We start from the raw sequence: 54,585 nt of genomic DNA, 5'->3' as shown, positions 1-54,585 counted from the left end.
CGCCGACAGCGCGGAATTCGATTTCCCGTTCGAAGGCGCCCGGTCGCGCGTACCCGACTGGCATTTCGAAAGCGATGGCGCGCGTGCGCATCTGCTGGCGCATTTCAAGACCGACACGCTGGCCGGCTTCGACATCGAAGACATGCCCGCGGGCATCTGCGCCGCGGGCGCGCTGCTGCGCTACGCGGCCCGCACGCAATCGCAGGCGCTGGCCCACGTGCAGAGCCTGTCGGCCGAACGGCCTGGCCAGTTCGTGCTGCTGGACCCGGTGACGCGCCGCAACCTGGAATTGACGCAGACCCTGTCCGGCGAAGACGCGCCCACGCTGTTCTCGCTGCTGGATGGCTGCCGCACGCCGATGGGCAGCCGGCTGCTGCGCCGCTGGCTGCACCATCCGCTGCGTGAAAACGAGCAAGCCCACGCCCGTCAGCAAGCCATCTCGGCCCTCTTGGCCGGCCGCATGGACGTCGAGCAGACCTTCGGCTCGGCCGGCCTGCTCGAAGGCCTGCGCAGTGCGCTGAACGCGTTTCCCGATATCGAGCGTATCGCCGCGCGACTGGCGCTGCGCTCGGTGCGTCCGCGCGAACTGGCGAGCCTGCGCGATGCCCTGCAGGCCCTGCCGGCGCTGCGCGACCTGGTCGAGCCCATGGCCGACTCGCCGCGCCTGGGCCAACTGATCTCGCACCTGTCGGTCGACCCGGCGCTGGCCGCCCTGCTGGTGCGCGCCATCGCCGCCGAACCCGCGGTTGCCATCCGCGATGGCGGCGTGCTGGCCGCGGGCTTCGATGCCGAGCTCGACGAACTGCGCGGCCTGGCCGCCGACGGTGGCGACTTCCTGGTGCAACTGGAAGCGCGCGAACGCGAACGCACCGGCATCAGCAACCTGCGCGTGGAGTTCAACCGCGTGCACGGCTTCTATATCGAAGTCACCAAGGGCCAGACGGCCAAGGTGCCCGAAGACTACCGCCGCCGCCAGACGCTCAAGAACGCCGAACGCTATATCACCCCGGAACTCAAGACCTGGGAAGACAAGGTGCTGTCGGCGCAAGACCGTTCGCTGGCGCGCGAAAAATGGCTGTTCGAGCAATTGCTCGACGTGCTGGCCGAACACGTGCGACCGCTGTCCGATTGCGCCGGCGCACTGGCCGAACTGGACACGCTGGCCGCCTTGGCCGAACACGCGCGTCGCCACGACTGGATCGCACCTGAATTGTCCGAGCAGGCCGACATCGACATCGACGCGGGCCGCCACCCGGTGGTGGAACACGCGATTGAACGCTTCACGCCCAACGGCTGCCGGCTGGATCCGGCGCGCCGCATGCTGCTGATCACCGGCCCGAACATGGGCGGTAAATCGACCTACATGCGGCAGGTGGCGCTGATCGTGCTGCTGGCGCGCATTGGCAGCTTCGTGCCCGCCGCGCGCGCCCGCATCGGCAAGATCGACCGCATCTTCACCCGCATCGGCGCCGCCGACGACCTGGCCGGCGGACGTTCGACCTTCATGATGGAAATGACCGAAGCGGCTGCCATCCTGTCGGCCAGCACGCCCAACAGCCTGGTGCTGATGGACGAGATCGGCCGCGGCACGTCCACCTACGACGGCCTGGCGCTGGCTTGGGCGATTGCCTGCCGCCTGCTGGCGCACAACCGCGCCCTGACGCTGTTTGCCACCCACTACTTCGAACTGACGCGCCTGCCGGCCGAACAGCCGGCCTCGGCCAATGTGCACCTGGCCGCCGCCGAATCCGCGGGCGGCATCGTGTTCCTGCACGAAGTGCGCGAAGGCCCCGCCAGCCGCAGCTACGGGATCCAGGTGGCGCAGCGCGCGGGCGTGCCCGCCGCCGTGATCCGCCAGGCCACCCGCGAACTTGAACGCCTGGAAGCGCAAGGCGCGCCCACGCCGCAGCTGGGCCTGTTCTCGGCAGCCGCCGACGCCGACGCGCAGGCCTATGCCGACGCCGACCGCGCCGACGCCATCGAGGCCCTGGACAGCCTGCGCGACGAACTCGCCGGCATCGACCCCGACAGCCTGACCCCGCGCGAAGCGCTGGACGCCCTCTACCGCCTGAAAAAGCACCTGCAATGAACCTCGATCATCCCCTGCCGCTACTGGGCAACCAGAGCCCCAACGACTTCATGCGCCGCTACTGGCAGAAGAAGCCGCTCTTGATCCGCCAGGCCATTCCGGGCTTCAAGCCGCCCGTCACCATCGCAGCCATCAAGAAGCTGGCCCGCCGCGACGACGTCGAGTCGCGTCTGATCTGGCGCGAGAACGGTGAATGGCAGATGGAAAGCGGCCCCTTCGCCCGCCTGCCGAAAGACAACGAAGGCGACTGGACCCTGCTGGTGCAAAGCGTGGACCTGCACAGCGATGCCGCGGCCGAATTGATGCAGCAGTTCCGCTTCATTCCCGACGCGCGCCTGGACGACGTGATGATCAGCATCGCCAGCCACGGCGGCGGCGTGGGCCCGCACTTCGACAGCTACGACGTGTTCCTGCTGCAGGCCGCCGGTGAACGCGAATGGCGCTACGGGCGCCAGAAAGACCTGTCGCTGGAACCCGGCCTGCCGCTCAAGATCCTGAGCCGTTTCGAACCCGAGGCACAGGCCGTGCTCGCCCCCGGCGACATGCTGTACCTGCCGCCCCAGGCCGCGCACGACGGCATCGCCGCGGGCGATGGCTGCATGACCATCTCCATCGGTTTCCGCGCCCCCACGCAGGCCACGCTGGCCCGCGGCCTGCTAGAAGCTGCGGCCGACCAGGTCATGGCGCGCGTCGGCCTGCTGGGCGGACCTTATGGTGAACCGGCACTGCCCGGCCCCAAGCTGTCGGCCGTGTACCGCGACCCCGCCCAGGCCGCCGTCACGACGCCCGCGCAGGTGCCCGACGCGCTGGTCGAAGCGACCTTGGAAACCGTGCAGAAGCTGCGCTTTGACGACGCGTTGGCCTCGCGCTTTCTGGGCTGCTGGCTGACCGAGCCCAGCAACCTCAGCGTTTTCGATGCCCCTGAAGACCTGGACGTGGACCTGGAAGCAGACTGGCCCACTGCCGGCAAGCTGGTGCTGGACCGCCGCAGCCGCATGCTCTATCGCGGCAAGCAATTGTTCATCAACGGCGAAACCGCCATGACGCCGGCCTCGGCCGCGCTGTGCAAGCTGGCCGATGCGCGCAGCCTGGACTGCGCCGACCCCGCCTGCGCACGCCTGTCTGATGAAGCCCGCTCGTGCCTGGCAGATTGGCTGGATTCAGGGTGGATTCATTACGCGGCCTCGTAGTATCCAGACACCTATGCGTATCTGTGTTGCACAGAACGCAATGAGGTCTGTGCGCCGGGTCACATAAGGAAAGACATCACACGTGGCGGAAAGGTTTGTTGCCGTTGGGATGCGACCTTTTTAATTTTCACACTCGCATGGCTTACGCCTTCCTGTAGCCTGGGTTCTGGTTTCCCCTGACGGGGTTTCAAGAGTCGTCATCTACAGGAGTCCAAAAATGATGAGCAAAACCTTGATTATTGCGTCGGTGCTGGCGGTGTCGCTCAGCGCCTGCAACAAGAAGGAAGATGCCCCGGCGCCCGCGAACAACCCCACTCCGGGCGCGAGCAGCCCCGCGCCTTCCACCACGCCGCCGGCCACCTCGCCGGCTCCGGCCCCCACGCCCGGCACCACGCCTGGCGGCGGCTCGAACACCCCGGGCGGCTCGACCACGCCCGCATCGTAATTAGAGAAGAACCCCCGCTCTAGGTACGACAAAGCCCCGCAGCGATGCCGGGGCTTTTGTTTGTCTGCCAGGAATGGAAGCGACCAAAAGAAAAGGCCCCCGCAGGGGCCTTTGAACCGCGCAGGCGCTGCATCAGCGCCCGCGGTCGGCATCACATCTTGTCTTTCAGCACGCTCAAGAGACGCTGCGCGGTAGCGCTGCTGTCGCGTTCGCCCTTGGCGTCGAGTACCGTCACGTTGGTCTGGTCGCCGCTGGCGGTCAGGTGGATGCGGTACTGCGGCGCTTCGGCCTTCTTGTCGCCCGAGAACATGCGGCTGAAGAAGCCCGGCTGGTCGATCTTCTCGCCCGTGTCGGTGTCGAAGTAGCGCACGAAGTAGTCGCCGGCCGAACGGTCGCGATCGTCCACGGCGAAGCCGCCGCCGTCCAGCGCCACGCCGACACGGCGCCAGGCGCGGTCGAACGATTCGTTGACGACCAGCAGCGCGCCCTGGGCGCGGACGTCTTGTTGCACCGCCGGCTTTTGCGGCGCGGCTTCGGCCTGCTGCACCAGCTTGCGGGCGTTGTCGACGTCAGAGCCCAGGTAGACCATCATGCGCGCCAGCATGGCGGCGTTCAGGCCCGGGTCTTCCTTGCCGTTCTGCCACTGCACTTGCGAGCCGTCGCCGCCGACGCGCTTTTCGAGCATCTGGCGGTGGCTGACGTAGATTTCGGTGTGGCCGTTGACGCGTTCGACGCGGGTGCGGAATTTCTCGCGCTCGCCGCTATCCCAGGCCGACTCCAGCACCGCGCCCAGGGCTTGGCGCAGCCAGCTTTCCGGGATCTTGGCGCGGTTTTCCGCCCAGTCGGTTTCGATCAGGCCGGCGGCCGGGTTGTTGCTGGCGACCGTGAAGCCGTTTTCGGTCCAGAAGTCGACCAGGCGCGGGAAGACGTCTTCGGGGGCACGGTCGACGACCAGCCAACGCAGATCGCCGTCGCGCTCGACGCGCATGTCCTGACGGCCGGGCAGCACGTTGCTGGCCTTGGGGCTGCTGGCTTGCGCCTGGCCCTGTTGCTGGAACTGCGAGTACGTCGTCGAGCCGGAAGCGGGCGCGCGGTAGCGCGGATCGCTGGCGGCCTGGGTCAGGTCAGGCGGAATGCTCAAAGGCTCTCCACGCTGAGTGACGGCGCTCTTGTAGTTGACGGATTCTTCATTGCCCAGGAATTGGTTGACCTCGCTGCAGCCGGCCAACAACACCAGAGACATCAATGCCGACAGACCGGCATGACGCTTGTTCATACGTATCCTCACGATATTTAGAGCAGACCCGTTTCCTGGAGCACACGACGCACCGGTTCATGGTGCTGCGCCCCCAGTTCAACCAGCGGAAGCCGGTAGCCCAGTGCGGTGCGGCCCATTTCGGCCAACGCCCACTTGACGGGGATAGGATTGGCTTCAACGAACAAAGCCTTGTTCAGACGAGCCAGGTGTGCATTTAGTTCACGCACCTTGGGAACATTGCCCGCGAGCGCGGCCGCGCACAGATCGCGCATGAGCTTGGGCGCGACGTTGGCGGTAACGGAGATATTGCCGCGAGCGCCCAGCAGGATCAGGGCGGCGGCGGTGGGGTCATCGCCGCTGAAGACCTGGAAGCTGGCAGGCGCTTCGCGCAGCAGCAGGCCGCCGCGGGCGATGTCCCCGGTGGCGTCCTTGATGCCGATGATGCCCGGCACCTGAGCCAGGCGCAGAACCGTTTCGTTGCTCATGTCGGCAACGGTGCGGCCCGGCACGTTGTACAGGATGGTGGGCAGGTCCACGCTTTCCGCGATGGTGCGGAAGTGGCGGTACAGGCCTTCTTGCGAGGGCTTGTTGTAGTACGGAACCACGGACAGGCCCGCCTGCGCGCCCACCGCCTTGGCGTGACGGGTCAGGTGGATGGCTTCGTCGGTGGAGTTGGCGCCCACGCCGGCAATGACCGGGATGCGGCCGGCGGCATGTTCAACCGCCACGCGGATGAGTTCCGCGTGTTCTTCCATGGAGACCGTCGGCGACTCCCCGGTGGTGCCCACCACCACGAGCGCGTCGGTGCCTTCCTGGATGTGCCAGTCGATCAACGACCGGTAGGCAGCGTAGTCAAGGCTGCCATCGGGCTGCATCGGGGTGACGAGGGCCACCATGCTGCCCTGGAAATTAACGCCTGCGGCGGTTGCAGGGGATGCCATAAATGAAGGGCTCCAACGCCCCATGGCGGGATGCCTCAGGGCCAGAATCAATGAAACCGCTGAGTTTAACGGATATTGGCCGAATTCCTACAGAAACCACTGAACGATTGTCGTTCCTAACGCCAGGATCGGACGCATCAATATCCAGAGCACATCGGTGACCAGCAGGATGATCACGATGACCAGGCCATACGGCTCGATTTTCGAATATTGCCAGGCCAGCCGGTTGGGCAGCAGGCTGAAAACGATGCGTCCCCCATCGAGCGGCGGGATGGGCAGCAGGTTCAGGGCCATCAGCACCAGGTTGACCTGGACGCCAGCCATGGCCATTTCGTACCAGAAGGTTTCCTGCATGCCCGATTCCAGGAACAGGCGCAGCGAAAACACCCACAGGATGGCCATGAGCAGGTTGGCGGCCGGGCCGGCGCAGGCGGCCGAAATCCACCGGCACGGGCCTGGCCCAGCCGAACAGCATGGCCGAGCCGCCCATGAGCTTGGACATCAGCAGGATCACGGCCGGGACCAGCAACGTGCCGATGGGATCGATGTGGCGCGCCGGGTTCAGGCTGACGCGGCCGGCCTGATAGGCGGTGGGGTCGCCCAGCATGCGCGCGACATAGCCGTGGGCGGCCTCGTGCAGCGTGATGGCAAAGATGACCGGTAGCGCGTAGACCGCGATGGTTTGGATGAAGTCGTTCATGGCGAACCGGATTGTAGAGGAGCCGCATGACGATATGCACCGCATGGGGCACATCGCCGCGTGCGCGCCGGACGCCTGTGCGCCCGGCGGTGGAGCATGACGGGCGGATTCAGGCCAGGCCCAGCGTGGCCGGATCGCCGCGGCCCACGCGCACCACGACCGGTTCTTCGCTGGTGAGGTCGATGACGGTGGTGGGCGAATGCGGGCAGGCGCCGGCATCGATGATGGCGGCCAGTTGGTGGTCGTAGCGTTCGCGGATGGCTTCGGCGTCGTTCAGCGCTTCGGTCTCGTCCTTGGGGATGAGCGTGGTGGACAAGAGCGGCGCCCCCACCTGTTCAAGCAGCCCCAGCATGACGGCGTGATCGGGCACGCGGATGCCGATGGTCTTGCGCGACGGATGCGACACGCGGCGCGGCACTTCCTTCGTGGCTTCAAGGATGAAGGTCCAGGGGCCGGGCGTGGCGACCTTGAGCAGGCGGTACTGGCGGTTGTCGACGCGGGCGAAATGGCCGATTTCAGCCAGGTCGCGGCACAGCAGCGTGAGGTGATGGCGTTCGTCCAGGCCACGCAGGCGGCGCAGGCCGTCGGCGGCGTTCTTGTCGTCCAGGCGCGCGACCACCGCGTAGCTGGAGTCGGTGGGCACCGCCACCAGGCCCCCGTCGTTCAGCCATTGGGCGGCCTGCTTGAGCAGGCGCGGTTGGGGATTCGCGGGGTGGATATCTAAATGAAGGGCCATGGGATTATCCTAACACTCTTGAAGGCCGCCCTGCCAACGGCGGCGAGCAACACATGGCGGCCCAGCCGGCCCGCCCGGAGACACAGTATGCGCCTTGATGATTCCCGCGAAAGCGACAATGTGGAAGACCGCCGCGCCAGCGGCCCGCGCATCGGCGGACGCGGCACCATCGGCATCGGCACCATCGTGCTGGCCCTGGTGGCCATGTATTTCGGCGTCGACCCCAACGTGGTGCTGCAGATGGCCGAAGGCCCGCCGACGCAGCAGCAGGCGCCCGCCACCAAGCCGCCCGCCAACGACCCGCAAGCCCGGTTCGTGTCCAAGGTGCTGGGCGAAACCGAAGACACCTGGAGCGCCATCTTTCAGAAAGATCTGAACCGCCAGTACGTGGCGCCCAAGCTGGTGCTGTTTCGCGGCGCCACGCCCACGGCCTGCGGCACGGGGCAGGCGGCGATGGGCCCGTTCTACTGCCCGGCCGACAGCAAGGTGTATATCGACCTGGCGTTCTTCGACGAATTGCAGAACCGCTTCAAGGCGCCCGGCGACTTCGCGCAGGCCTACGTGATTGCGCACGAGGTCGGCCATCACGTGCAGCATCTGCTGGGCATCTCGGACCAGGTCGACAACCTGCGCCGCCGCAATCCGTCGCAGGCCAACGCCCTGTCGGTCCGGCTGGAGCTGCAGGCCGATTGCTTTGCGGGGCTGTGGGCGCAGCGCGCCAATGCGGCGCGCAACATCCTGGAAGGCGGCGACCTCGAAGAAGCGCTGGCCGCGGCCACCGCCATCGGCGACGACCGGCTGCAAAAGCAGAGCCAGGGCTATGTGGTGCCGGACGCCTTCACGCACGGCTCGTCGGCCCAGCGGGTGCGTTGGTTCAAGCGCGGCCTGGATAGCGGCAGCCTGAAGCAATGCGATACCTTCGCCGCCAGTTCGCTGTAGCCGGACGCCGGGACGCCGATCCAGGCAGCCGGCGGCCGGACCGTGCCACGCCCGCCTCTGCGGGCTGACCTTGCCCTGCCGAGGCGCTGTTTTTTTCTGTATATCCATACAGCCGCAAGACCGGCACCGTCTTCATCTTGTAAGATTACGCCCCGCGCAGTTCCCGCTGCGCGGACCAGCTCCCGAAAGGGGGCTTTTCCCATTGGGCCGGACGCTTTATTGACCGCGGACGGCCTGATCGGGAAAAAAAAGCCCCCTCGCGCTGCCGCGCGCACGCCGGACCCACGCGGCGACGCGCACCGCGCGACGCATTTCCAGACACTAGATCCGTTTCCATGGCCAACAAGTTCGAACCGCTAATCACCGTTGATGAGGTGCAAGAGATCCTTGCCGAGCCCAAGGAAACCATCAAGCAGATCACCTGGATGCCCAAGCCGGGCGGCGCCAGCATCCAATGGATGGAATTTGCCAGCCCCTGCCGCATCAAGGGCGAAGTGCGCGACGACGTGATCTTTCGCGCCACCTACCGCGGCGCCCGCACCGTGGTGCACGGCCAGGCCACCATTTTCCTGACCGAAGCATTCTGTGCCAGCCTCTTCGTCGGTCCGCACCGCGTGTTCGGCGTGGACACGGACGACTCGTTCCACACCAGCCTGGTGGGCGAAGGCCGGCCGCACTACCGCAAGCCGCTGGCGGACCGCAGCCATGAACATATCTGGGTGAACGAAGGCGAAGGCTATGCCGAGCCCATCGTTCCGGCCCTGCACACGATCGGCGAGTTGATGCAGTATTTCCTGCCCCGGGCCAACCTGACCCTGGCCGGCGGATTCGCGCATCCCCTCAAAGGCCGACAAATCGAACTGATCCTATGAGCAATTTCCTGGAAGCCTCCGGCTGGACCGTCCTGCCGGCGGGCGAGCATGCCATCCGTGCCGTCTCGCCGATGACCCTCGGCCTGGACGGCCAGCACGCCGCGTTCTTCATCGCGCATCCGGACGACGCCACGTTCTATCTCACCGATGCCTGTGAAACCGCGATGCACGCATCCAGCTACGGCATCGAGCTGGCCGCCAAGCGCATCGACATCCTGAACGAAACGCCGGGCGTGAGCCTGGCGCACTTCGACAAGTCGGGCGCCATCGTGGCCTCGGGCCCCAACGAGCAGTTGCAGGAGGCGTTGTGGGATGCGGTGAAATTGGCCATGGCCCTGTCGTTCCAGTGCGCCAAGTGGATGCCCCGCTTCAGCCAGCTGCGTTTTCGCGCACAGGTCGGCCGCGCCTTGGCGGCGGGCGTGGGCGTGAATCGGATGGTCAAGGGCGCGCGCGCCAAGGGCAGCAGCGGCCACACCGCCGACTTCGCTTTCGCGGTGCGCGCTGCCGGCAGCACGGCGTTGACGTATATCGAACCGATCGCGCTCAAGGCCGGCAAGAAAATGGACTGGACCCAGGTCTACCAGACCCACGGCAAGATGTCGGACGTGAAAATGGCGGATGCGCGCAATTCGCGCATGGTGATTCTGGAAGACGGCGCGTCGACCGAGGAATTCAAGAAGGCCGTGACCATCCTGGAACAGTCGGCCATCGTGCAGACGCTGGCCAAGACACGCGACTGGCAGGCCGTATTCGCCGACTAGGCGAATGGCGCAAGACCGCCGCCGACGGCCGAACGGCCTGGCGACGAGGCAGGCCCGGATGTGCGGCCTGAAGCCTCAGGCTGGCATGTTGGTCAGGCCGTCGACGATCTCGCGGCCGTGCAGGATGGCGGCATGCACCGCTTCGCGCGGGCTGAAGACAAAACCGCCTTCGGCGAACCGTGGCACGGGGTATTCGTCGCCGCCTTCGCGGACTGCGCCCGCCTGGACCACCATGACCGATGCGATAAAGACAGGGCCGCTGGGCAACGCTTGAACCTCAGCGCCAGCGCCCCGGGACACTTTGGCCGTCAGCCGGTATCCCTTGTAGATCAAGTTGTTCTGATGCACTTCGGATGCCCTCTTTCTGCGAGCCAGCATACCCCGGCTGTTCATGACAGTTCAGATATGTTTTGTAACCCGGGCATCTACTGGAAACATTGTTGCATCGCACGACTTGCGTCCCCGTTTCTATCCCCCAAGCGCCGGAACTGCCCCGCCGCGTCGATCCGCAAGCAGGACGCGGCTGACAGCCAGATGAAGCCGGCGGCCACTGGCCGCCGGGCTGATCCGTCCCGGGGATTTCCCTAAAGCTGTTGCGAAAGCGCACTATTCACCGCGTTTCCGGGCGATTTCGGACCGATTTCGAGGACGCTTGCGAGGCAATCAAACGGCGTTCATGCCCGTCGCAGCCAGATAATCGGGCAACGTCCAGCCGCGCCCCAACAGGAACATGCGGGTGTGCAGATCGGCCAGCACCGTGGGCGCTACCGTTCGGCCCAGATAGCCCAGGCGCTTGCGCCGCAGGTCGGCATAGCCCAGCTCATAGTCTCGGGCCAGGCCCAGCCAGAGGCGGTGCGCGGCAGGCGACTGGCGCGCGCCGCTCATGATGCACAGGCCCGCATCCAGGCCCCAGCGATAGACGGCGGTGGCCAAGCCCATGCCCTGGTAGGGCGCGGCGTACTTCGAGTGCGGGGCGCGCACATAGGGATCGGCGCGCCGCCCTACTTCGATCAACCGATTGAACACCGTGTAGCCCGCCAGCCGGCCGCGCCGCACGTCCACCACATACACGTAGTACTCGCCATCGGCTTCGCGATGGCGAAGCACAAGGCCAGGGATGTCGGTACGGACCTCCTGCAATCCGTGCAAGCGATCCGAAGGACGATTCATACGGTCGTAGATGGCATCGAGTTCCTTGTCCACCTCTTGCGGGGCATGGTTGACATCGATGCGCAGTTCCGTCGCGACAGGCAAGGCGCGAGGAAATGCGTGCAGGGCCAGCGTAAGCAAGGCCACCTCCTGTACAGGGCAAATGCCCGATGAAAAAACCCGTGTTTGTGCCGCCCGCACGCGCGGGCAACAAGGTGTCGACGCGCCCTAGGCGGCCGCCGGATTGCCCGGGCGCGCCCAGTCGGCCATGTCGCCGGACGCAGGTTCCGGCATGCCGAAGAACGCGGGGAACTGGCGCGCGCCCTTGCGCGTGACCGACAGGGCGCGCGAGTCCAGGTCCTTGTCGACCCAGCCGCGTTGCAGCAGCGCGTCGAGCAGCGCCGCACCGAGCGCGCCGCCCAGGTGCGAGCGGCGCTCGCTCCAGTCCAGGCAGGCGCAGGCAAAGCGGCGGCGGCGCTGGCGCGCCTGGGCTACGTCGACACCGACCTGCGCCAGCGAGGCCTCGCCCAACGGCGTCAGCGCGTAGTCGCGGCCGTCGGCCGCGAGCCATTGGCGCGCCAGCATCGCATCGTGGATGCGCACGGCCAGCGTGCCGGCCATGTGGTCGTAGCAGGTGCGCGCATCGCGCAGCGCCGACGGCGTGTTGGGCTTGAAGGGCGTGCGCTCGGCACCCGCCACGACCAGCAACGCTTCAAGCGCCTGGGCCACTTCTGCATTGGCCAGGCGGTAATAGCGATGCTTGCCCTGCACCGCCAGGTCGACCAACCCCTGTTCGCGCAGCCGCTGGAAATGGCTGCTGGCGGTGGACGCGCCGATGTCGGCGGCCGCGGCCAGCTCGGTGGCGGTGCGCGCGCGGCCATCCAGCAGCACGCATAGCATGCGTGCGCGGGCGGGGTCGGCGATAGCGCCGGCAACCGCCGACAGATTGATGTCGGCAAACTTGGATTCCATGATTCGGCCTGGACCAAAGTGTTGTGTACAGAGACAAGCATACTGCGAGTCATCTCAACAAGACAGCCGGCGCCGCCGGCCCCCATCATGCGCAATGCCCCGCGTTTTTTCGGTTGGAACGTCCTGTATGCCACCTTCGCGCTGGCCATCTTCGGCTGGGGCGTGGGCTTTTACGGACCGCCTGTCTTCCTGCATGCCGTGGTGCAGCGCACCGGTTGGAGCGTGGCGCTGGTGTCGGCCGCCGTGACGCTGCATTTTCTGTGCGGCACCGTGGTGGTGGCCAACCTGCCGCGGCTGTACCGGCGCTGGGGCCTGCCGACGGTGACGCTGACGGGCGCCGTGTCGCTGGCGCTGGGCGTGTCCGGCTGGGCGCGGGCGGACGCGCCGTGGCTGCTGTACGCAGCCGCCCTGCTGTCGGGCATGGGCTGGGTGACCTTGGGCGCGGCGGCAGTCAATGCCCTCATCGCGCCCTGGTTCGTGCGGCGCCGCCCTGCCGCGCTGGGCATGGCCTACAACGGCGCCAGCGTGGGCGGCATTGTGTTTTCACCGCTGTGGGTATTCCTGATCGCGGGTTACGGCTTTGCGCAGGCGGCGCTATGGGTCGGCGTGGCGATGGTGCTGGTGATCGCAGTGCTGGCCCGCAAGGTGTTTGCCGTCACCCCGCAGCAGCTTGGACAGTTGCCTGACGGCGCCGCGGCGCAAGCACCCGCGCAAGCGGCGGTCAACCCGCTGGCCCGCGTGCCCCGGCTGTGGCGTGACCGCGCCTTCCTGACGCTGGGCGCCGGCATGGCGCTGGGGCTGTTCGCGCAGATCGGCCTGATCGCGCACCTGCTGTCGCTGTTGGCGCCGCTGCTGGGCGCGCAGACCGCAGGCATCGCGATGGGGCTGGCCACCGCCAGCGCCATCGCCGGGCGCAGCCTGGTCGGCTGGTTGATGCCGCCCACCGCAGATCGCCGCAAGGTGGCTTGCGTGTCGTTTGGCGTGCAGATTGCGGGATCGCTGGTGCTGATGCTGGCCGCCGACCATATGTGGGCGGTATGGGTGGGCGTGATGCTGTTCGGCGCGGGGATCGGCAACGCGACGTCGCTGCCGCCGCTGATCGCCCAGACGGAATTCGCGCGCGAAGATGCGTTGCGGGTGGTGCCGCTGATCGTGGCGTTGTCGCAAGGCGCCTATGCCTTCGCGCCGGCCGCGTTCGGTGTGCTGCGGTCGGTTTCGCAGGACGCAGGCACGTCGATGTTCTGGTTCCTGGCCTTGGCGGCCTGCGTGCAGGCCGCGGCGATCGCCTGCCTGGCGTGGGGCTGCGGGGCATCGGCGCGGCGGCCCGTGCCCGCCATGGCCTGACCGCCATGGCCTCACGTAGCCGGCGCGGGCGGAGCCCGATTCAGCGAGCCCCAGCCCGGCTGCGGGCGGTTCAGTCCAGGCCGCCGCGACGCGCTACCAGGCCCGCCATGACGGCATCGCCCTGCTCGTCGGCCAGGCCGGTGGCCACGCCCTGGCGGTCGGCCGGCGTGCGGTTCTGGCTGACTTTCCATTTGCCCTCGATGCGCGTGATGGCGATTTCGACGCCGACGATGGCGCGCATCTGTGCGGCGATGAAGTCTTCGGGTGCATCTTCGACCCGCCACGGCTGCACCCGCGCCTTTTCCTGGGCGTCGGTCAACGCGCCGATCTGCGCGCGTACCCAGGCGGGATCATCGTGTATCACCGGCGTGCCCCAGACGTGCACGGCGACGAAATTCCAGGTGGGCACGACCTTGCGCGTCTCGGCCTTGGTGGCGTACCAGGAGGGCGTGATGTAGGCCTGCGCGCCATGAAACACCACCAGGCATTGCGCTCCCGCGGCCAGTTCCTTCCATTGCGCGTTGGCCCGCGCCATGTGCAGGCGCAGCACGCCGTGCGGCCCTTCCGGATAGAGCAGACAGGGAATGTGGTTGGCCATCAGCCCGCCCTCCCCGCTGGTCATCATCACGCCCAGCGGATGGGTGCGGATGAAATCGTGCTGGACCTCAAGCGAATCTTCACGGAAAGCGGACGGCAGGTACATGGCGGCAATGGGCGTCGTGTCGGAGAAAAACACACGATAGCGCCAGCCTGGCCCCATAGCCAGAGCCATATAGACCCCGATTCATGGAGCCACAATAGCGCCCAATCGCTTCACCAGCAGCACCGTGGTGAAACCGCTGTCCCACTCCTCGTCAGGATAGGTGTCGATTTCGGCGTAGCCGTGCTTGGCGTAGAAGGCGCGGCTCTGGGTGTTGAACGTGTCGGTTTCCAGGCGGGCGTCGGCAAAGGCGGCCGCGCGCATGCCCTCTTCGGCCAGCGTCAGCAACGCCGCGCCCACGCCGCGCCGTTGCAGGTCCGGATGCACGTGCAGCGCCCAGATGAAGTTCTTTTCCCAGTCGACCATGCCCGCCACGCGGCCGTCGACCTCGCACACGTGGAACAGCGCGCCGCGCTCGGCGACGTATTGCGGGATCTTGCCCGAGTCCAGGAAGTGCCGGTATTTTTCCGGCGTCATCTGCGGCTGCCAGGTGCCTTCGTAGGTGCGCGTCAGCACGTCCTCGAGCGCGGCCGCGTCGGATGCGCGCGCCGGCCGGATCGTCAAGGGGAATGGGGGTTGCGTCATGCGCGGCAGTGTAGCAACTCCATACCGGGCCTATCGTCGGACGCGCTCGTAGGCCTGGTTCATGCGCTCGCGCGCAGACGTTTCCTGTTCATAGGCGCGGTCGTAGGTGTCCAGACATCCCGGTGTGGGATTGGGCCACTTGATCGCGGCGACGGCGGCGGTGAGCTCGTCCCGCGCGCGCTGCCATTCCTTGACGGCGGCGTACCACTCTTTGGTCGTGTCCATAGTTTCCTCCCTATGTGCACGACCCCATCGTAGTCCCGCCCAGGCAGGTGCGATTGCTGCAAGCGGCGACGCGGAAGGATGAGTTGCGCGGGTTTCTGGATGGCTACGTTTGGCTGGTGCGGGTTGCTCCCAAAGGGGTAAACCCGCAAGGGCTCAGATGCGTACCCGAAAACCCACTTTGCCTTGCAAAACAGGCCCATAATTACGAGTACTTCGATGCGTCACGGACACGCCTTTCCCAGGCGCGCTTCCTGTAAAGGAAAGCCCATGAATATCCGCCGCTCCCTCTTGTCCGCCAGTTGTGCCGTGTTGGCCCTGGCCGGCTGTTCGAATTTGCCCAAGGCAGAGAACTACTCCACCGCCCTGGGCGAAAGCCAAAACCAATTGACGCAAGACCCGCAATGGAGCGCGGGCCGCGTCTGGGTGCGTCCCGGCCCGCCCATCGGCAGCGAATACGGCAAGACGCTGATGCTGGACAAGGTCGACTACATCGCGGGCGACCGCCCCGACGACCTGGGCATGAAGGCCGATCCGGCGCTGCGCGAAAAAGCCCTGGCCTATCTGAACACCGCAGTGCGCCGCGAATTCGAGCAGGCCGGCTACACGCTGGTCGACAAGCCGCAGCCACGTGCGCTGCGTTTGCAGGTGGCCATTACCGGCACCTTCAAGAACGACCGCGATCCGCGCGCGATGGAATACATTCCGATCGGCTACGTGATCGGGCAGACCGCCCGCGCCGCGGGATATCGCGACCAATCGGCGCGGCTGCTGATCGAAGCCGCGGTGCGCGATGCCACCACCGGCCAACTGCTGATCGCGTCGCTGGGCACGGTCACGGGCAGCAATCTGCCGCCCGACCAGAAGCCCACGGCCGATGATGTACGCGCGGCCATCGACGACTGGGCGCGGCAGTTGCGCCAGCAATACGATCGCATCTGGACCACGCCGCACTGACGTGCCGCGGCGGGACATGACGTGTCATCGTCGATATCGGACGCATCGTCTTTCGCAGCCAAGGTAGAATTGCGCGCCGCGGCCTCGCGGCCTGCTGCGGTCTGGCGCAAGAAAACCCTGCGCGCCGCCGCCGATTGAACCCGCCGCCGCCGCCGCGGTCCATAGAAGGCCGGTCCGCATGCCGGCCTCGTGGCGGCTTGGCCGGTTTGCATTGCAGCCGGCGCCTGCGCCAACCTTGCTGCCGCCTTTCACGGCCAGCCGCAAGCCGCCGCGAATCCCCGTTTCCTCATATCACGATGTGATGAATATTGACGTCAACCCTCACTTACCCACGGCCGCGGCAAATGCTACTGTTCCGCCTGTGCAAGGAGTACTAGCAATGGATCAGAAGACCAAGCCCTGGGCCTTTCCCAAGCCCCATCCGGAAAACACCCCACGGGGCGAACGCAACAAACAGGAGTTCGACGCGCCCGTCGCTGAAAAAGCGCCTGCGGCCAAGACGCGCAGCAAGAAAGCCGCCGCCACCGCCGCGGCCAAGTCGTGATGCGCGGCTGAACGCCGCCCACGTGCCCATGCGCTCCTTCGCCATCACCTGGCTTGCCCGTACCGCCGCGGCCGCGCTTTGCGCCGCATCCCTGACTGCCGTTGCCGCCCCCGATGTCCAGACGGGCGACCTGGTGTTCCAGCAGTCTCGTTCCGCGCAAAGCCTGGCGGTGCAGCAGGCCACGCATTCGCCCTACAGCCACATGGGCATGATCGTGCTTCGGCAAGGCCGCCCTTATGTGCTGGAAGCCGCGGCCACGGTGCGCTACACGCCGCTGGCGGCCTGGGCCGCACAGGGCGAACGGGGCGCCTATGTGGTCAAACGCCTGCGCGATGACGCGCAACTGACGCCGCAACGGCGCGACCGCCTGGCCGCCATCGGCGCCACGTACACCGGCAAGCCTTATGACGCGGCGTTCGGTTGGTCGGACGACAAGATCTATTGCTCGGAACTGGTCTGGAAGATCTACCAGCGCGCGCTCGGCGTCGAAATCGGCAAGCTGCAGCCGCTCAAGACCTTCGACCTGAGCGCGCCCGCCGTGCGCGCCAAGATGCGGGAGCGCTACGGCGACGCCATCCCCTGGGAAGAACCGATCATCTCGCCCGCCGCGATGTTCGATTCGCCGCTGCTGCGCTCGCCCTGAACCCGGCCATGGACGCGACGCCGATCCCGTTCATGAACCCGGCCTTGCGCGGCGCAGGCAAGATCACCGGCGTCTTTTTCAACCCCGCCGGCGATATCGCCGCGGTGGCTTCGGTGTTTCCTTTGCTGGCCAATCCGCGCGCGCGGGCTGCCTATGGCGGCGCCGCGCTGCGCTATCGCGTCGGCCTGTACCGGCTTGGCGAGACGACGCCCTTCGCGGTGTACGACACGCTGCGCCTGCCGGTCAACGACGTGGCGTTTCACCCCACCGAGCCCGTCGTCGTGATCGGCGCGGGCAGCTACGACGGCGGCTATCTGTTCGAAGGCGACCTGGCCTTCTGGAACTGGCAAAGCGGCAAAAGCCGCCGTCCCTACGCGGCCGTGCCCGAAGTGGTGCGCTGCCGCTACAGCGATGATGGCAGCCATGTCGTGGCGTGGGTCCGGCCCTGGGACGAAGAATGGGGCGACCAGGAATACGACGCCGACGGCGACTGGAACCAGGTGCTGGACACGTTGTTCCCGATCCGCGTGGACGATGCCGAGGCCGCGTGGCACTTGCGGTCGCCCGCGACGCTGACGCTGGATCCTGCCACCGCCACGAGCGGCGGCGCCATCGCGCCCGACGTCGATGCCGCCCATCGCCTGGCGAATTGGCTGGCCGTGCCCGACCTGGGTCTGCGCGGTGCGATCTGGGACCTGGCGTGGCGGGATGCCGACACGCTGGTCGCCACGCACGACGGTTGCCTGCTGGATCTCTACGCCGCTGACGGCCGCCTCGTCGCCCGCCACGAAGGCGGCGGCCATGGCGCGGAAATCCTGCGCGCCGCCTCGGTCACCGTGCATGCCATCGCCCCGCCCGATCCCGGCGACCGGTTCCGCCGCGATTCCCGTCTGTATGCACTGCAGGGCGATGCCCTGGTCGCGGTGCGCGGCTACGCCGGCCAATACACCTTCTCGATCGCGAGCGACGGCCGCCTGCTCGGCCGCCAGGACCGCATGGGTCCGACGCGCCCGCACGCTCATGACGTGCAGCTCGATGCCACACTGGCGACGGAACAACGCCTGGACGTTGGCCATTACGACTGCTTCAACCACTACATCGGCATCAACGGCGCCCCCCACCTGTTCGCCGTGCAGGGCACGCCGCCCAGCTCGCATGAAGGCAAGCACCTGTGCATCGTCCACCCCGACGGCCGCATCGAACGCCTGTGGCCGCTGCTGCAACCCGACGGCACGCACGCCAGCCACGCGATGGAATGCCGCGGCGCGTACGTCGACGACGAACAGGGCCCCGGCGTCATCATTGCCGGCAAGCACTATTCGCCCACGGTGGACAACACGTACAGCGGCTTCATCTACCGCAAGAGCCTGGTGCGCGGCGTGCTGGCATGGCGCCATGCCACCCATGCATCGCCCACCATGATCCTGTCCGCGGCCGGCCTGGTGATCGCGGCATTCCTGGATGGCCGGCTGATGCTGATCGACGCGTTGACAGGCGGCGTGCGGCGCGATGCCAAGGTCCGCATGGCAGGCGCCGCCACCGTGATCTACGCGCTGGACGCCCACCAAGACCGCTTGGCGATCGGCACGATAGACGGGCGCATCGCCGTGGTCGGCGTGCAGGACCTGCTGGCCGCGCCGGTGACGCGCGGCGGCATCGACCTGGCTTAGAATTCCTGCCATGCACTACACCCAAGACCCCAATACGCCGCCCGCCCCGACCGTCAGCTTCGATGACTTCATGAAGGTCGACATCCGTGTGGGCACCATCGTCGCCGCCGATCCGTTTCCCGAAGCGCGCAAACCAGCCTACAAGCTGACCATCGATTTCGGCGCCGGCGTCGGCGTGAAGAAAAGCTCGGCGCAGATCACCGGCCGCTACGCCTTGGAAGATCTGCCGGGCAAGCGTGTGCTGGGCATCGTGAACTTCCCGCCGCGCCAGGTGGGCCCGGTACGTTCCGAAGTGCTGGTGCTGGGGCTGGCCGACGACGCCGATCACACCGTGCTGGTGACGCCCGAACTGAACGTGCCCAATGGGGCGCGGCTGACCTGAGCCGGGCGCCCGGCAGTGTCACACCCGTGCCGCGCGCCTTTTGGTAAACTGGCGATCCTCTTTGGGGAGTAGCCTCTTGTGGCCCTGGCCACAAGCGTTTGCGTCAACATTCTTGGCCCCCCTGGCCATGGCGCAAACAACCGATACGGTTTGGCGAGACCATGGACTTTTCCGTAGCTTCTGACCGGGCGATAGGGAAAAAGTCTATGCGTTTCGCCCGGTCGGAGCTTCTCTCGCATGAATGCCCTTTCCACGATCGTCCTGGCCTTCGCCATGTCCACCGACGCCTTCGCCGCCGCGGTCGGCAAAGGCGCTGCGCTGCATAAACCCCGCTTGTCCGAAGCCTTGCGCACCGGCCTGATCTTCGGTGTGATCGAAGCGATCACCCCCGTGATCGGCTGGGCCCTCGGTTCCGTGGCCGCGAAGTTCGTGCAGGACTGGGACCATTGGATCGCCTTTGGCATGCTCTGTATCCTGGGCGCGTTGATGATCCGCAATGGCCTGGGCGCCGACAAGGAAGAAGCCGCCCCCGTCGGCCGCCATTCGTTCTGGCTGCTGGCCGCCACCGGTTTCGCCACCAGCATCGACGCCATGGCGGTGGGCGTGAGCCTGGCCTTCATCGACAACAACATCGTCGTCACCGCCTTGGCCATCGGCCTGGCCACCCTGCTGATGGTGACCCTGGGCGTCATGATCGGCCGCCTGGTCGGCAACGTCGCCGGCAAGCGCGCGGAAGTGCTGGGTGGGCTGGCGCTGATCGGAATCGGGGCCACTATCTTGTACGAGCACTTGAAGGCGGGCTGAGGCTGAGGGGGCGATGGGTCAGCGCTAGCCCCCATCTGATGGCACTACACCCCGCTAGCCCGCATCACCGGCACGGCTTGCGCCTTGCCCCGGCGCACGCGCGGAGCGACGCGCTTGGCCCAGAAGGCGGTCAGCATGGGCACGAGCAGGGCGGTGATGACCACGCATGCCGCGACCAGGGCGGTCGCCGCCGGCGCCCACGGTTGGAACTGCGGCGCCGCGGCGGCGACCAGGCTGGGGGTGGCCGCCGCGGCGCCAGCCGTGCTGGAGGCGGCCACGCCTGCCGTGCCGCGGCCGCCACCGATCAGGATGTCGGAAATCACCAGCGCCACGCCCGACACCAGCATCACGCCGACCGCCACCACGATGCCCAACAAGCCGGTATCCAGGATGACAGACAGATTGATGGTATTGCCCAGCGCAAAGGCGAAGAACGGGATCAGCATGCGCGGCCCACGGCTGAAGAATTCGCGCAGGTCTTCGTCCAGGTTGCCGAGCGCAAAGCCGATCAGGAACGGAATCACGACGCCGACCAGGTGATGCGCCTCGAACGCCGCAAGGCCCGTGGTGCCCAGGATGATCATGGTCATCAGCGGACCGGACTCCATGCCGATCAAGACGGATGCGCCGGCCTCTTCGCGCGTGCCGTATTCCTCCATCAACGACGCGAACAGACCCGCGTTGGTCATGTCCAGCGCCGCCACCAGCGCCAGCACCGACAGGCCGGCGAAAAAGCCGGTGGCGATGCCGCCGTCGGGCAGCCAGCGCGACGCCAGCAGCGCCACCACCCACGCCAGGCCAAGCTTGGCGCCGATCAGCGCGCCTGACTTGCGCAGCACGGTGCCGGTGGCGCGCAGGTTGATGGATGCGCCCAGGCAGAACAGCCAGACGGCGAGGATGGGCACGACGCCGGTGATCAGGCCGTTGGTGAACGAGCCGAAATACTTGCCGGTATCGGGCCAGAAGGTGTGCAGGGCGGACCCGAGTAGCAGCGGTACGAGCATCATGCCGCCAGGAATCCGTTCGATCGAACGCTTGATTTTCATGTTGTCTCCGAGGTTGCACGCCTCCAGGGCGAAGGGGCGCGCTTTTTTCTAATGAAATCAAGTTTTATAAAAAAACACCATAGAGAAAACCCGAAACTCTCTATATTTAAATAGTTATTGGAGTACCGGGGTCACCCAGGCGATACCTTTTCGCACTTTTTAGTTTTATCTATAAAATCTTATTTCTTATATAAAAATTCCATCACAACCCGCGGGCACCGCATTCCCCTGCCGGTATGCCAGACGCCAACGCGGGGACAGGCTGTTTTTTCTTCATTGGTAGACGATGGTGAAAGTCGCCAGGCCATTGGCGGTTCCCGCAACGATGCTGCGGGACCCCAACTTCTGGCAACGGGCGGCGCGCAGCGAGATATCGACGCTGCCCGGCCCACCGGTGGATCGCCCGTACAGCGGATTGCCTCAGGCGATCGGGTCCCCAGCGTCGTCCATGACCTGGATGACCATGCCTCGGGCCACGCTGTCCAGGCTCAAGGCCAGGGCGCCGGCAATGAGCAGGTCGGGCTAGCTGGTTTCGAGAAAGATGCCGAGCGTGCCGCGATCACGCTCGCAGGACAGGCGCACGACGAATGGCCTCATGCCCACGCGTTTTTCCACGGCGGAGAAGTCCGCGACCCTATGCGTACACAGCGGCACGTCAGAACGATGCCGATCTTTACCGCGCTATTGTCGAGCACGAGCTGCTGAAGAACATTGCGATCCGATCGCAGTTCGATGGCACCGCCCAGGCCCGCAATCGCCTGTCGACGACGACGCGACGCTGCCCGCCGTGACCGAGACAGGACGGCGAGCAGGAAGGTACTGGCGGGGTGGGCGCGATGTTGCCCCCCCCCACTCTTAAAAGGCGTCGAAATCCAGAAAGCTGTATAGGATGGCCGCTGGATTCAAGACATCGTCCGGCTGTCGGAGATTCTTGTAAACCAATCTCAGTGGCGACGGACGTAGCTTGTTGGGCACATCCATGGCAAGCCGTCGCCGCATCGTGCCCTGCGGTGCAAGCCCGATGACAACAGCCGGACCCAGGGATTTGATCGACGACCGCGTTGCGTTCAAATGCAGGTCGCCCCGAGGGATGATCGCTCTTGACCGGACCACCGGCATTGACGAGCTGCCCTCGACGACGACGCTGTCAGCGCTGGTGCTCACCACGCGCAGCGGATTATTCGGATTGCGCAGGCGCCAGGCCAACGATTCATCCGTCCATTTCTGGAACAGCTCGGCGTGTTTCACGGCCTGGGGCACGTCCAGGTTGTGCGGCAGCATCTCGACGTGTGCCGACAGCCCGGCCACATTCTGGAATTTGAACTTGAGTTCGTAGGCGCGATAGGTCTGCGCGTTGGCCACGCCCAATACGGCGGCAAATCCCTGCTCGCCGGCAGCCTCCATCGTTCTTTTGACGAGGCCGACGAAGTGTCCTTTACCGCGAGTCTTGGGGTGTGTTGCCACATTGAGAAGCAGGATGACTTTTGCTTCCTGACCCTTGATGATGACCCGCTGGGGCAAAGAGGCCACGTGACCCACCAGTTCATCACCCGCCCAGCAGTTGAACCCGACGGCATCGCCTGCCGGATTCTCCCAATAGAGCCATTTCAAGTATTCAGGAGTGAAGATCGTGGCGGCTGGAAATGCAGCCTTCATCAGACCGAGAATCTTATCCAGGTCCACCCCTCTCTCGATGGGTCGATACTCAAACTCCGACATGGCACATCCATTCTAGATTTTAGTCTGCGCAAATCGTACAACAAATGGCGATAGGGCAGCCCCGCAGGACGCCCATATTTTGCCTGCTGCTCGAGGAAAACAAGGGCCTACCGCACGCACTGAATCCTGTCGCGGCAAACGCACTTCGGCTCACTGCCGTGAGCCCAACGCAAAAAAGGCACTTCGCTTTCGCAAAGTGCCTTTTTCTTGAATTCGATGGGGTGGCTGATGGGACTCGAACCCACGACAACTGGAATCACAATCCAGGACTCTACCAACTGAGCTACAGCCACCACTGTTTTTTCACTGCTGAATCATTGCAGCCGAAAATCATTGCTGCCTTCGCCTTCAAAACACCTTGTGCTGGTGTTTTTCCTGCGGCTTCAATGTGTTCAACAGCGAAGAGGCCGAATTCTAGCACGTTTTTTTCGCGTGTGTAAAACGGGCCGTTTGAATACCTGTTCTGTGCCCCAGCACTACCGCCGGGCCCCCGTTGCGGGCCCGCCAGCCTTGGTATCCTTGCCGCTTGGAACACCCCTTGGACTACCCCCCCCTTTGGAGGCCCGCCAACGCCGGCGCTATGGATCGCATACACGAATTACTGATCGCCTACTGGCCGCACATGGTGTTCGGCGTCAGCTTGATTGCCGGGGCCGGCGCGGCGGTGCATGCGGCCATGACCAAGCAAGATGTGCGCTCGGCCATCGGCTGGGTCGGGCTGGCGCTGTTCTCGCCGCTGTTTGGCGCGCTGGCCTATTTCGTGGCGGGGATCAACCGGATCCGCAAGACCCGGATGACGCAGCAGCGCGACGAGGCGATGCTGGTGGATGCCGCCCTGGTGGAGACGCCCAGCGTGGATGTGGCGCCGATTTCGGGGCCGCAGTTCGCGTCGCTGAAGGTGCTGGGCGACCAGGTCAGCCGCTTCCGGCTGCTGGGCGGCAATACCGTGCAGCCGCTGGCCGGTGGCGACGAGGCCTATCCGGCGATGCTGCAGGCGATACGCGGCGCCCGCCATGCGGTGGCGATGCAGAGCTACATTTTCGACAACGACGCGATCGGCCGCGAGATGGGACAGGCGCTGATCGAGGCGCAGGCGCGCGGCGTGCAGGTGCGGGTGCTGATCGACGCGATCGGGTCCAAGTATTCGCACCCGCCGATCGTGCGGATGCTGGCGCGCGGCGGGGTGCCAGTGGCGCGCTTCATGACCAACCCGCTGGGCGTGCTGCGCATGCCCTATGCCAATCTGCGCAGCCACCGCAAGGTGCTGGTGGTGGACGGGCGCATCGGCTTTACCGGCGGCATGAACGTGCGGGCGGCGTTCGTGACGGCGCTGTCGGGCGCGGCAACCAACGTAGACACGCATTTCCGGGTGGAAGGGCCGATCGTGACGCAGCTCATGTCGGTGTTCGCGCACGACTGGAATTTCACGACGCACGAATCTCTGCCGGCCGCGCCCTGGTTCGACCCCAGCGCGCAGCCGCCCCATGGCAACGTGCCCATGCGTTGCGTGCCGTCGGGCCCGGACCGGGCGATGGGCAGCGCCCACAGCATCCTGCTGGGTGCGCTGGCGGTGGCGCAGCGGCACGTGCGCATCCAGTCACCCTACTTCCTGCCGGACCAGCCGCTGATCGGTGCGCTGGCCACGGCGGCGCGGCGCGGGGTGGTGGTGGACATCGTCATTCCCGGCAAGAACAACCTGCGGCTGGTGGACTACGCCATGACGGCGCAGCTGGACCAGGTGGTGCGTACCGGGTGCCGGGTGTGGCGCTCGCAAGGCATGTTCGACCATTCGAAGCTGATGACGGTGGACGACGGCTGGGCCTATGTGGGTTCGTCGAACCTGGACCCGCGCAGCCTGCGGCTCAATTTCGAGCTGGATACGGAAATCTACGACCCCGCCGTGGCGCGCTGGATCGGCGCGAAGATCGACGCGCTGGTGGGCAATGCACGCCGCGAAACGCTGGATGCCCTGCAGCAGGCGCCGTTCGCCAAGCGCCTGCGCAACAAGGTGATCTGGCTGGCCACGCCGTATCTGTAGGCGTGCCCGATCAGCCGTCCGACGTCGGCGTGGCCGCTTGGCGCACGGCAAAGACCGCGCTGGCCTTGAGCACCAGACGGTCCTCGACCTGCAGCCGGCAGGTGGCGTAGATCAGGCGTTTGCCGCGCTTGTCGATGGTGACGTGGGCTTGCAGCCAATCGCCGGGCATGACGGCGTTCAGGTACTCCACCGACATCTGGGCGGTCACGACCGAGGCCTGGCACTGGTGGGCGATGACGAATCCCAGGGCGCTGTCGGCCAGCGTAGCCAGAAAGCCGCCGTGCGCCATGCCGTGCATGTTGCCGTGGACCTGGCCCACGCGCAGGGCCAGCACGTCGTCGGCCGCGCGCCGGTAAAAGCCGCTGAGATCGTCCAGGTGCTGCATGAAGGCGCTGCTGGGGCGCCAGGGCGCAAAGCCGGTAGGAATGGAATCGGTCATGGCAAAGGGGAAAATCCGCTGCGGAACCTGCAACGGTAGCGCAAACCGGCCGTGCCGCGCGGACGCGGCGCGCGGCACGGCCGGTGAACGGACAATATCGCCGCCCGCTGGCGCGGCCGTCGCGCCAGCGCTACAGTCTGGCCATCAATCGCCCGGCACCCAGTTTTTCGCATGAACTCCATCAAGACCTACGGCATGGCCGAGCGCGCGGACTATTTCGATTTCGATATCCGCGCGCAGCAGGTGCGCGAGCCGCTCGAGCAGCCGCACCGCCACGAGTACTTTCAGATCCAGGTGAACCTGGACGGCGATACCCGCCAGACCATCAGCGGCACGGTGCGCCCGTTCAAGCGCGGTTCCTTGAGCTTTGTGCTGCCGTACCGGGTGCACCTGGTGCCGCATCCGCCGGGCGCGCGTTACGTGATCATCAACTTCGCGCAGCGTTTTCTATGGCCGGAACTGACGGTGGACCCGCTGGACCTGGAAGACGTGCCGGTATCCCAGGCGCCGGCGCTGGCGCCCTTTCTGTTCCAGGAATACCTGGATTTCGAGCTGGACGACGCCGGTTTTGCCCAGGTGCAGGACCTGATCCAGCGCCTGACCGAAGAAAACCAGCGCCGCGGTTTTGGGTCGCTGACGACGATCCGCGGGCTGATCCTGCAACTGATCGGCCTGGTGTGCGAGCGCCATGAAGCCGACCTTCTGCACATGGCGCGCCACCATGCGGGCAGCAGCCGCCGCGGCAGCGTCAAGCGCGTGCTGGCGCACATCGGCGCGCACATCACCGAGAACCTGACGCTGAACGATGCGGCCGCGGCCGCTTTCCTGTCGCCCAATTACCTGGCGCATCTGCTGAAGAAGGAAACCGGCAAGACCTTCACCGAACTGGTGGCCGAACGCCGCATGGCGCTGGCCCGCGAGCTGCTGGCGCATTCGGCGCGCAAGGTCAGCCAGGTGGCGCACGCGGCGGGGTTTGCGGACGAGGCGTACTTCTCGCGCCGTTTTCGCCAGCTGGAAGGCATCAGCCCCACCGAATACCGCGAACGCCTGCGGGCGGGCAGCGCGGACGGGTGAGCCGCAGCGCCCAGCCGTGATCTGCCGAGGTCCGGGACCGCACCGCCCTGCAATTCACGGAATCGTCCAGGGATTGCGTAATCGTCTCCAGTGCGCCTGGGCGCGGCCACCCTAAAGTGGTTGCATCCCTCGCAACCTTCAGGAGACCCGCGATGACCCAGCCCGTCCAGACCCCTTTTGCCGTGGCCCAGACCACCGTGCCCATCGCCGGCAGCGCGCAGCGCTTTCCGGTGCGGCGCATCTACTGCATCGGGCGCAACTACGCGGCCCACGCCATCGAGATGGGTTCGGACCCGACGCGCGAGCCGCCGTTCTTTTTCCAGAAGCCGACGGACGCGATTCAGGTGGTGCTGCCCGACAGCGTGACGGATCACCCCTACCCGCCCCTGACCCAGAATTACCACTACGAGGTGGAACTGGTGGCGGCGCTGTCCAAGGGCGGCCGCGACATCGCGCCGGAAGACGCGCTGCAATGCGTGTACGGCTACGCGCTGGGCCTGGACATGACGCGGCGCGACCTGCAACGCGGCATGGGCGACCAGAAGAAGCCGTGGGAAATCGGCAAGAGCTTCGACCATGCCGCCCCCATCGGGCCGATCCACCCCGTGGCCCAGACGGGGCACTACCAGGAAGGCGAGATCTGGCTGTCGGTGAACGGCGAACGCAAGCAGCAGGCCACACTGAGCCACATGATCTGGTCGGTGGCCGAACAGATTTCGCGGCTGTCGCAGGCGTTTGAGCTGTTCCCCGGCGACCTGATCTATTCGGGCACGCCCGAGAACGTGGGGCCGGTGGTGCGCGGCGACGTGATCCGCGCGCATGTGGACGGCCTGCCGGAACTGAGCATCCGCATCGTCTGACGCGCCGCCAACGCGGGCGGCCCGACAGCCGTCCCGCGTATCGGCAGCCCTGCCGCTGCCGCCGCAAATCTGAGAGTAAGATTTACGCCATAACAAACGCCCGTGAGGCAGGAGCAGTGGAAGATGGCGAAAATCGGTATGGTTGGCATCGGCCTGATGGGCCATGGCATTGCAAGCAATCTGGTCAAGCACGGTCACGCATTGACCGTGCTGGAACACCCGGGCAACCAGCCCCTGGATGCCCTGAAGGCCGCGGGCGCCACCAGCTGCGCCGACGGCGCGGCGCTGGCGGCGCAGGCGGACGTGATCATCCTGTGCGTCACGGGCAGCCCGCAGGTCGAAGCCGTGCTGCTGTCGCCGGGCGGCGTGCTGGAAGGGCTGCGCCCGGGCACCGTCATCATTGATTGCTCGACCGCGATCCCGTCGTCCACGCTGAAGGTGGCCGAGGCGGTGACGGAACGCGGCGGCCGCTTCCTGGACGCGCCCATGACGCGCACCCCGAAAGAGGCCGCCGAAGGCCGGCTGAACCTGCTGGTGGGCGGCGATGCCGCGCTGTTCGCGGAATGCCGGCCGATCCTGGCGTGCTTTGCCGAGAACATCACGCATGCCGGCCCCATCGGCGCCGGCCACCGCATGAAGCTGCTGCACAACTACGTGTCGCTGGGCGCGATTGCGCTGCTGTCCGAAGCGGCGGCCTGCGCGCTGCGCGCGGACATCGACCCGGCCGTGTTCGCCGAGGTGCTGACCAAGGGCGGTGGCGGCGGCGTGGCGCTGGAACGCCTGAAGCCCTACCTGCTTGAACAAGACCCGTCGTCGCTGCGCTTTTTCATGTCGAACGCGCAGAAGGACCTGTCTTACTACAACACCATGGCCGCCGAGACGGGCGCGGTGCGCGAGATCGGCGCGGCCGTGCTGCACACCTATGACCAGGCGGTGGACCAGGGCGGAGGCGATCGCTACGTGCCGGAACTGGTGTCGTTGCTGAAAGACCGCTAGGCAATAAAACGGGCCCGGTCATTGACCGGGCCTGCACGCCGACGGAACACCGGCCTATGGGTCAGCAACCTGGCCAGCCCCCCTAGGGCCGGCCCGCCGCCATCGCCGGCACGACCCGCAACGCGCCGCGGCGCGGCAGCTGCATCGAGATGATCGCGGCCAGCAGCAGCAAGGCGCCGGCCGCGCCGAACGCCACCCAGTGCGTGTGAAAGCGTTCAAAGGCCCACCCGCCCAGCCACGAACTGATCATGCCGCCGACCTGGTGGCCCAGGTAGGTCAGGCCGTACAGCACGCCCACCAGCCGCACGCCGTAGACGTCGGCGAGGATGGCGGATGACAGCGCGATGCTGCCCGCCCAGACCACGCCGCCGATGGTGGCGGCGAGGTACAGTTCCCAGTGCGCCCCCACCATCACCAGCGCGAAGAAGCCCAGCCCGCGCACCAGGTAGATGGTGGCCAGGATGTTGCGGCGCTCGACCTGGTCCGACATGCGGCCCAGCACCAGCGTGCTGAAGATGGCAACCAGGCCGATGAGGCCAATGCCCAGCGAGCTGGTGGTGGCATCAAAGCCATGATCCATCAGCATGGGCATGCCGTGCGTGCCGAGCAGGTTCATGCTGAAACCACAGGCGAACAGGCCCAGCGCCACCTGCCAGAACGGCAGCGTGCGTACGGCGTCGCGGACCTTGACGTCGGGCGCCTTGGCGGCCGACTTCGCCGACGCCTTTTTCTCGACGATCTGGTGCGGCAGCAGGTCGGTATGTTCGGGCGCCTGGTCGCGCATGACGAACAGCGCCACGGGCACGTTCAGCAGGGCAAACAGCACGGCAAAGCCCAGCAGGGTTTCCTGCCAGCCCACGGCCGAGATCGCAAAGGTGAGCGTGGGCGTCATCAGCGCGATGCCCGCCATGGACCCGGTGGACAGGAAGAACAGCGCCATGCCGCGCTGGCGCGTGAACCAGCGGCTGATCACGGGGGTGAGCGCGACCGGACTGGTGAAGGCCAGGCCAATCGACAGCGCCACGCCGAAGGCCAGCAGGAATTCGATGGGGCCGCGCGCGAACACGGTCCAGATGGACGAGGCCACCACGATGGCCGTGCCGGTCAAGAGCACGAAGCGGGTGCCGCGCGTGCTGACCAGGTAGCCGGCCAGCGGCATGCCCAGGCCATAGCACAGCATGCCGACCGCGACGATGCCCGACAGCAGGCTGCGCGAAAAACCCAGGCCGTCGGCCATGGGCAGGAAAAACGGCCCGATGCCCATGCGCAGGCCCACCGTCAACAGGGTGAGCACCGTGGCGGCGCCAACGATGTTCCAGCCGAAATACCAGCCGCCTGATTCTTGCTTCTCCACTTGCCTCGCTCCTTGTCTTCTTATTGGTGAATTCTTGTCGCCCGGGGCGCTTCAAGATTCCAGACATCGCAGGGGATGCGCGCAAACGAAAAGCCGGCCGCCAGACGCGCCATATTACTCCCGGCTATATGGACTGCGGACAGCGGCGGCAACAAGCTGTCCGGTGACCGGTCGGCGGGCGCCGGGTTCGCAATTTTCGGTGGACCAAATATAATTGAGTGTTATTTTCATTACCAAACCCCTTCCCGAACGGCTGCCCAGGCGGCTCTTTTCCCACCCGCCTCTGCGCGTTTTCGATGCCCACGGCCGCGTCCCGCCCCGATCCCGACCTGCATGCCTGGTATGTCGACCACGGCGGCTGGCTGCTGGGCTGGCTCAAGAAGAAGCTGGGCTGCCCGCACAACGCCGCCGACCTGGCGCACGACACCTTTGCACGCATCCTGGCGTCGCGCGATGCGCTGGCCGCGGTCAACGAACCGCGCGCCTATCTCTCCGTCACGGCCAGCCGGCTGATCATCGACCAGGCCCGTCGCCGCGAGGTCGAAGCCGCCTACCTGGTCGAGCTGAGCCTGGCGCTGCGCGACCAGCCGGGCGCGCCGTCGCCCGAGCAGATCCTGATGACCTCACAGGCGCTGGCGCAGATCAGCGCCATCCTGGACGGGCTGGCCGAACGACCGCGCCAGGCGTTCCTGCTGCACTACCTGGACGGCGAGACGCACGCCGCGATTGCGGCGACGCTGGGCGTGTCCGACCGCATGGTGCGCAAGTACCTGGTGTCGGCGCTGGTGCATTGCCACGAACAGGTGCAGGCATGAGCGCGGCCGGCACGCCGTCCATCGCGCACGAAGCGGCCCAGTGGCTGCTGCGCCTGACCGAGGACGATGCCAGTCCGGCCGAACGCGAACGGCTGCGGGCGGACTTCGACGCCTGGAAGCACGAGCATCCGCAGCACGAAGCTGCCGCGCGACGCATGGAATCCGTGCTGGCGCAGCTGGGTGCGCTGCGCGACGATGCAGCGGGGCAGACGCAGCCGCTGCACGCGGGCCTGAAGGCGGGCTGGGCCGCCGGCCGGCGCCGCCGCGTGCGCCGCGCCATGGCCGCCCTGGCGCTGGCGGGCGTGCTGGCCGCGCCGCTGGCGGTGTTCCTGCATTTCTATCCTTCTTCGTATCTGCTGGCCGACATGCGCAGCGGCGCCAGCCAGTGGCAGACGCACGTCCTGTCGGACCAGAGCCGCGTGACGCTGGAGCCGGGCACGGCGCTCAACCTGCATTTCGATCCGCAGCGCCGCGAGGTGGAACTGGTGCGCGGCGACATCCTGGTGGACGTCGCCAAGGATGCCGCCCGGCCGTTCACGGTGCGCACGGCCGAGGGCACGGTGCGCGCGCTGGGCACCCGCTTCGTGGTGCACGCCGAGGCCGGCGTGACCGTGCTGACCATGCTGGAATCCAAGGTGTTGGCCACCCCGCGGCAAGCGGCGGGCGGCGCGGGGCGCGAGGTGGCGGCCGGCCAGGCCTTGCGCATCACCGCGCAGGGCCTGGGCGAACCGACGTCCGTGGACGCGGCCGCGCTGGAAGACGCCTGGAAGTACCGCCGCCTGGTGGTGCAGGACCAGCCGCTGGCCGACGTGCTGGATACCCTGGCGCGCTATCGGCCGGGCGTCATGCGCATCGACCGCGACGCGCTGGCCGGCTTGCAGGTCAATGCCGTGCTGCCGCTGGACGACCCCGAGCGCGCGCTGCAATTGCTGGCCAGCAGCTTCCCGATCCGGGTGCGCACCTTGACGCCCTGGCTGGTGATGATCGACCGGGTCGCGCCCGCCCGCTGACTTTTTTCATTTTTTTCGCTGCAACGGTTCCGCTTTTTCCGCGTGGCGCGTCATAGCAATCAGGACACTCACGCACACGGAACCCGCTATGCCCTTGCCGACCCTGACCCACCGCCTGACCCCGCTGGCGCTTTGCCTGGCGCTTGCCGCCCTGGCAGGCGCCACCGCCCTGCCCGCCCACGCGCAGCAGCAGACCGACGCCGCGTTGCAGTACGACATTCCCGCCGGGCCGCTGGCGCCGGCGCTGAACCGCTATGCCCAGCAGGCGGGCGTGGCGATCTCGGTGGACGCCAGCCGCATCCAGGGCCTGACCACGCCGGGCCTGCGCGGACGCTATCGGGTGGACGAGGGCTTTCGCGCGCTGCTGGCCGGCAGCGGTTTCGCCGCTACCCGCAGCGCGGGCGGCTATGTGCTGACCCCGCAGCCGCAACCCGGCGCCACCACGCTGCCGGCGGTGCGCGTCAGCGGCCAGGGCGTGCCCGGCGCGCTGGACCCGACCGCGGGCCTGCTGGCCTCGACCAGTTCCAGCGCCACCAAGACCGACACGGCCCTGATCGAGACGCCGCAGTCGGTGTCGGTCATCACCCGCGAACAGCTGGACGAACAGAAACCGCGCAGCGTGTCCGAAGCGCTGCGCTACACGCCGGGCGCCTTCACCGGCCTGGTCGGCGCCGCCGACCGCTACGACTACGTGGCATTGCGCGGCTTCATCGAGAACAGCACCGACAACACCATCTACGACGGCCTGAAGCTGCTGAGCGATTCGGGCACGTTCAGTTCGATCCAGATCGACCCGTACTTCGTCGAGCGCATCGACGTGTTCCGTGGCCCGTCGTCGGTGCTGTTCGGCCGCAGCGCGCCGGGCGGCCTGGTGCAGCTGACCAGCAAGCGCCCGCTGTTCGAGCCGTATCGCTCGGTGGAGGTGTCGTACGGCACGCAGGGCCAGAAAAGCGCGGCCTTCGACCTGGCCGGCCCGGTGGACGACAACGGCAAGGTGGCCTACCGCGTGACCGGCCTGGGCCGGTCCACCGACACGCAGTTCGACAACACCCGCGAAGAACGCTATGCGATTGCGCCGCAGGTGATGTTCAGGTTCACGCCCGACACCAGCCTGCTGCTGCAGGCCTACCTGCAGCGCGACCCCAGCGGCGGTTTCCATAGCGGCGTACCGGCCGACGCCAGCATCACCAACGACCACGCGGGCCAGCGCATTTCGCGCCACTTCGTGGATTCGGACCGGGACGATAATCAGTTCAAGCGCAATGAACGCATCTTCGGCTACCAGTTCGACCATCGCTTCAATGATCGCTGGACGTTCCGCCAGAACGCGCGCTACGTGTCGTCCGACGTGCGCCTCAAGCAGGTCTACGGTTATGGCTGGGCCAACGATACCGAGCTGACGCGCTATTACTCGGGCGCCCGCGAAACGCTCAGCGCCTTCGCCATCGACAACCAGTTGCAGGGCAGCTTTGAAACCGGCGCGGTCAAGCACACCCTGCTGCTGGGCATGGACTACCAGCATCGCCACGCCGATGGCCGCTGGGACGCGGGTTCGGCGTCGAACCTGGATGCGTTCCACCCCGACTATGCCAATGGCGACGTGCAGATCACCAGCCGCACGTTCTTTGACCGCAAGCTGGAGCAGACCGGCTTCTACCTGCAGGACCAACTGGCCTACGACCGCTGGCGCCTGACGCTGAGCGGCCGCCAGGACGAGGTGCGCACCACGGACTCGAGCCGCACCGGCGCCTACCTGTCGGACAAGAACTGGAACGGCTCGAAGTTCACCAAGCGCGGCGGGCTGGTCTACCTGTTCGACAACGGCGTGTCGCCGTATGTGAGCTACAGCGAATCGTTCAACCCCAACGCCTACGTCGACCGCCAGGGCAACCTGCTGCCCCCGACCCAGAGCAAGCAATACGAAGTGGGCGTGAAATACCAGCAGCCCGGCACCGAGAACATGGTGACGCTGGCCGTCTTCGACCTCACGCAGGACAACGTCGCCAACCGCGTGCTGGCGCAGACCTACTACACCGCGGCGGGCAAGGTGCGTTCACGCGGGATCGAGCTGGAAGGCAAGACCCGCCTGACCGACAACCTGACGATGCTGGCCGCCTATACCTTCACCGACATGAGCTACCGCGAGTCGGCCGAGGGCCTGGCGGGCAAGACGCCCTACCAGGCGCCGCGCCACATGGCGTCGGTGTGGGGCGACTATCAGTTCGACAACGGCCTGGGCGTGGGCGCGGGCGTGCGCTACGTGGGCACCAGCTGGGCCGACAACGCCAACACGCTGAAGGTGCCGGCGTATACGCTGCTGGACATGTCGGTGCGCTACGACCTGGGCAGGCTGTCGTCCTCGCTCAAGGGCATGAGCGTGCGGGTCGCGGCCAACAACCTGCTGGACAAGACCTACGTGGCTTCGTGCGCCAGCCTGAACTACTGCTACTACGGCGAAGAACGCAATGTCGTGGCGACGCTTAAATACGAGTTCTGAGGCACGGGTTCTACAGCAGGTCTATCCCGCGCCCCCCGGCTGAAGCGCACCCTTGCGCCGCGGCACTGCCCGCGGCGCAAGGCTATCTGCGCGGCTACCAGCGGTAGCGCGCCGTCATCATCACCGTGCGCTCGGCGCCGCGGTAGCACTCGCCCATGTAGCAGATCGAGTAATAGTCGCGGTTGAACAGGTTGGTGGCGTTCAGCGCCAGGCGCCACGGGCCGGTCTCGTAGTGCACCACGGCATCGACCAAGGCCACGCCGGGCTCGCTGGACGTGTTGTGCTCGTCATTCTGGCGGCGGCCGGTATAGCGCACCCCGGCGCCCGCGCCCAGGCCTTGGGCCAGCGTGTAGTCCAGCCACAAGGCCGCGGTGTGCTTGGGCACGCCCATCGGGATCTTGCCGACTTCTTGCGGATCGCCACTGCTGCGCACCTTCATGTCCAGATAGGTATAGGACGCCGCAACGTTCAGGCCGCGCACCCATTCGCCCTTGGCTTCGAGCTCGATGCCGCGGGCACGTTGCTTGCCGGTCTGGCGTTGTTCGTCGGTAATGGGGTTATAGCTGACGATGTTGGTCTTGTTCAGGTCGAACACGGCCAGGGTGTACAGGCTGCGCGAGCCAGCCGGTTGGTATTTGACGCCCACTTCCACCTGTTTACCGCGGCTGGGCTTGAATGGGTTGTTGTCCGCATCCACACCGCTGTTGGGCACGAACGATTCTGAATAGCTGAGGTAGGGCGCCAGGCCGTTGCCGGCCACGTAGGTCAAACCGGCACGGCCACTGAAGGCGTTGTCCGTTTGCTTTTGGTAGGTATTGTGCAGGCGGTCGTCCGTGGTTGAAGTGACCCGGTCCTGTCGCCCCCCCAGCGTCACGATCCAGTGATCGTCCAGCTTGATCTGGTCCTGCAAATACAGGCCGGCCTGGCGGATCGTCTGGCGGTAGTCGGCCAGCGGATTCGTGGGTGTCGCGATCGGCACGCCGTAGACGGGATTGCGCAGGTCCAGGTCGGGCGCCGGGCCGATGTAGCGGTTCGCCTTGGCGCGCTGTTCGCTCCAGTCGAACCCCATCAGCACGGTGTGCTCGGTACCCCACAGCCGCAGCTTTCCCTGCAGTTGGGTATCCACCACCGACTGGCTCAGGGGGTCGTCCCAGGTGCGGGCGACGCGGGAAATGGCGGTCACGTCTTCATTGACCTGGTCGGTCCAGATCACGCGCCGGTCCATCGACAGGTGGCTGTAGCGGAAGTTCTGACGGAAGGTCCAGGCATCGTTGAAGCGGTGTTCCAGCAGGTAACCGATCGACGCCTGTTCGCTGCGCATGCGGCTGAACCCGGGGTCACCCATCTTTACGTCGGTCAGCTTGTAGTCTTTGGCGAAATAGTAAGGATCTTCGCCGGTCTTGTTCTTGATGTACTCGGCCAGCAGCGTCACCGATGTCGCCGCGTCGGGCTGCCATCGCAGCGAGGGGGCCAGGTACAGCCGTTTGCGATTGATCTTGTCGCCGTTGGGGTATTTGTCCTGGTCATCGCTGTCCAGCCCTACCCCCACCAGGCGGTAGCTGAGTGCATCATCCGGACCGAAGGCGTCGCCCAGATCGAAAGCCAATTGCTTGCGCTCGTAGCTGCCGTACTGCATTTCCACTTCACGGATGCGTTCGCCGGTGGGCCGCTTGCTGATGCGGTTAAGAACGCCACCGGCGTCTCCTTGGCCGAAGGTCATCGACGACGGGCCGCGCAGCACTTCGATGCGCTCCAGGCCGTAAGGCTCGGTGGAGTACCGGGTGACGCCGGTCGGGGTCTGCGCCAGGCCGTCACGGAACGACACGTAATAGGTCGAGAAGCCGCGCAGGTTGATGTATTCCCAGCCACGGTTGTCGGGGCCGTACGTATTGCCACTTACACCTGGGGTGTATTGGACGGCGTCCATCACATCCAGTGCACCGCGTGCCTCCATTTCCTCGCGGCCCACCACCGAGATCGACTGCGGCACTTCCAGGATCGGCGTGTCGGTCTTGGTGGCCGTGGCGGTGCGGCTGGCGGCATAGCCCGGCACGGCGCTGAAGGCGGTTTCACCAGTGACGACTACGGCGGGCAATGTGGCGACACCGGCCGCGGGCGCCTCGCGCAGCACGTAGTTGCCGCCACCGCGATGGCGGGCTTCGAGCCCGCTGCCGGCCAGCAGGTGCGCCAGGCCCGCCTCCACGGTGTAGGCGCCCCGGATGCCGGTGGACGGGCGGCCACGGGTCTGGTCGGCGTTGAACGACAGGGTGATGTCGGCCGCGGCGGCGTAACGGCTCAGCGTCACGTCCAGCGGACCGCCAGGGATGTCGTAGCTGCGCGCCGCGGGTGCCGTCTGGGCCGATGCGGCGGGCGTCAAGGGGCTTGCGGCCAACGCGACCCAGACGGCGGCGGCGAGCAGCACGGGCAACAAGCACGGCGCGGCCAGGACGCGCGGCGGCAGAGAAGATAGACCGGACGTCAAGGAGAATTCGGAATGGGACGCGGGGCAGACAACGGCGGCTAGCGGCTTGCGGGACACGGCGGCTCTCATAGGCAGGACAGGACATGCCGCAAGGTCCAGGCAGGGTTGACACCCCCCGGACCAGGCGGCCCTATCTGACAGGCCGGATGAGAACGGGAAAGAGCAACCCCGCGACGAAAATATTCCGGGATCAACGCGGCACGATGCGCACCCAGTAGCGGGTGCGGGTACGCAGCGCCACGGGCAGCGAGGCCACCACGTTTTCCAGCACCGCGTCGGTATCGGCCAGCCGGAAGGCGCCCGACAGGCGCAGATGGGCCACCGCCGGATCGCAGGTGAGGCTGCCGCGCCGGTAGCGCGCCAGCTCGGCGATGAAGTCACCCAGCGGCTGGTCAATGGCCACCAGCCGGCCGTCGACCCAGGCAGCCTGCCCCTGCGACACCGGCTGGGGCACGGCGGCGGTGCGCGCCGTCAACAGGCTTTGCTGGCCGGCCGCCAGGCGCAACGCCACCGCCCCCGCGTCGGCGGGCTGCAGCAGCACCGCGTCCTGGAAGACCGCGACCCGCGTGGCGTGATCTTCGCGCCGCACCGAGAAGCGTGTCCCCAACGCACGTACGCTGCCGTCCGGCGTCAGCACCTCGAACGGCCGGCGGCCGGCGTTGTCGGGCGCGGTCTGCACCAGCACCTCGCCCTGGTGCAGACGCAGCAAGCGGCGTTCGGACCCGTAGTCGACATCGACGGCGGACCCGGTATTCAGATAGAGTATGCCGCCGTCGGGCAAGGTCACGGTGCGCCGTTCGCCCGTATCGGTGCGCAGGCCAGCCGTCAGCACCCGCCAGGGCGGCGCGCTGTACAGGCCCAGCGCCGCGCCGCCCCCGGCCAGCAAGGCCAGGGTCAAGAGACGCCGGCGCTGCTGCTGGCGGGCCGCCTGCAATGTGGGCAGCAGCACGTCACCGGGCACGCTGCCCAGGCGTTCCTGCAGGTCCAGCATGCGCGCCCAGGCCTGGCGGTGGCGGGCGTCGGCGTCCAGCCAGCGGCCCCACCCGGCACGGAGGGCATCGTCGGCGTCCGTATCCTGCAAGGCCACGTACCAGCGCGCAGCGGCCTCGAGCGTTTCTGCGGAAATCGTCATGGATCAGCACATCCGAAAAGGAAGGGAACCCCTAGGGCCTGTTCACACTGGAAGGAGCCTCGCACAGGCCCTAGTCGGCGGCCAGCAACAGGCACTGCGTCAACGCGCGCACCATGTGCTTTTTGATGGTCGTGACGGACACGCCGAGCTTGGCGCCGACCTGGGCGTAGGTCAGGTCCTCAAACTGCACCAGCAGGAAGATTTCGCGGGTGCGCGGCCCCAGCTCGTCCAGCATGCGGTCGATGGCCAACACCGTTTCCAGCAGGATGGCGCGCGCCTCGGGCGAGATGGCGACCGGTTCGGGCCGCGCGGCCAGGGTTTCCAGATAGGCGCGTTCGATGGCCTGGCGGCGGTAGGCGTCGGTCGCCAGCCCGCGGGCAATGGTGGCCAGGTATTCGCGCGGCCGCAGAATGGCGTCGACGTTGCGATTGGCCAGCACGCGCAGGAAGGTGTCCTGCGCCAGATCGGCGGCGCTGTCGCGGTTGCCGAGCTTGCGGCGCAGCATGCCCACCAGCCAGGGGTGGTGATCGCTGTAGAGCGCTTCAAGCGAGAGGGCGGGGGCCTGTTCTGACATGGACGGACTTGACGCCCATGCAACCGAGCGGCTTAAGAATGAATATTATTCTCGATTCTAGCCGAGAGGCCAGCCACCGTGGCAGAGGAAAAATCGGGCCGTTGCGGCAAACCCACGGCTGGCTGCGGCACGAGTCCCAATCGCGCCGCGCTGCTGCGCGGGCCGCCCGCCTGGCGCCTGCGGAGCGCCGCGAGCCCCCGGTCAACGGCGGGGGGCTCGCCGCGCTTCACGTCCTGGCTTGGGCTTGCCCTGCCCCGGCCCCGCTGCGATCAGCGCATCCACGCTTTGCAGCTTTTCCGCCGCCACCGCCCGCAGATGCCGGATCAGCAATTGCGCAGCGGGCGACGGCGGGCGCGCCTTGGGGTAGATCAGGCCATATTGCAGCGGCGTTTCGGGTTCGAAGCGCCGTATCTGCGCGCCGAGATGGGTTTGGGTCAGCGCGGTGAGCGGATCGCTCAGTGCCGCGCCGCAGCCGCGCACGGCCAGTTGGCAGGCGATGAAACCGAACGACACGTCGAACTGGGCTTCGGGCTGATAGCCGACCTTGGCGAAGGCCCGCGCATAGCGGTGGTACAACGCGCCGCGCAGCGGCAGGCCGATGAAGCGGCCTTGCCCCAGGATCTGCGGCGTGATCACCGCCTGCGCCGCACGCGGATCGTCGGGCCCCAGAATGGCGACGGCGCGCGATTCGGCCAGCACCTCGGTGGTAAGCAGCGCGTGTTCGACCGGCAACTGCGCCAACGCCAGGTCGAAATGCTGCTGGCTGATCCAGGCATCCACATTGGGCGGCATGCGCGCATTGATGGTGACGCCAAAGGCGTTATCTTCCTCGACCGCGCGGGCCACGGCTTCGACCAGCAGGCCTTCGATCAGGTGCTGGGCCACCAGCACGTTGACGTGGGTGCGATTCTTGCGCCGCGCGCCGCGGGCATATTCGGTGACGGCGTCGCCGGCCCGCAGCATCTCGTCGATGCGCTGGTAGAAGCCCTGGCCCTGCTCGGTCAGGGACAGCCGCCGCCCCTCCTTGACCAGCAGCGGAAAACCCGCCTCTTCTTCCAGCGTCGCCAGCAGCCGGCTGACCTGCGACGCGCTGCGATGGATGCGCAGCGACGCCTCGGCAATGCTGCCGCCTTCGACAAAGGCGCGCAGCGCCTCCAGGGCCATGAAGTTCAAGATGCGCCTCCAGTCAGTTGCGAGATATGCAAGTTTTACGCCTAATTTCGACATTGACGCACATTACCCCTCGTCCTGACAATGGCCCTGCCGATGGCGCTCGATGATGGCGCCGTCATAAAAACAGCAAGGGGAATTCCATGAACGCAGTACACCGACTGGCCGCCGTGGCCGCGCTCAGCCTGGGACTGGCCAGCGGGGCGCCAGCCGCGGACGCCTACCCGTCCAAACCCGTCAAGGTGATCGTCCACACCTTGCCCGGCGCGTCGTCCGACGTGCTGGCGCGCGCCGTCAGCAAGGCCATGGGCGAGCAGCTGGGGCAGTCTTTCGTGGTAGAAAACCGCTCGGGCGCAGGGGGTGCCATCGGCGTGGATGCCGTGGCCAAGGCGGCGCCCGACGGCTATACGCTGCTGGCCGGCGCGTCCAGCGCGATGGTGATGCTGCCCATCGTGCTGAGCCGCAAGCTGCCGTACGACGAGAATAAGGACTTCGCGCCGATCGGCATCATTTCGCGCTCGCCGTTCGTGCTGGTAGCCAGCAAGGCGTCGGGCATCCGCAGCGTGCAGGACCTGATCGCCCGCGCCAAGGCTGAACCGGGCAAGCTCACCTACGGCAGCGCCGGCCCCGGCACCAATCCGCACCTGCTGGGCGAACTGCTGAGCCAGCTGGCCGGCATCCAGCTGTCGCACATTCCGTACAAGGGGCCGGCGGCAGCCGAATCCGACCTGATCGGCGGCACCATCGACATTCTGTTCGATACGCCGTCGTCCGCCCTGCCCTATGTGAAGTCCGGCAAGACGGTGGCCATCGCCGCCACCAGCGACGCCCGCGTGGCCGACGCGCCGGACGTACCGACCGTGGCCGAACTGGGCTATCCCAGCCTGACGCTGTACGGCTGGACGGCGCTGTATGCGCCGGCCGGCACGCCGCCCGCGGTGGTGGAGAAGCTGCAGGGCGCTCTGCGGCAGGCGCTCAAGACCCCAGCGCTGCGCGAATTCATCCTGAATTCGGGCAACGACATCCTGGACCTGTATGGCGATGACCTGCTCAAGATGCAGGTCGGCATGCAGACCTTCTGGCGCGACATCGTCAAGGCCCGCGGCATCCGCCTGGATTGAACGACCCCGCTTCCCTCCCCTGAACCGCGGCCGTCCGGCCGCGAGGACTGCTCCCATGAAGATCAAGATCCGGCTCGCCGTGCGCGACTGGGATTACATCGTGCCGCTCGCCCTCGGTGACGTCACCGCCCCCGGCATCGACCTGGACGTGCATCGCGTGGGCACTTTGCCCGACGACCTGGCCAGCGACCCGCGTTTCGATGCGGGCGAGATGTCGATGAGCCGCTACAGCCTGGGCCGCGCCCGCGGCCGCCACGACATCGTCGGCGTGCCGCATTTCCTGATGCGTGGCTTTCGCCACCGCTGCATCATCACCGCGCGGTCCAGCCGCATCACCCGGCTGGACCAGTTGGCCGGCGCCCGCATCGGCATGACGGGCTGGCAGGATTCGGGCAACACCTGGACCCGCGCGCTGCTGCGGCAAGCGGGCATCGGCGTGGACGACGCCCTCTGGCAAGTGGGGCGCCTGACCGAGGCGCATCCCGTCACCGACCGGCTGGGCGGCTTTGGCCGACCCGGCGTGATCGAGGCTGCGCCCGGCGAGCGCCCGCTGGTGGACCTGCTGCGCGCGGGTGAACTGGACGCCGTGTTCACGCCGTTCATGCCCGACGGCTTCTTCGATGCCGGGTCGGACCTGCGGCAACTGCTGCCGGCCTGCCGCGAAAGCGAGGTGGATTATTTCCATCAGGTCGGTTACGTGCCGGGCATTCACCTGCTGGGCATCAAGCCCGCGCTGGCCGAGGCCCACCCGTGGGTGACGCAGGCACTGAGCGAAGCGCTGGACGCGTCCGCCACGATGTGGCTGGACAAGCGCCGCAAATATGCCGACACCACGCCGTGGATTCTGGACGAGCTGATCCAGACCTCGCGCGACCTGCCCGCCGGCTGGAACCGCAACGGGCTGGAACCGAACCGCAAGATGATCGCCGACTTCGCCACTGAACTGCATGCGCAGCAACTGACCGACCGCGTCATGACGCCGGCCGAACTGTTCCCGCACGCGTCCTGAACGCGTGCCGACGCTTCAAACCATCACCGCCAAGGAATCGCCATGAAAATCGCCCTGGGGCAATTCGCCGTTCATCCGACCTGGGAAGACAATGCCCGCCTTTGCCAGGACCTGATCCGCCGCGCGGCCGCCGCGGGCGCCGACCTGCTGGTGCTGCCCGAAGGCATCCTGGCCCGCGACATCGCCGACCCCGACCTGGTGCGCCGCGCCGCCCAGCCGCTGGACGGCCCGTTCCTGTCGCAACTGCTGGACGCCTCGCTTGCCCTGGACCTGACCGTCATCATGACCGTGCACACGCCGGCCGACGGCGGCCGCGTCTGGAACACGCAGGTGGCGCTGCGCCGCGGCAAGATCATCGCCCAGTACCGCAAGCTGCACCTGTACGACGCATTTTCGATGCAGGAGTCCGTCAACGTGGTGCCGGGGTCGAACGTGCCGCCGCTGGTGCCGGTGGCCGGCATGCAGGTCGGCATGATGACCTGCTACGACCTGCGCTTTCCCGAGCTGGCGCGCCGCCTGGCGCTGGACGGCGCCGACGTGCTGGTGGTGCCGTCGGCCTGGGTCAAGGGGCCGCTGAAGGAAGCGCACTGGGCGGTGCTGAGCACTGCGCGGGCGCTGGAAAACACCTGCTACGTAGCCGCGGTGGGCGAATGCGGGCCACGCAACATCGGTGCGAGCATGGTGGTGGACCCGCTGGGGGTGGTGATCGCCCAGGCAGGCGAGCAGGCCACGCTGCTGTTCGCCGATCTGGACTCCGAGCGCATCCGCCATGCGCGCGAGGTGCTGCCGGTGCTGAAGAACCGCCGCTTCGCGCGGCCAGAACTGGCGTAGCGATCGCGCAGGTTTCCAGGCGCGAATCCCGCCTGGACCCGCGCCGCGCTACCTCAAGACATTGCGCACAAACCGCAGCGGCGACTCGCCGTCGTTGCGGTACACGTACGGCTGGGCGCTGCTGTAGATGACGAAATCGTGGGTCGCCACCTGCTGCGCCACGCCCGACAATTCCAGCTGCAGCGTGCCTTCCATCACGTAGATCATTTCGTGCCAGCCGGGTGGATCGGGCTCGGCCACGTAGGTCTCGCCCGGCGCCAGCACCCATAGCCATAACTGCGCTTCGCAGCTGGCCGGGCTTGCGCCCAGCAGCACCGCCTGGCTGCCCGGCCGCTTGCCGCGCCAGGCCCGGGCCTCGATGCGGCGGCGTTCTCGCGCCGGATCGCTGACCAGGTCCACGAACCCCACCCCCAACGCATGCGCCAGCTTGTCCAGGCTGGACAGGCTGATGTTGGCCGTACCGGCTTCCAGCCCCGCGATCATGCGGCGGCTGATGTCAGAGGCGTCGGCCAGCGCGGTCTGGCTCAGGCCCGCCGCCTTGCGCAACCGCTTCAGGTTGGCCCCGACGTGGGTGAGGACATCGCTGTCGGAATTCGTGATGTGCAGTATATTGCTCAAATTAGTGACACCTGAAGTCTGCCGTGAAGCCCAAATCGATGTTCGCCCTATCGCGCCAGGAAATCGCCCTGGTGCTGGTCACCATGCTGTGGGGAAGCACCTTCCTCATTATCCATATCGCCATGCAGCATAGCGGACCGCTGTTCTTCGTGGGGCTGCGCTTCACCATTGCCGGCGCGATGTCGATGCTGCTGTTTCGCAAGCACATGGCCGGCCTGACGCGGCACGAGGCCGGCGCGGGCGTCGCGATCGGCTGCGCGCTGTTCCTGGGCTATTACCTGCAGACGTACGGACTGCGCACCATCAGCAGCAGCCAGTCGGCGTTCATCACGGCGCTGTACGTGCCGATCGTGCCGCTGTTGCAATGGGCGGTGCTCAAACGTCCACCCGGCCTGATGAGCTGGGTCGGCGTGACGCTGGCCTTCGCCGGCCTGGTGCTGCTGGCCGGGCCCGAGGCTGGTTCGCTGCATGTCAGCCCCGGTGAAATCGCCACCCTGGCCGGCGCCGCGGCCATTGCCGCCGAGATCATCCTGATCGGCCATTTCGCCCAATCGGTGGACAGCCGCCGCGTCACCGCCGTGCAGTTGCTGACGGCGGGGCTGGTGTCGTTTGCGCTGATGCCGGTGCTGGGCGAAGGCGTGCCCGCTTTCTCGTGGCTGTGGGCCGGTGCGGCCATCGGCCTGGGCCTGGCCAGCGCAGTGATCCAGCTGACGATGAACTGGGCGCAGAAGTCGGTGTCGCCGACCCGCGCCACCGTGATCTACGCGGGCGAGCCGGTGTGGGGCGGCATCGTCGGCCGACTGGCGGGCGATCGCCTGCCCGCGCTGGCCTTGGTGGGCGCCGCGTTGATCGTGGCTGGGGTGCTGGCCAGTGAAGTGAAGTTCAAGCGCAAGCCGACACGCAAGCTGCGCGAAGCGTGACGGCTGCGGCGACGGACTTGGCGCCGGGGCCGTCGCCCCCTGTCCGATCAGCCTGCCTGTTCCAGGAACGCCTGCAACGCCGGCACGGTATTCAACACGTGCTGGCGCATCGCCGCTTCGCACTGGTCGGGGTCGCGCGTTTTCAGCGCGTCGATCAGTTCCTGGTGCGACTCGCGCACCCGCAGCACGCGGCCCGGCTGGGCGGCCCACAGGCGCATATAGGGTTCGACCACGGAATGCAGTTCTGAAATCTGGCGCAGCAGGCGCGGCTGCTGGCAGAAGCTGCACAGGTATTCGTGGAAATCGCGATGCGCGGTGGTCCAGTCCAGGTAGTCGCCCGACCCTTGTTCCAGCTGGTCCAGCATGCTGGCCAGGCGGCGCACGTGTTCGGCGCTCATGTTCAGCACGGCGTTGCGCATGGCCAGGCCTTCGAGCACCGAACGCATTTCGAAGACTTCCCGCATTTCCTGCTGGTTCAGGCCGCGCACCACGGCGCCGCGGTTGGCGCGGATGTCCACCAGGCCTTCGGATGCCAGCCGACGCAAGGCGCCGCGCACCGGCATGCGGCTGGTGCCGATTTCGCTGGCGATGACGTCCGGGACGAGCCGGTGCCCGGGCGGATAGTTGCCCAGCCGGATTTCCCGCTGCAGGTGCAGGTACGCCTCTTCTTCGGCGCTGACGGCTGTCTTCTGGAATTGCAGCATCTTCGTCCCCGGGTTTCGCAAAGCCGCCATGATAGATAAACGCAAAAATAACACAAATTGGATCCAGTGATCCATGGATGCAAATCCCTATGGCCGCATCCGGCCGGGTCGCGTCAAATCCAGTCCTGGCGCGCCGGCCGTGCGCGCCCGCCGCAACCGCAACGGGCGACAGACCCGTCCGGCGCAACCGCCTGACCAGATAGCCTGACTACACAGCGATCAAGGGGAATCCATGCAATTTCGTCTCATCCGGGCCTTGGGCTGCGCCGCCGCTCTGGCCTTCACCGCCCAGGCGGGCGCCCAAAGCGCGCCCGCCGCCACCGACTGGCCGCAGCATCCGGTGCGCATCGTGGTGCCGTTCCAGGCCGGATCGGCCACCGACCTGATTTCGCGCCAGCTGGGCGCGGCGCTGTCTACCGAACTGGGCCAGCCCTTTGTCGTGGAAGCGCGCCCCGGCGCCGCCGCCGCGATCGGCAGCGCGTCGGTGGCGCGTTCGGCCCCCGACGGCTACACGCTGCTGATGGGCGGCCCCGCCGCCATCGTCACCAACCGCTTCCTGCAAAAACGCCTGGCCTATGACCCGGACGCCTTCGCGCTGGTGTCGATGGTGGCCTACACGCCCAACATCCTGCTGGCCAATCCGCAGCAGCCGTTCAAGACGCTGCCCGAAATGGTGGCCTATGCCCGCGCCAATCCCGGCAAGCTGACCTATGCCTCGTTCGGCACGGGCACCACCTCGCACATGGCCGGCGAAATGCTCAAGTCGGTGGCCGGCATCGACATCCTGCACGTGCCGTACAAGGGCGCCGGCGAAGCCATTCCGGCGCTGCTGAGCGGCCAGGTGTCGATGTACTTCGACACCATCATGACCGGCCTGCCGCAGGTCAAGAGCGGCGCGCTGCTGGCGCTGGGCATGTCGAATTCGCAGCGTTCGGCGCTGGCGCCCGACATTCCCACCATCGCCGAGCAAGGCTACGCCGGCTACGACATCGCCCCCTGGTACGGCCTGGTGGCGCCGGAAGGCACCCCGGCCCCGGTGCTGGACAAGCTGAACCGCGCCGTCAACAAGGTGCTTGCAGACCCCGTGCTGCGCGGTAAGCTGGCCGAAGCCGGCGCCGAGCCCCGGGGCGGCAGCCGCGAGGAATTCGCCGCCTTCATCAAGGCCGAAATTCCGCGCACCAAGCAACTGATCGACCAGGCCGGCATCACGCCGCAGTAAACCTTCTTAGAAAAACTTGCCCATGTCTTCCCCCTTCGATTGGTCTTTCCCCTACGCCTCCCGAAAAATGCCGGTGCTGGCCGCCAACGCGGTCGCCACCAGCCAGCCACTGGCGGCGCAAGCCGGGCTGCGCATGCTGCTGGCGGGCGGCAATGCGGTGGACAGCGCCATCGCCACCGCCATCGCGCTGACCGTCGTCGAGCCCGTGATGAACGGCATCGGCGGCGACATGTTCGCGCTGGTCTGGCACGAAGGGCGGTTGCATGGCTTGAATTCCAGCGGCTGCGCGCCGGCCGCCTGGACCCCCGATTACTTCGCCGGACGCGAGGCCATGCCGGCCACGGGCTGGGGCACGGTCACCGTGCCGGGCCAGGTGGCGGGCTGGAAGGCCCTGTCGGACCGCTTCGGCAAGCTGCCGTTCGCCACGCTGTTCGAACCGGCCATTGCCTACGCCGAGGACGGCTTTCCCGTCAGCCCGACCATCGCCCGCCAATGGGCCAACCAGATGCCCAAGCTGGCGAATGAGCCCGGCTTTGCCGAGGCGTTCCTGCCGCAAGGCCGGGCGCCGTTGCCCGGCGAATGGTGGCGCTTTCCCGACCAGGCCCGCACCTTGCGCGAGATCGCCGAAAGCGGCGGCGACAGCTTCTACCGCGGCGCGCTGGCCGCCAGGATCGCCGACTTCGCGGCCCGCTCGGGCGGCGCGCTGACGGCCGACGACCTGGCCGAACATCGCCCGGAATGGGTCGAGCCGATCTCGCAATCGTTCCGCGACTACACGCTGCACGAAATCCCGCCCAGCGGCCAGGGCATCTCGGCGCTGATGGCGCTGGGCATGCTGGAACAGTTCGACCTCGAATCGATGGGCCGCGACAGCGCCGACTACTACCACGTCAGCATCGAGGCCATGAAGCTGGCGTTCGCCGACCTGCACCATCACGTCGCCGACCCGCGCCACATGCGCACGGATGCGCGCGCCCTGCTTGACCCGGCCTACCTGGCCGAGCGCGCCCGCCTGATCTCGATGGACCGCGCCGCCGTGCCGGTGGCCGGCACGCCCGCCACGGGCGGCACGGTCTACCTGACCGCCGCCGATGCCAGCGGCACCATGGTGTCGTTCATCCAGTCCAACTACCACGGCTTCGGGTCGGGCGTGGTGGTGCCGGGCACCGGCATCAGCCTGCACAACCGCGGCCTGAACTTCGTGCTGACGCCCGGCCACGCCAACCAGGTCGCGCCGCGCAAAAAGCCGATGCACACCATCATCCCCGCCTTCGTCACGCGCGGCGGCGAACCGGTGATGTCGTTCGGCGTCATGGGCGGATCGATGCAGGCGCAGGGCCACCTGCAGATGGTGACGCGCCTGGCGGCCTTCGGCCAGAACCCGCAGGCCATGAGCGATGCGCCGCGCTTCCGGGTCGAGAAGGGGCCGGTAGTCAACGTCGAAGCGCACCTGCCGGACGACGTGGTGCAGACGCTGCGCCAGCGCGGCCACAACGTGGCGGTGGCGCCGGCCGACAGCCTGGAATTCGGCTCGGCCCAGCTGATCTGCCGGCTGCCGCAAGGCGGCTACCTGGCGGCGTCGGACTCGCGTCGCGACGGACAGGCGGTCGGGTTCTAAAACGGAAGGCAGCGATACCGGCCACGAAGCGGGCTTTATCGGTCATATGGGCGACTCGGCGGGCGGCGATACTGGCGCGCTGATCCCCACACAGGCGCTGCCTGCCGCTTCCATGACTTTGCTTTCGTCCGCCTGCGGCATCACACGGCAGGCCATCCGCGCTTGCCGACACCTGGCGCTGGCCGCCGCACTCGGCGCCACCTTGCCGGCCTGGGCCGCCCTGCCCATGGCCGTGGACGGCCAGCCGCTGCCGTCACTGGCGCCGATGCTGGAACGCGTCACCCCCGCCGTCGTCAACATTTCCGCCCAGGGCGACAGCCGCCAGGCGCCCGGCATCGGCCAGGCCGCCGGCCGCCAGAGCATCGGCTCGGGCGTCATCGTCGATGCCACCCAGGGCAACATCCTGACCAATCACCACGTGGTGCGCGGGGCCACATCCATCCGCGTCTCGCTGCAGGACGGCCGCAGCTTCACCGCCACGGTGGTCGGCAGCGACCCCGACACCGACCTGGCCGTGCTGCGCATTCCGCCCGACAAGCTGCAGGCGCTGACCCTGTCGGATTCCAGCGACCTGCGGGTGGGCGATTTCGTGGTCGCCATCGGCGACCCCTACGGCCTGGGCCAGTCGGCCTCGTCGGGCATCGTGTCGGCGCTGGAACGCTCCAGCCTGCGCGCGGCCGGCTACCAGAACTTCATCCAGACCGACGCGTCCATCAACCCCGGTAACTCGGGCGGCGCGCTGGTCAACCTGAACGGTGAACTGGTCGGCATCAACACCATGATCTACACGCCGTCCGGCGGCAACGTCGGCATCGGCTTCGCCATTCCGTCCAACCTGGCCGGCGAGGTCATGCGCCAGTTGCTGCAACATGGCCAGGTGCAGCGCGGCGGGCTGGGGCTGGACACGGTGGACGTCACCCCGCGCAACGCCCGCCAACTGGGCCTGGCGCCGGGCACGACGGGCGTGGCGGTGGCGCGCGTGGCGGACGGCTCGCCCGCGCAGCAGGCCGGTGTGCAGGCGCGCGACCAGATCCTGGCGGTGGATGGCAAGTCCATCGGCACCAGCGCCCAGTTGCGCAATGCCGAAGGACTGCTGCCGGTGGGCAAGCAGGTGCGGCTGACGCTGCTGCGCGCCGGCCAGCGCACCGAAGCCGTGCTGCGCATCGAGCCGGAAAAGAACGAACGGCTGCACGCCGGCTCGCTGGATGCGCGGCTGAACGGCGTGGAGTTCACCGAGATCGGCCGCGAGCAGCGCTTGAAGGGCAACGACGGCGTGGCCGTCAGCGCCACCTACCCCGATCGCGGCCCGGTCGCCGCGCGGATGCAACGCGGCGACGTCATCATCGGCGTCAACCAGCGCCCGGTCAGCCGGCTGGCCGACCTGCGCGGGCTGCTGGCAGCGGCCGCGCCAGGGCAGCCGCTGCTGCTGACGCTGGTGCGCGGCCAGGCCATGTACACCTTGCAGATCAACTAGCGCCGACCGTCGTACGGCGGCAACGGGCCGCCTGGCCGCCGGTCGGCCGGCTCACGCTTGAACGCCTGGGCGGGCGATAATCCGGGCTTCCCCGTCCTGCCGTTGCCGTTCCGATGCCCTTTTCCGACGCCACCCTTGCCCTCTGGGCCATTTCCGCCCTGGCGATCGTCGGCATCCTGCTGCGCCCCGGCAACCTGCCCGAATACGTCTGGGCCGGCGGCGCGGCCCTGCTGGTCACGGCGACCGGCCTGATTCCCTGGCAGGCGGCGCTGGGCGCGGTCGGCAAGGGCCTGGACGTCTACCTGTTCCTGATCGGCATGATGGTGCTGGCCGAACTGGCCCGCCAGCAGGGGCTGTTCGACTGGCTGGCCATGGTGGCCGCGCGCCACGCCCGCGGCTCGGCGCGGCGGCTGTTCGACCTGGTGTTCCTGGTGGGCATCCTGGTCACCGTGTTCCTGTCCAACGACGCCACCGCCGTGGTGCTGACCCCGGCGGTGTACGCGGCGGCCAAGGCCGCCGGCGCACGCCCCCTGCCCTACCTGTTCATCTGCGCCTTCATTGCCAACGCCGCCAGCTTCGTGCTGCCGATCTCCAACCCCGCCAACCTGGTCGTGTACGGCAGCCAGATGCCGCCGCTGCTCGACTGGCTGCGGCAATTCACCCTGCCGTCGGTGGCCGCCATCGCCCTGACCTACCTGGTGCTGCGCTTTACCCAACGCGAGGCGCTGCGCCAGCCGCTGCGGGCCGAAATCCCCGCGCAGCCGCTGGGCGCCGGGGCCCGCCTGACCGGCCTGGGCATCCTCTTGACCGCCTTGGTGCTGATGCTGGCGTCGGCCTTCAATGCCGATCTGGGCCTGCCCACCTTCGTCGCCGGCCTGGCCACCGCGGCGGGCATCCACCTGCGCCAGCGCATCAGCCCGATGCCGGTGCTGCGCCACGTGGCCTGGGGCGTGCTGCCCATGGTGGCCGGCCTGTTCGTGCTGGTCGAGGGATTGGCGTTGAGCGGCGCGATCGACGCGCTGGCGCGGGCGCTGGTGCAACTGGCCAGCCAGTCCGCCGGGCAGTCGCTGTGGGGCGCCGGCATCGTGTCCGCACTGGCCAGCAACCTGATCAACAACCTGCCCGCGGGCCTGATCGCCGGCTCGGTCGGCCAGATCGCCCACCTGCCCGCGCAGACCACCGGCGCGCTGCTGATCGGCGTGGACCTCGGGCCCAACCTGTCCATCACCGGCTCGCTGGCCACGCTGCTGTGGCTGATCGCCGTGCGGCGCGAAGGCCAGCACGTCAGCGGCCTCGCCTTCCTGAAGCTGGGCGCGCTGGTGATGCCGCCCGCCCTGCTGGGCGCCTTGCTGGCCCTGGCGCTGGCGGGCGGCTAGCGGCATCGCGCCAGGCTGATCCGGATATCCGGGGCAACCGTTGCCGTGGCGCCCCCGCCGCCCAGCCGCCGCCATGCCCCCGCTTACGGTTGCGCCAGCAAACGCTGGATCTCGGCCTCGGTCTCGGCATACCGCCCCTCGCCGAAATGGCGATAGACGACGTTGCCCTGTTTGTCGATCAGGTAGAACGCCGGCCAGTACTGGTTGCGGTAGGCGTCCCAGGTCTTGTACTGGTTATCCTGCGCCACCGGGTATTCGATGCCGAAGCGCTTGATGGCATCCGCCACGTTCCTGGTGCTGCGCTCGAACGGAAATTCCGGCGTGTGCACGCCCACCACCACCAGGCCCTGGTCCTTGTACTTCTGGTGCCACTGCTTCACGTACGGCAGGGTGTTGATGCAATTGATGCAGGTGTAGGTCCAGAAGTCCACCAGCACCACCTTGCCGCGCAGGCCCGCCTGCGTCAGCGGTTCGCTGTTCAGCCAGGTCTGAATGCCGGTGAATTCCGGCGCGGGGACCGACGCCGGGGCAGCGGCCTGGGCGGCCGAGCCGATCAGCAGGCCGGCCAGCGCCAGCTTGACGGAAACGAGGGCCCGGCGGGCGGGCAAGCGAATGGACATCATGGTGATTCTCCTTGCAGGGTCGCGAACCCCCGGGGGACGCGAGGACTCGGTGGGGAAGCGAAGACCCGGTCGGGTCAGGAAAACAGACGGCTGATCCAGGCATAGGCCAGCACGTCATACTGGAAATAGATCGCAGCGGCCGAGGCCACCAACAGCACGCCGAAGGCACGCTGCAAACGCACGGCATGGCGGGCGATGGCGCGCACACGCCCGGCGGCAAAACTGCCGCCGTAGGCGATCGCCAGCATGGGAATGCCCGCGCCCAGCCCATAGGCCAGCAGCAACAGGCTGGACTGCCCCAGGTCTTCGGCACGCGCCGCCAGCACCAGGATCGACGCCAGCACGGGGCCGGCGCAGGGCGTCCACACGGCGCCCAGCGACATGCCCAGCACGAAGCCGCCGGCATTGCCGTCACCGCCTTTGCCGCCCAGGCCCTGCAACGGCCCCGCCAGCCGCGCCGCCAACCAGTCATAGGGCCGCGGCCAGATGCGCGCCAGGCCGAACAGCGCCAGCAGCGCCACCGACACCGAACGCACCGCTTCCTGGGCCGATTCGACGGCATGGGTCAGCAGGCTGAGCGCGATGCCCAGCCCTGAAAACGCCAGCACGAAGCCCAGCACGATGCACAGGGGCCGCCACCGGCCAGACCGTTCGACGGCGCTGCCCAGCAGAATGGGCAACAGCGGCAGTACGCAGGGCGAGGCCACCGTCAGCATGCCGGCGCCCAGCGCAAGAGGGGTGTTGATCAAGGTCATGATGCCGCGGTCCGTTCCGTGTCGATGACCGCATTGGACGCGCCCCGCGTATCCGCCCTGTGCCGGCAAGCGGGCTTTTTTCACCGGTTTTGTATCGCCCCCCGGCCTGCATACACTACGACACACTTTGCCCCGCGGGCGGCGCTATAACGTGCCGGACACCACTGCTGGAGCCGCGCCATGACCGCCGCCCCCCTCCCCCTGAATTCCGCGAAAAAGCCACCCGCCGGCAACCGCCTGCGGCGCCTGTTCGCCGTGCTGGCATTGCTGGCCGGCGGCCTGGGCGCCGAAGCCGTGCAGCCCGGCCCCTGTCAGCTGATCCACAACAGCCAGGCCCGCCGCCGCGAGCAGCCCGATGAGTAGAATGAGCCCACTGTCGAACCGCCGTCAGACGGCCTTTCCGTTTCATCCGCACGGGTAAGCCATGGACCCCTTAGACCACATCCTGATCGTCGACGACGACCGCGAGATCCGCGAACTGGCCGGCAATTTCCTCAAGAAGAACGGCCTGAACGTCACCCTGGCCGCCGACGGCCGCCAGATGCGCTCGCTGCTCGAAAGCCTGACCGTCGACCTGATCGTGCTGGACATCATGATGCCCGGCGACGACGGCCTGGTGCTGTGCCGCGAGCTGCGCGCCGGCAAGCATCGCCGCACCCCCATCCTGCTGCTGACCGCTCGCGACGAAGACATGGACCGCGTGCTTGGCCTGGAAATGGGCGCCGACGACTACCTGGTCAAGCCCTTCGTGGCGCGCGAACTGCTGGCGCGCATCAAGGCCATCCTGCGCCGCACCCGCATGCTGCCGCCCAATTTCCAGGTCACCGAACCCGGCCGCGAAGTTCGCTTCGGCACCTGGACGCTGGACACCACCGCGCGCCACCTGCTCGACGCCGAAGGCACCATCGTGTCGCTCAGCGGCGCCGAATACCGGCTGCTGCGCGTGTTCCTGGACCACCCGCAGCGCGTGCTCAACCGCGACCAGCTGCTGAACCTGACGCAAGGGCGCGACGCCGACTTCTTCGGCCGCTCGATCGACCTCTTGGTCAGCCGGCTGCGCCAGCGCCTGCGCGAAGACGCGCGCGAGCCCCTGTACATCAAGACCGTGCGCAGCGAAGGCTATGTGTTCGCCGCGCAGGTCGATGTGTCCGAGGCGCCGTAGATGGCCTGGGTCCCGGCGCTGCGCCGCTGGCCTCGCACCCTGGCCAGCCGGCTGTTCCTGATTTTCCTGGTGGGCCTGGTGCTGGCCCACGCGCTGTCGTTCTCGCTGCTGTTCTACGAACGCTACCAGTCCGCCAAGAGCGTCATGCTGGACAACCTGGAGCGCGACGTGGTGGTGGCGCTGGCCATCCTGAACCGCCTGCCCGCCGCCGAGCGGGCCGACTGGCTGCCGCGCCTGGCCGGCAGCAACCGCCAGTACCTGCTGGGCCCCGGCGACTTCGACCGCCCCTTGCAGACGCCGGCCGCCGAAGGCGTGCGCGATTCGATCCAAACGGCGCTGAACGGCGCCTATCCGCTGACGTTCGGCACCGTGGGCGACGACCCCAAGCACATCCAGGTACGCGCCCTGCTGGCCGACGGGCAGCCGGTCACGCTGGACATCCACATGGCCATCATGCCGCTGGCGATGTGGCTGCCGGTGGTGCTGGCGGCGCAACTGGCGCTGCTGATCCTGTGCGCGTGGCTGGCCGTGCGCCTGGCCATACGCCCGCTGACCCGCCTGGCCGGCGCGGCCGACGCCATGAGCCCCGACCGCCAGAGCCCGCGCCTGGCCGAAGACGGGCCGGCCGAAGTCGCGCAGGCGTCCGCCGCGTTCAACGCCATGCAGGACCGCATCGCCGCCCACCTGGCCGAACGCATGCAGATCCTGGGCGCCATCTCGCACGACCTGCAAACGCCGATCACCCGCATGAAGCTGCGATCCGAGTTCATGGACGATTCGATCGACCGCGACAAACTCACGCACGATCTGCAGGAAGTCGAACAACTGGTGCGCGACGGACTGGCCTATGCCCGCAGCGCAGGCGCGGCCACCGAAGCCGCCGTACGCATCGACCTGGACGCCTTCCTGGACAGCCTGGTGTGCGACTACGCCGACATCGGCAAGCCGGTCACGCTGCAAGGCCACTGCCCCGCGCCGTGGCAGACGCGGCCGCGCGCCTTGCGCCGGGTGCTGGGCAACCTGATCGACAACGCCCTGAAATTCGGCGGCGCGGCCGAGGTGGTCATGGGCCCGGCCGAGGGTGACGGCGTGTCGATCCGCGTGCTGGACCGCGGCCCCGGCATTCCCGATGATCAATTGCAGGCGGTGCTGCAGCCGTTTTACCGGCTGGAAGGCTCGCGCAATCGCGACAGCGGCGGCACGGGCCTGGGCCTGGCCATCGCGCAGCAGCTGGTGGGCATCCTGGATGGCGAACTGCGCTTGAAGAACCGCGAGGGCGGCGGGCTGGAAGCGGAAATCCGGCTCAAGCCGTCGGCTTGAGCCTTCGATCAGGCGATCGAGAATTCCACGTCGATATTGCCGCGGATGGCGCCCGAATACGGGCAGGTCTGATGCGCCGTTTCCACCAGCTGGCGCTGCTGCTCGGCAGACAGGCCCGGCAACGAGATGTGCAGGTTGACGCCCAGCGCGTAGGCCGCGCCGCCATCGGTCTTGCCCAGCGACACCTCGGCATCCACGGCTACCTCGCGCGGCACGGGGATGCCCAGCTTGGCGCCGGCCAATTGCATGGCGCCGATGAAGCAGGCCGAATAGCCGATGCCGAACAATTGCTCGGGGTTGGTGCCCGGGCGGCCCGAGCCCGGCGGGCTGAGCGGCAGCGTCAGCGCGCCGTCGTCGGTGCGGCCGGCGCCATCGCGCCCGCCGGTGGTGTGGGTGCGGGCGGTGTACAGAACGGTTTCCAGCGGTTTGGCCATGATGGGCTCCTTGTGGGACATGCAGGGGAAAGGCACGGCGTCGTGCAAACTGAGAGCCTGCATTCCAACAAGCCGCTGTATCCTGCATGTGTCCGCACCCTGCGGAGTTTGCGTCGTACTGTATCGGCGCCCCCCCCTGTTGCCGTCCCACCGACCCCACGCATGAAACGAGCGATCATCATCGGCGCCACCTCCGGCATCGGCCGCGCCCTGGCCAGACAACTGGCCAACGAAGGCTACGCCCTGGGCCTCACGGGCCGCCGCGGCGAACTGCTGGACAGCCTGCGCGCGG

At 67.3% G+C, this 54,585-nt stretch carries 55 protein-coding genes, 1 tRNA gene, 1 pseudogene and 1 riboswitch (2 of these 58 cut by a window edge); of the genes and pseudogenes, 32 read left to right on the top strand and 25 right to left on the bottom strand.

What is annotated here, in order from left to right; all coding sequences use genetic code 11:
• The 3 genes from mutS to AC3WMR_RS29575 form a co-directional block, all read left to right on the top strand.
• Positions 1–2,089 carry the 3' portion of a DNA mismatch repair protein MutS gene (gene mutS, locus AC3WMR_RS29585; protein ID WP_492266657.1) on the top strand. It extends 566 nt beyond the left edge of the window, so only the last 2,089 of its 2,655 coding nucleotides appear in the window; its start codon lies beyond the left edge, outside the window; the stop codon is at positions 2,087–2,089.
• Entirely contained in the window at positions 2,086–3,279 is a 1,194-nt protein-coding gene (locus tag AC3WMR_RS29580) for a ribosomal protein uL16 3-hydroxylase (RefSeq protein WP_492266656.1), read from the top strand. Before mutS ends, AC3WMR_RS29580 begins: the two co-directional genes overlap by 4 nt.
• Positions 3,280–3,496: 217 nt before the next feature.
• A complete protein-coding gene (locus AC3WMR_RS29575) occupies positions 3,497–3,724 on the top strand; it encodes an endopeptidase (RefSeq protein ID WP_492266655.1) in 228 nt (75 codons plus the stop codon).
• Between the two features lie 151 nt (positions 3,725–3,875).
• On the opposite strand, the gene bamC is transcribed toward AC3WMR_RS29575, so the two are convergent.
• The 4 genes and pseudogenes from bamC to AC3WMR_RS29555 form a co-directional block, all read right to left on the bottom strand.
• Positions 3,876–5,000: an NlpB/DapX family lipoprotein gene (bamC, locus tag AC3WMR_RS29570; protein ID WP_492266654.1), complete on the bottom strand. Its 1,125-nt coding sequence runs from the start codon at positions 4,998–5,000 to the stop codon at positions 3,876–3,878.
• A 17-nt stretch (positions 5,001–5,017) separates the two neighbouring features.
• Positions 5,018–5,923, bottom strand: coding sequence for a 4-hydroxy-tetrahydrodipicolinate synthase (gene dapA / locus AC3WMR_RS29565; RefSeq protein WP_492266653.1), 906 nt, complete (start codon positions 5,921–5,923; stop codon positions 5,018–5,020).
• Between the two features lie 87 nt (positions 5,924–6,010).
• Positions 6,011–6,623, bottom strand: a pseudogene (locus tag AC3WMR_RS29560) (site-2 protease family protein).
• A gap of 109 nt (positions 6,624–6,732) precedes the next feature.
• A complete protein-coding gene (locus tag AC3WMR_RS29555; RefSeq protein WP_025138042.1) occupies positions 6,733–7,359 on the bottom strand; it encodes an L-threonylcarbamoyladenylate synthase in 627 nt (208 codons plus the stop codon).
• 87 nt (positions 7,360–7,446) lie between these two features.
• Between AC3WMR_RS29555 and ypfJ the strand changes: the two genes are divergently transcribed.
• From ypfJ to AC3WMR_RS29540, 3 genes are all read left to right on the top strand, one after another.
• Positions 7,447–8,298, top strand: a complete 852-nt coding sequence (ypfJ, locus tag AC3WMR_RS29550) for a KPN_02809 family neutral zinc metallopeptidase (protein WP_492266652.1) — start codon at positions 7,447–7,449, stop codon at positions 8,296–8,298.
• A 335-nt stretch (positions 8,299–8,633) separates the two neighbouring features.
• Complete coding sequence (locus AC3WMR_RS29545) at positions 8,634–9,170, top strand: hypothetical protein (RefSeq protein ID WP_492266651.1); 537 nt, start codon at positions 8,634–8,636, stop codon at positions 9,168–9,170.
• Positions 9,167–9,931 carry a DUF1828 domain-containing protein gene (locus AC3WMR_RS29540; RefSeq protein WP_492266650.1) on the top strand — a complete coding sequence of 255 codons (765 nt, stop codon included), beginning with the start codon at positions 9,167–9,169 and terminating at the stop codon, positions 9,929–9,931. Before AC3WMR_RS29545 ends, AC3WMR_RS29540 begins: the two co-directional genes overlap by 4 nt.
• A gap of 75 nt (positions 9,932–10,006) precedes the next feature.
• Here the strand turns inward: AC3WMR_RS29540 and AC3WMR_RS29535 are convergent, their stop codons facing one another.
• The 3 genes from AC3WMR_RS29535 to AC3WMR_RS29525 all read right to left on the bottom strand — a co-directional run bounded on the left by AC3WMR_RS29535 (position 10,007) and on the right by AC3WMR_RS29525 (position 12,052).
• Entirely contained in the window at positions 10,007–10,279 is a 273-nt protein-coding gene (locus AC3WMR_RS29535; RefSeq protein WP_025138046.1) for a hypothetical protein, read from the bottom strand.
• A 315-nt stretch (positions 10,280–10,594) separates the two neighbouring features.
• Positions 10,595–11,221, bottom strand: a complete 627-nt coding sequence (locus AC3WMR_RS29530; protein ID WP_175192763.1) for an N-acetyltransferase — start codon at positions 11,219–11,221, stop codon at positions 10,595–10,597.
• Positions 11,222–11,308: 87 nt separating this feature from the next.
• Positions 11,309–12,052, bottom strand: a complete 744-nt coding sequence (locus tag AC3WMR_RS29525) for an ArsR/SmtB family transcription factor (RefSeq protein ID WP_492266649.1) — start codon at positions 12,050–12,052, stop codon at positions 11,309–11,311.
• An 87-nt stretch (positions 12,053–12,139) separates the two neighbouring features.
• Between AC3WMR_RS29525 and AC3WMR_RS29520 the strand changes: the two genes are divergently transcribed.
• Positions 12,140–13,396, top strand: coding sequence for an MFS transporter (locus tag AC3WMR_RS29520; protein WP_492266648.1), 1,257 nt, complete (start codon positions 12,140–12,142; stop codon positions 13,394–13,396).
• A gap of 70 nt (positions 13,397–13,466) precedes the next feature.
• Here AC3WMR_RS29520 and AC3WMR_RS29515 read toward each other — a convergent pair whose 3' ends face one another.
• From AC3WMR_RS29515 to AC3WMR_RS29505, 3 genes are all read right to left on the bottom strand, one after another.
• Positions 13,467–14,099 carry an FMN-binding negative transcriptional regulator gene (locus AC3WMR_RS29515; RefSeq protein WP_492266662.1) on the bottom strand — a complete coding sequence of 211 codons (633 nt, stop codon included), beginning with the start codon at positions 14,097–14,099 and terminating at the stop codon, positions 13,467–13,469.
• 81 nt (positions 14,100–14,180) lie between these two features.
• Positions 14,181–14,681 (bottom strand): GNAT family N-acetyltransferase, encoded by a 501-nt coding sequence (locus AC3WMR_RS29510; RefSeq protein WP_492266647.1) that lies wholly within the window; start codon positions 14,679–14,681, stop codon positions 14,181–14,183.
• Positions 14,682–14,711: 30 nt separating this feature from the next.
• Entirely contained in the window at positions 14,712–14,906 is a 195-nt protein-coding gene (locus AC3WMR_RS29505) for a hypothetical protein (protein WP_025138053.1), read from the bottom strand.
• A 267-nt stretch (positions 14,907–15,173) separates the two neighbouring features.
• Between AC3WMR_RS29505 and AC3WMR_RS29500 the strand changes: the two genes are divergently transcribed.
• From AC3WMR_RS29500 to mntP, 6 genes are all read left to right on the top strand, one after another.
• The gene (locus AC3WMR_RS29500) at positions 15,174–15,860 is read left to right on the top strand and encodes a DUF3313 domain-containing protein (protein WP_492266646.1); all 687 of its coding nucleotides are present in this window, start codon (positions 15,174–15,176) and stop codon (positions 15,858–15,860) included.
• Between the two features lie 379 nt (positions 15,861–16,239).
• Positions 16,240–16,404, top strand: a complete 165-nt coding sequence (locus AC3WMR_RS29495; RefSeq protein WP_492266645.1) for a hypothetical protein — start codon at positions 16,240–16,242, stop codon at positions 16,402–16,404.
• A 28-nt stretch (positions 16,405–16,432) separates the two neighbouring features.
• Positions 16,433–17,047 carry a YiiX family permuted papain-like enzyme gene (locus AC3WMR_RS29490; RefSeq protein WP_492266644.1) on the top strand — a complete coding sequence of 205 codons (615 nt, stop codon included), beginning with the start codon at positions 16,433–16,435 and terminating at the stop codon, positions 17,045–17,047.
• A gap of 8 nt (positions 17,048–17,055) precedes the next feature.
• The gene (locus tag AC3WMR_RS29485) at positions 17,056–18,717 is read left to right on the top strand and encodes a PQQ-binding-like beta-propeller repeat protein (protein WP_492266643.1); all 1,662 of its coding nucleotides are present in this window, start codon (positions 17,056–17,058) and stop codon (positions 18,715–18,717) included.
• Between the two features lie 10 nt (positions 18,718–18,727).
• Positions 18,728–19,099 (top strand): tRNA-binding protein, encoded by a 372-nt coding sequence (locus AC3WMR_RS29480; RefSeq protein ID WP_492266642.1) that lies wholly within the window; start codon positions 18,728–18,730, stop codon positions 19,097–19,099.
• A 51-nt stretch (positions 19,100–19,150) separates the two neighbouring features.
• Positions 19,151–19,325, top strand: a riboswitch (yybP-ykoY riboswitch).
• A gap of 11 nt (positions 19,326–19,336) precedes the next feature.
• Complete coding sequence (gene mntP, locus AC3WMR_RS29475) at positions 19,337–19,903, top strand: manganese efflux pump MntP (protein WP_492266641.1); 567 nt, start codon at positions 19,337–19,339, stop codon at positions 19,901–19,903.
• Positions 19,904–19,947: 44 nt separating this feature from the next.
• Here the strand turns inward: mntP and kdgT are convergent, their stop codons facing one another.
• The 4 genes from kdgT to AC3WMR_RS29455 form a co-directional block, all read right to left on the bottom strand.
• Positions 19,948–20,949 (bottom strand): 2-keto-3-deoxygluconate transporter, encoded by a 1,002-nt coding sequence (kdgT, locus tag AC3WMR_RS29470; RefSeq protein ID WP_492266640.1) that lies wholly within the window; start codon positions 20,947–20,949, stop codon positions 19,948–19,950.
• A gap of 855 nt (positions 20,950–21,804) precedes the next feature.
• Complete coding sequence (locus AC3WMR_RS29465; protein ID WP_492266639.1) at positions 21,805–22,668, bottom strand: GNAT family N-acetyltransferase; 864 nt, start codon at positions 22,666–22,668, stop codon at positions 21,805–21,807.
• 217 nt (positions 22,669–22,885) lie between these two features.
• Positions 22,886–22,961, bottom strand: a tRNA-His gene (locus AC3WMR_RS29460).
• Positions 22,952–23,089, bottom strand: a complete 138-nt coding sequence (locus tag AC3WMR_RS29455; protein ID WP_492266638.1) for a hypothetical protein — start codon at positions 23,087–23,089, stop codon at positions 22,952–22,954. Before AC3WMR_RS29455 ends, AC3WMR_RS29460 begins: the two co-directional genes overlap by 10 nt.
• A 159-nt stretch (positions 23,090–23,248) precedes the next feature.
• Between AC3WMR_RS29455 and AC3WMR_RS29450 the strand changes: the two genes are divergently transcribed.
• Positions 23,249–24,706 carry a phospholipase D-like domain-containing protein gene (locus AC3WMR_RS29450; protein ID WP_492266637.1) on the top strand — a complete coding sequence of 486 codons (1,458 nt, stop codon included), beginning with the start codon at positions 23,249–23,251 and terminating at the stop codon, positions 24,704–24,706.
• A 10-nt stretch (positions 24,707–24,716) separates the two neighbouring features.
• Here the strand turns inward: AC3WMR_RS29450 and AC3WMR_RS29445 are convergent, their stop codons facing one another.
• A complete protein-coding gene (locus tag AC3WMR_RS29445; RefSeq protein ID WP_492266636.1) occupies positions 24,717–25,145 on the bottom strand; it encodes a PaaI family thioesterase in 429 nt (142 codons plus the stop codon).
• Positions 25,146–25,316: 171 nt separating this feature from the next.
• Here AC3WMR_RS29445 and AC3WMR_RS29440 point away from each other — a divergent pair, with 171 nt between their 5' ends.
• The 3 genes from AC3WMR_RS29440 to AC3WMR_RS29430 all read left to right on the top strand — a co-directional run bounded on the left by AC3WMR_RS29440 (position 25,317) and on the right by AC3WMR_RS29430 (position 28,075).
• Positions 25,317–26,219 carry a helix-turn-helix transcriptional regulator gene (locus AC3WMR_RS29440; RefSeq protein ID WP_492266635.1) on the top strand — a complete coding sequence of 301 codons (903 nt, stop codon included), beginning with the start codon at positions 25,317–25,319 and terminating at the stop codon, positions 26,217–26,219.
• A 152-nt stretch (positions 26,220–26,371) separates the two neighbouring features.
• The gene (locus tag AC3WMR_RS29435) at positions 26,372–27,079 is read left to right on the top strand and encodes a fumarylacetoacetate hydrolase family protein (RefSeq protein ID WP_445657137.1); all 708 of its coding nucleotides are present in this window, start codon (positions 26,372–26,374) and stop codon (positions 27,077–27,079) included.
• Positions 27,080–27,202: 123 nt separating this feature from the next.
• Positions 27,203–28,075 (top strand): NAD(P)-dependent oxidoreductase, encoded by an 873-nt coding sequence (locus AC3WMR_RS29430; protein ID WP_492266634.1) that lies wholly within the window; start codon positions 27,203–27,205, stop codon positions 28,073–28,075.
• Positions 28,076–28,157: 82 nt separating this feature from the next.
• Here AC3WMR_RS29430 and AC3WMR_RS29425 read toward each other — a convergent pair whose 3' ends face one another.
• Positions 28,158–29,429, bottom strand: a complete 1,272-nt coding sequence (locus AC3WMR_RS29425) for an MFS transporter (protein ID WP_492266633.1) — start codon at positions 29,427–29,429, stop codon at positions 28,158–28,160.
• Positions 29,430–29,725: 296 nt separating this feature from the next.
• Between AC3WMR_RS29425 and AC3WMR_RS29420 the strand changes: the two genes are divergently transcribed.
• From AC3WMR_RS29420 to AC3WMR_RS29410, 3 genes are all read left to right on the top strand, one after another.
• Positions 29,726–30,244, top strand: a complete 519-nt coding sequence (locus tag AC3WMR_RS29420) for a sigma-70 family RNA polymerase sigma factor (RefSeq protein WP_492266632.1) — start codon at positions 29,726–29,728, stop codon at positions 30,242–30,244.
• Positions 30,241–31,254 carry a FecR family protein gene (locus AC3WMR_RS29415; RefSeq protein WP_492266631.1) on the top strand — a complete coding sequence of 338 codons (1,014 nt, stop codon included), beginning with the start codon at positions 30,241–30,243 and terminating at the stop codon, positions 31,252–31,254. The genes AC3WMR_RS29420 and AC3WMR_RS29415 overlap by 4 nt, the downstream gene beginning before the upstream one ends.
• An 88-nt stretch (positions 31,255–31,342) precedes the next feature.
• Positions 31,343–33,751 (top strand): TonB-dependent siderophore receptor, encoded by a 2,409-nt coding sequence (locus AC3WMR_RS29410; RefSeq protein ID WP_492266630.1) that lies wholly within the window; start codon positions 31,343–31,345, stop codon positions 33,749–33,751.
• A gap of 94 nt (positions 33,752–33,845) precedes the next feature.
• Here AC3WMR_RS29410 and AC3WMR_RS29405 read toward each other — a convergent pair whose 3' ends face one another.
• The 4 genes from AC3WMR_RS29405 to AC3WMR_RS29390 all read right to left on the bottom strand — a co-directional run bounded on the left by AC3WMR_RS29405 (position 33,846) and on the right by AC3WMR_RS29390 (position 39,103).
• Positions 33,846–36,233: a TonB-dependent siderophore receptor gene (locus tag AC3WMR_RS29405; RefSeq protein WP_492266629.1), complete on the bottom strand. Its 2,388-nt coding sequence runs from the start codon at positions 36,231–36,233 to the stop codon at positions 33,846–33,848.
• Between the two features lie 190 nt (positions 36,234–36,423).
• Positions 36,424–37,365 carry a FecR domain-containing protein gene (locus AC3WMR_RS29400; protein WP_492266628.1) on the bottom strand — a complete coding sequence of 314 codons (942 nt, stop codon included), beginning with the start codon at positions 37,363–37,365 and terminating at the stop codon, positions 36,424–36,426.
• Between the two features lie 70 nt (positions 37,366–37,435).
• Positions 37,436–37,939, bottom strand: coding sequence for a sigma-70 family RNA polymerase sigma factor (locus AC3WMR_RS29395; protein WP_492266627.1), 504 nt, complete (start codon positions 37,937–37,939; stop codon positions 37,436–37,438).
• A 201-nt stretch (positions 37,940–38,140) separates the two neighbouring features.
• Positions 38,141–39,103: a LysR family transcriptional regulator gene (locus AC3WMR_RS29390; protein WP_492266661.1), complete on the bottom strand. Its 963-nt coding sequence runs from the start codon at positions 39,101–39,103 to the stop codon at positions 38,141–38,143.
• Between the two features lie 149 nt (positions 39,104–39,252).
• On the opposite strand from AC3WMR_RS29390, the gene AC3WMR_RS29385 reads away from it, so the two are divergent.
• From AC3WMR_RS29385 to AC3WMR_RS29375, 3 genes are read left to right on the top strand one after another with little or no spacing between them, the layout of a single operon-like run.
• Positions 39,253–40,230, top strand: coding sequence for a Bug family tripartite tricarboxylate transporter substrate binding protein (locus AC3WMR_RS29385; protein WP_492266626.1), 978 nt, complete (start codon positions 39,253–39,255; stop codon positions 40,228–40,230).
• Positions 40,231–40,285: 55 nt separating this feature from the next.
• Positions 40,286–41,239, top strand: coding sequence for a substrate-binding domain-containing protein (locus AC3WMR_RS29380; RefSeq protein ID WP_492266625.1), 954 nt, complete (start codon positions 40,286–40,288; stop codon positions 41,237–41,239).
• 42 nt (positions 41,240–41,281) lie between these two features.
• Positions 41,282–42,070 (top strand): deaminated glutathione amidase, encoded by a 789-nt coding sequence (locus AC3WMR_RS29375; protein ID WP_492266624.1) that lies wholly within the window; start codon positions 41,282–41,284, stop codon positions 42,068–42,070.
• A gap of 48 nt (positions 42,071–42,118) precedes the next feature.
• On the opposite strand, the gene AC3WMR_RS29370 is transcribed toward AC3WMR_RS29375, so the two are convergent.
• Positions 42,119–42,688 (bottom strand): helix-turn-helix domain-containing protein, encoded by a 570-nt coding sequence (locus AC3WMR_RS29370; RefSeq protein WP_492266623.1) that lies wholly within the window; start codon positions 42,686–42,688, stop codon positions 42,119–42,121.
• Between the two features lie 38 nt (positions 42,689–42,726).
• Here AC3WMR_RS29370 and AC3WMR_RS29365 point away from each other — a divergent pair, with 38 nt between their 5' ends.
• Positions 42,727–43,608 (top strand): DMT family transporter, encoded by an 882-nt coding sequence (locus tag AC3WMR_RS29365; protein ID WP_492266622.1) that lies wholly within the window; start codon positions 42,727–42,729, stop codon positions 43,606–43,608.
• A gap of 47 nt (positions 43,609–43,655) precedes the next feature.
• Here AC3WMR_RS29365 and AC3WMR_RS29360 read toward each other — a convergent pair whose 3' ends face one another.
• On the bottom strand, positions 43,656–44,312 hold the full coding sequence (locus tag AC3WMR_RS29360; RefSeq protein WP_025137765.1) for a GntR family transcriptional regulator: 657 nt from the start codon (positions 44,310–44,312) through the stop codon (positions 43,656–43,658).
• 232 nt (positions 44,313–44,544) lie between these two features.
• On the opposite strand from AC3WMR_RS29360, the gene AC3WMR_RS29355 reads away from it, so the two are divergent.
• The 4 genes from AC3WMR_RS29355 to AC3WMR_RS29340 all read left to right on the top strand — a co-directional run bounded on the left by AC3WMR_RS29355 (position 44,545) and on the right by AC3WMR_RS29340 (position 49,999).
• Complete coding sequence (locus AC3WMR_RS29355; protein WP_175192791.1) at positions 44,545–45,531, top strand: Bug family tripartite tricarboxylate transporter substrate binding protein; 987 nt, start codon at positions 44,545–44,547, stop codon at positions 45,529–45,531.
• A gap of 22 nt (positions 45,532–45,553) precedes the next feature.
• Positions 45,554–47,149, top strand: coding sequence for a gamma-glutamyltransferase (gene ggt / locus AC3WMR_RS29350; RefSeq protein ID WP_492266621.1), 1,596 nt, complete (start codon positions 45,554–45,556; stop codon positions 47,147–47,149).
• Positions 47,150–47,261: 112 nt separating this feature from the next.
• A complete protein-coding gene (locus tag AC3WMR_RS29345; RefSeq protein ID WP_492266620.1) occupies positions 47,262–48,623 on the top strand; it encodes a trypsin-like peptidase domain-containing protein in 1,362 nt (453 codons plus the stop codon).
• Positions 48,624–48,736: 113 nt separating this feature from the next.
• Positions 48,737–49,999 (top strand): arsenic transporter, encoded by a 1,263-nt coding sequence (locus AC3WMR_RS29340; protein WP_492266619.1) that lies wholly within the window; start codon positions 48,737–48,739, stop codon positions 49,997–49,999.
• Positions 50,000–50,082: 83 nt separating this feature from the next.
• Here AC3WMR_RS29340 and AC3WMR_RS29335 read toward each other — a convergent pair whose 3' ends face one another.
• Positions 50,083–50,622 carry a thioredoxin family protein gene (locus AC3WMR_RS29335; RefSeq protein WP_492266618.1) on the bottom strand — a complete coding sequence of 180 codons (540 nt, stop codon included), beginning with the start codon at positions 50,620–50,622 and terminating at the stop codon, positions 50,083–50,085.
• 74 nt (positions 50,623–50,696) lie between these two features.
• The gene (locus AC3WMR_RS29330; RefSeq protein ID WP_492266660.1) at positions 50,697–51,380 is read right to left on the bottom strand and encodes a cytochrome c biogenesis CcdA family protein; all 684 of its coding nucleotides are present in this window, start codon (positions 51,378–51,380) and stop codon (positions 50,697–50,699) included.
• Positions 51,381–51,557: 177 nt separating this feature from the next.
• On the opposite strand from AC3WMR_RS29330, the gene AC3WMR_RS29325 reads away from it, so the two are divergent.
• From AC3WMR_RS29325 to AC3WMR_RS29315, 3 genes are all read left to right on the top strand, one after another.
• Positions 51,558–51,740 carry a hypothetical protein gene (locus tag AC3WMR_RS29325; RefSeq protein WP_492266617.1) on the top strand — a complete coding sequence of 61 codons (183 nt, stop codon included), beginning with the start codon at positions 51,558–51,560 and terminating at the stop codon, positions 51,738–51,740.
• 61 nt (positions 51,741–51,801) lie between these two features.
• Positions 51,802–52,539, top strand: coding sequence for a response regulator (locus tag AC3WMR_RS29320; RefSeq protein WP_492266616.1), 738 nt, complete (start codon positions 51,802–51,804; stop codon positions 52,537–52,539).
• Positions 52,540–53,859 carry an ATP-binding protein gene (locus tag AC3WMR_RS29315; protein ID WP_492266615.1) on the top strand — a complete coding sequence of 440 codons (1,320 nt, stop codon included), beginning with the start codon at positions 52,540–52,542 and terminating at the stop codon, positions 53,857–53,859.
• 8 nt (positions 53,860–53,867) lie between these two features.
• Here AC3WMR_RS29315 and AC3WMR_RS29310 read toward each other — a convergent pair whose 3' ends face one another.
• Positions 53,868–54,293 carry an organic hydroperoxide resistance protein gene (locus AC3WMR_RS29310; RefSeq protein ID WP_492266614.1) on the bottom strand — a complete coding sequence of 142 codons (426 nt, stop codon included), beginning with the start codon at positions 54,291–54,293 and terminating at the stop codon, positions 53,868–53,870.
• Positions 54,294–54,455: 162 nt separating this feature from the next.
• On the opposite strand from AC3WMR_RS29310, the gene AC3WMR_RS29305 reads away from it, so the two are divergent.
• Positions 54,456–54,585, top strand: the 5' portion of a protein-coding gene (locus AC3WMR_RS29305) for an SDR family NAD(P)-dependent oxidoreductase (RefSeq protein ID WP_492266613.1). 569 nt of this gene lie beyond the right edge of the window; the window shows 130 of its 699 coding nt (coding positions 1–130); the start codon lies at positions 54,456–54,458; its stop codon lies off the right edge, out of view.

Source organism: Achromobacter sp. FW305-C-28, from assembly GCF_058783235.1.
This window is presented reverse-complemented; position numbering and strand designations above follow the sequence as displayed.

What these genes read in the sequence shown, in the direction of transcription:
- AC3WMR_RS29580 (WP_492266656.1), top strand. Translation starts at nt 2,086, where the DNA reads ATGAACCTCGATCATCCCCTGCCGCTACTGGGCAACCAGAGCCCCAAC.
- AC3WMR_RS29575 (WP_492266655.1), top strand. Translation starts at nt 3,497, where the DNA reads ATGATGAGCAAAACCTTGATTATTGCGTCGGTGCTGGCGGTGTCGCTC.
- bamC (WP_492266654.1), bottom strand. Translation starts at nt 5,000, where the DNA reads ATGAACAAGCGTCATGCCGGTCTGTCGGCATTGATGTCTCTGGTGTTG.
- dapA (WP_492266653.1), bottom strand. Translation starts at nt 5,923, where the DNA reads ATGGCATCCCCTGCAACCGCCGCAGGCGTTAATTTCCAGGGCAGCATG.
- AC3WMR_RS29555 (WP_025138042.1), bottom strand. Translation starts at nt 7,359, where the DNA reads ATGGCCCTTCATTTAGATATCCACCCCGCGAATCCCCAACCGCGCCTG.
- ypfJ (WP_492266652.1), top strand. Translation starts at nt 7,447, where the DNA reads ATGCGCCTTGATGATTCCCGCGAAAGCGACAATGTGGAAGACCGCCGC.
- AC3WMR_RS29545 (WP_492266651.1), top strand. Translation starts at nt 8,634, where the DNA reads ATGGCCAACAAGTTCGAACCGCTAATCACCGTTGATGAGGTGCAAGAG.
- AC3WMR_RS29540 (WP_492266650.1), top strand. Translation starts at nt 9,167, where the DNA reads ATGAGCAATTTCCTGGAAGCCTCCGGCTGGACCGTCCTGCCGGCGGGC.
- AC3WMR_RS29525 (WP_492266649.1), bottom strand. Translation starts at nt 12,052, where the DNA reads ATGGAATCCAAGTTTGCCGACATCAATCTGTCGGCGGTTGCCGGCGCT.
- AC3WMR_RS29520 (WP_492266648.1), top strand. Translation starts at nt 12,140, where the DNA reads ATGCGCAATGCCCCGCGTTTTTTCGGTTGGAACGTCCTGTATGCCACC.
- AC3WMR_RS29515 (WP_492266662.1), bottom strand. Translation starts at nt 14,099, where the DNA reads ATGTACCTGCCGTCCGCTTTCCGTGAAGATTCGCTTGAGGTCCAGCAC.
- AC3WMR_RS29510 (WP_492266647.1), bottom strand. Translation starts at nt 14,681, where the DNA reads ATGACGCAACCCCCATTCCCCTTGACGATCCGGCCGGCGCGCGCATCC.
- AC3WMR_RS29505 (WP_025138053.1), bottom strand. Translation starts at nt 14,906, where the DNA reads ATGGACACGACCAAAGAGTGGTACGCCGCCGTCAAGGAATGGCAGCGC.
- AC3WMR_RS29500 (WP_492266646.1), top strand. Translation starts at nt 15,174, where the DNA reads ATGAATATCCGCCGCTCCCTCTTGTCCGCCAGTTGTGCCGTGTTGGCC.
- AC3WMR_RS29495 (WP_492266645.1), top strand. Translation starts at nt 16,240, where the DNA reads ATGGATCAGAAGACCAAGCCCTGGGCCTTTCCCAAGCCCCATCCGGAA.
- AC3WMR_RS29490 (WP_492266644.1), top strand. Translation starts at nt 16,433, where the DNA reads ATGCGCTCCTTCGCCATCACCTGGCTTGCCCGTACCGCCGCGGCCGCG.
- AC3WMR_RS29485 (WP_492266643.1), top strand. Translation starts at nt 17,056, where the DNA reads ATGGACGCGACGCCGATCCCGTTCATGAACCCGGCCTTGCGCGGCGCA.
- AC3WMR_RS29480 (WP_492266642.1), top strand. Translation starts at nt 18,728, where the DNA reads ATGCACTACACCCAAGACCCCAATACGCCGCCCGCCCCGACCGTCAGC.
- mntP (WP_492266641.1), top strand. Translation starts at nt 19,337, where the DNA reads ATGAATGCCCTTTCCACGATCGTCCTGGCCTTCGCCATGTCCACCGAC.
- kdgT (WP_492266640.1), bottom strand. Translation starts at nt 20,949, where the DNA reads ATGAAAATCAAGCGTTCGATCGAACGGATTCCTGGCGGCATGATGCTC.
- AC3WMR_RS29465 (WP_492266639.1), bottom strand. Translation starts at nt 22,668, where the DNA reads ATGTCGGAGTTTGAGTATCGACCCATCGAGAGAGGGGTGGACCTGGAT.
- AC3WMR_RS29450 (WP_492266637.1), top strand. Translation starts at nt 23,249, where the DNA reads ATGGATCGCATACACGAATTACTGATCGCCTACTGGCCGCACATGGTG.
- AC3WMR_RS29445 (WP_492266636.1), bottom strand. Translation starts at nt 25,145, where the DNA reads ATGACCGATTCCATTCCTACCGGCTTTGCGCCCTGGCGCCCCAGCAGC.
- AC3WMR_RS29440 (WP_492266635.1), top strand. Translation starts at nt 25,317, where the DNA reads ATGAACTCCATCAAGACCTACGGCATGGCCGAGCGCGCGGACTATTTC.
- AC3WMR_RS29435 (WP_445657137.1), top strand. Translation starts at nt 26,372, where the DNA reads ATGACCCAGCCCGTCCAGACCCCTTTTGCCGTGGCCCAGACCACCGTG.
- AC3WMR_RS29430 (WP_492266634.1), top strand. Translation starts at nt 27,203, where the DNA reads ATGGCGAAAATCGGTATGGTTGGCATCGGCCTGATGGGCCATGGCATT.
- AC3WMR_RS29420 (WP_492266632.1), top strand. Translation starts at nt 29,726, where the DNA reads ATGCCCACGGCCGCGTCCCGCCCCGATCCCGACCTGCATGCCTGGTAT.
- AC3WMR_RS29415 (WP_492266631.1), top strand. Translation starts at nt 30,241, where the DNA reads ATGAGCGCGGCCGGCACGCCGTCCATCGCGCACGAAGCGGCCCAGTGG.
- AC3WMR_RS29410 (WP_492266630.1), top strand. Translation starts at nt 31,343, where the DNA reads ATGCCCTTGCCGACCCTGACCCACCGCCTGACCCCGCTGGCGCTTTGC.
- AC3WMR_RS29400 (WP_492266628.1), bottom strand. Translation starts at nt 37,365, where the DNA reads ATGACGATTTCCGCAGAAACGCTCGAGGCCGCTGCGCGCTGGTACGTG.
- AC3WMR_RS29395 (WP_492266627.1), bottom strand. Translation starts at nt 37,939, where the DNA reads ATGTCAGAACAGGCCCCCGCCCTCTCGCTTGAAGCGCTCTACAGCGAT.
- AC3WMR_RS29390 (WP_492266661.1), bottom strand. Translation starts at nt 39,103, where the DNA reads ATGGCCCTGGAGGCGCTGCGCGCCTTTGTCGAAGGCGGCAGCATTGCC.
- AC3WMR_RS29385 (WP_492266626.1), top strand. Translation starts at nt 39,253, where the DNA reads ATGAACGCAGTACACCGACTGGCCGCCGTGGCCGCGCTCAGCCTGGGA.
- AC3WMR_RS29380 (WP_492266625.1), top strand. Translation starts at nt 40,286, where the DNA reads ATGAAGATCAAGATCCGGCTCGCCGTGCGCGACTGGGATTACATCGTG.
- AC3WMR_RS29375 (WP_492266624.1), top strand. Translation starts at nt 41,282, where the DNA reads ATGAAAATCGCCCTGGGGCAATTCGCCGTTCATCCGACCTGGGAAGAC.
- AC3WMR_RS29365 (WP_492266622.1), top strand. Translation starts at nt 42,727, where the DNA reads ATGTTCGCCCTATCGCGCCAGGAAATCGCCCTGGTGCTGGTCACCATG.
- AC3WMR_RS29360 (WP_025137765.1), bottom strand. Translation starts at nt 44,312, where the DNA reads ATGCTGCAATTCCAGAAGACAGCCGTCAGCGCCGAAGAAGAGGCGTAC.
- AC3WMR_RS29355 (WP_175192791.1), top strand. Translation starts at nt 44,545, where the DNA reads ATGCAATTTCGTCTCATCCGGGCCTTGGGCTGCGCCGCCGCTCTGGCC.
- ggt (WP_492266621.1), top strand. Translation starts at nt 45,554, where the DNA reads ATGTCTTCCCCCTTCGATTGGTCTTTCCCCTACGCCTCCCGAAAAATG.
- AC3WMR_RS29345 (WP_492266620.1), top strand. Translation starts at nt 47,262, where the DNA reads ATGACTTTGCTTTCGTCCGCCTGCGGCATCACACGGCAGGCCATCCGC.
- AC3WMR_RS29340 (WP_492266619.1), top strand. Translation starts at nt 48,737, where the DNA reads ATGCCCTTTTCCGACGCCACCCTTGCCCTCTGGGCCATTTCCGCCCTG.
- AC3WMR_RS29335 (WP_492266618.1), bottom strand. Translation starts at nt 50,622, where the DNA reads ATGATGTCCATTCGCTTGCCCGCCCGCCGGGCCCTCGTTTCCGTCAAG.
- AC3WMR_RS29325 (WP_492266617.1), top strand. Translation starts at nt 51,558, where the DNA reads ATGACCGCCGCCCCCCTCCCCCTGAATTCCGCGAAAAAGCCACCCGCC.
- AC3WMR_RS29320 (WP_492266616.1), top strand. Translation starts at nt 51,802, where the DNA reads ATGGACCCCTTAGACCACATCCTGATCGTCGACGACGACCGCGAGATC.
- AC3WMR_RS29315 (WP_492266615.1), top strand. Translation starts at nt 52,540, where the DNA reads ATGGCCTGGGTCCCGGCGCTGCGCCGCTGGCCTCGCACCCTGGCCAGC.
- AC3WMR_RS29310 (WP_492266614.1), bottom strand. Translation starts at nt 54,293, where the DNA reads ATGGCCAAACCGCTGGAAACCGTTCTGTACACCGCCCGCACCCACACC.